At 29.7% G+C, this 55071-nt stretch carries 69 protein-coding genes, 1 pseudogene and 1 other annotated feature (1 of these 71 only partly in view); of the genes and pseudogenes, 7 read left to right on the top strand and 63 right to left on the bottom strand.

All coding sequences use genetic code 11. The features are described 5' to 3' along the window. The 28 genes from rpsD to rpsJ form a co-directional block, all read right to left on the bottom strand. Positions 1-117: the 5' end (the start) of a 30S ribosomal protein S4 gene (rpsD, locus tag HMPREF3045_RS07360; protein ID WP_004838125.1), read on the bottom strand. 477 nt of this gene lie to the left of the window's left edge; only the first 117 of its 594 coding nucleotides appear in the window; it begins with the start codon at positions 115-117; the stop codon falls past the left edge of the window. Between the two features lie 12 nt (positions 118-129). Beyond that, positions 130-534 (bottom strand): 30S ribosomal protein S11, encoded by a 405-nt coding sequence (gene rpsK, locus HMPREF3045_RS07355; RefSeq protein WP_004838124.1) that lies wholly within the window; start codon positions 532-534, stop codon positions 130-132. A gap of 8 nt (positions 535-542) precedes the next feature. Continuing rightward, complete coding sequence (gene rpsM / locus HMPREF3045_RS07350; protein WP_004838123.1) at positions 543-884, bottom strand: 30S ribosomal protein S13; 342 nt, start codon at positions 882-884, stop codon at positions 543-545. Positions 885-895: 11 nt separating this feature from the next. Beyond that, positions 896-1009 carry a 50S ribosomal protein L36 gene (gene rpmJ, locus HMPREF3045_RS07345; RefSeq protein WP_004818043.1) on the bottom strand — a complete coding sequence of 38 codons (114 nt, stop codon included), beginning with the start codon at positions 1007-1009 and terminating at the stop codon, positions 896-898. A gap of 71 nt (positions 1010-1080) precedes the next feature. Further along, complete coding sequence (gene infA / locus HMPREF3045_RS07340; protein WP_019118178.1) at positions 1081-1299, bottom strand: translation initiation factor IF-1; 219 nt, start codon at positions 1297-1299, stop codon at positions 1081-1083. A gap of 166 nt (positions 1300-1465) precedes the next feature. After that, positions 1466-2110: an adenylate kinase gene (locus HMPREF3045_RS07335; protein ID WP_070607404.1), complete on the bottom strand. Its 645-nt coding sequence runs from the start codon at positions 2108-2110 to the stop codon at positions 1466-1468. Between the two features lie 4 nt (positions 2111-2114). Continuing rightward, entirely contained in the window at positions 2115-3386 is a 1272-nt protein-coding gene (secY, locus tag HMPREF3045_RS07330) for a preprotein translocase subunit SecY (RefSeq protein ID WP_004838120.1), read from the bottom strand. Further along, a complete protein-coding gene (gene rplO / locus HMPREF3045_RS07325) occupies positions 3386-3829 on the bottom strand; it encodes a 50S ribosomal protein L15 (protein WP_004838119.1) in 444 nt (147 codons plus the stop codon). The genes secY and rplO overlap by 1 nt, the downstream gene beginning before the upstream one ends. Positions 3830-3839: 10 nt before the next feature. Next, the gene (rpmD, locus tag HMPREF3045_RS07320) at positions 3840-4022 is read right to left on the bottom strand and encodes a 50S ribosomal protein L30 (RefSeq protein WP_004817749.1); all 183 of its coding nucleotides are present in this window, start codon (positions 4020-4022) and stop codon (positions 3840-3842) included. Between the two features lie 10 nt (positions 4023-4032). Further along, positions 4033-4539 carry a 30S ribosomal protein S5 gene (gene rpsE / locus HMPREF3045_RS07315; protein ID WP_004838117.1) on the bottom strand — a complete coding sequence of 169 codons (507 nt, stop codon included), beginning with the start codon at positions 4537-4539 and terminating at the stop codon, positions 4033-4035. A 15-nt stretch (positions 4540-4554) separates the two neighbouring features. After that, on the bottom strand, positions 4555-4920 hold the full coding sequence (rplR, locus tag HMPREF3045_RS07310) for a 50S ribosomal protein L18 (RefSeq protein WP_004838116.1): 366 nt from the start codon (positions 4918-4920) through the stop codon (positions 4555-4557). A 9-nt stretch (positions 4921-4929) separates the two neighbouring features. Then, entirely contained in the window at positions 4930-5469 is a 540-nt protein-coding gene (rplF, locus tag HMPREF3045_RS07305; RefSeq protein ID WP_004838115.1) for a 50S ribosomal protein L6, read from the bottom strand. A gap of 10 nt (positions 5470-5479) precedes the next feature. After that, positions 5480-5875: a 30S ribosomal protein S8 gene (rpsH, locus tag HMPREF3045_RS07300; RefSeq protein WP_070607398.1), complete on the bottom strand. Its 396-nt coding sequence runs from the start codon at positions 5873-5875 to the stop codon at positions 5480-5482. Positions 5876-5893: 18 nt separating this feature from the next. Further along, positions 5894-6079 (bottom strand): type Z 30S ribosomal protein S14, encoded by a 186-nt coding sequence (locus HMPREF3045_RS07295; protein ID WP_004838113.1) that lies wholly within the window; start codon positions 6077-6079, stop codon positions 5894-5896. A gap of 11 nt (positions 6080-6090) precedes the next feature. Next, on the bottom strand, positions 6091-6633 hold the full coding sequence (rplE, locus tag HMPREF3045_RS07290; protein WP_004838112.1) for a 50S ribosomal protein L5: 543 nt from the start codon (positions 6631-6633) through the stop codon (positions 6091-6093). 17 nt (positions 6634-6650) lie between these two features. Further along, positions 6651-6959, bottom strand: coding sequence for a 50S ribosomal protein L24 (gene rplX, locus HMPREF3045_RS07285; protein ID WP_004815475.1), 309 nt, complete (start codon positions 6957-6959; stop codon positions 6651-6653). Between the two features lie 9 nt (positions 6960-6968). Beyond that, on the bottom strand, positions 6969-7337 hold the full coding sequence (gene rplN, locus HMPREF3045_RS07280; RefSeq protein WP_004815474.1) for a 50S ribosomal protein L14: 369 nt from the start codon (positions 7335-7337) through the stop codon (positions 6969-6971). Positions 7338-7356: 19 nt separating this feature from the next. After that, positions 7357-7617, bottom strand: a complete 261-nt coding sequence (rpsQ, locus tag HMPREF3045_RS07275) for a 30S ribosomal protein S17 (RefSeq protein ID WP_004838111.1) — start codon at positions 7615-7617, stop codon at positions 7357-7359. A gap of 4 nt (positions 7618-7621) precedes the next feature. Next, positions 7622-7828: a 50S ribosomal protein L29 gene (rpmC, locus tag HMPREF3045_RS07270; RefSeq protein ID WP_004838110.1), complete on the bottom strand. Its 207-nt coding sequence runs from the start codon at positions 7826-7828 to the stop codon at positions 7622-7624. Continuing rightward, entirely contained in the window at positions 7828-8259 is a 432-nt protein-coding gene (gene rplP, locus HMPREF3045_RS07265) for a 50S ribosomal protein L16 (RefSeq protein ID WP_004838109.1), read from the bottom strand. The genes rpmC and rplP overlap by 1 nt, the downstream gene beginning before the upstream one ends. Before the next feature lie 29 nt (positions 8260-8288). Further along, on the bottom strand, positions 8289-9014 hold the full coding sequence (rpsC, locus tag HMPREF3045_RS07260) for a 30S ribosomal protein S3 (protein WP_004815467.1): 726 nt from the start codon (positions 9012-9014) through the stop codon (positions 8289-8291). Between the two features lie 2 nt (positions 9015-9016). After that, positions 9017-9364, bottom strand: coding sequence for a 50S ribosomal protein L22 (gene rplV, locus HMPREF3045_RS07255; protein WP_004838108.1), 348 nt, complete (start codon positions 9362-9364; stop codon positions 9017-9019). A gap of 10 nt (positions 9365-9374) precedes the next feature. Continuing rightward, the gene (gene rpsS / locus HMPREF3045_RS07250) at positions 9375-9662 is read right to left on the bottom strand and encodes a 30S ribosomal protein S19 (RefSeq protein WP_004838107.1); all 288 of its coding nucleotides are present in this window, start codon (positions 9660-9662) and stop codon (positions 9375-9377) included. Between the two features lie 9 nt (positions 9663-9671). Continuing rightward, complete coding sequence (gene rplB / locus HMPREF3045_RS07245; protein WP_004838106.1) at positions 9672-10505, bottom strand: 50S ribosomal protein L2; 834 nt, start codon at positions 10503-10505, stop codon at positions 9672-9674. Between the two features lie 11 nt (positions 10506-10516). Then, positions 10517-10810, bottom strand: coding sequence for a 50S ribosomal protein L23 (rplW, locus tag HMPREF3045_RS07240; RefSeq protein WP_004838105.1), 294 nt, complete (start codon positions 10808-10810; stop codon positions 10517-10519). Further along, positions 10810-11433: a 50S ribosomal protein L4 gene (gene rplD / locus HMPREF3045_RS07235; RefSeq protein WP_004838104.1), complete on the bottom strand. Its 624-nt coding sequence runs from the start codon at positions 11431-11433 to the stop codon at positions 10810-10812. Before rplD ends, rplW begins: the two co-directional genes overlap by 1 nt. A 13-nt stretch (positions 11434-11446) precedes the next feature. Then, positions 11447-12076 carry a 50S ribosomal protein L3 gene (gene rplC / locus HMPREF3045_RS07230; RefSeq protein ID WP_004838103.1) on the bottom strand — a complete coding sequence of 210 codons (630 nt, stop codon included), beginning with the start codon at positions 12074-12076 and terminating at the stop codon, positions 11447-11449. 65 nt (positions 12077-12141) lie between these two features. Next, the gene (rpsJ, locus tag HMPREF3045_RS07225) at positions 12142-12450 is read right to left on the bottom strand and encodes a 30S ribosomal protein S10 (protein ID WP_004815458.1); all 309 of its coding nucleotides are present in this window, start codon (positions 12448-12450) and stop codon (positions 12142-12144) included. A 969-nt stretch (positions 12451-13419) separates the two neighbouring features. Here rpsJ and HMPREF3045_RS07220 point away from each other — a divergent pair. Then, positions 13420-14280, top strand: coding sequence for a serine protease family protein (locus HMPREF3045_RS07220; protein WP_070607393.1), 861 nt, complete (start codon positions 13420-13422; stop codon positions 14278-14280). Between the two features lie 202 nt (positions 14281-14482). Here HMPREF3045_RS07220 and HMPREF3045_RS07215 read toward each other — a convergent pair whose 3' ends face one another. The 11 genes from HMPREF3045_RS07215 to cls all read right to left on the bottom strand — a co-directional run bounded on the left by HMPREF3045_RS07215 (position 14483) and on the right by cls (position 24178). Next, a complete protein-coding gene (locus HMPREF3045_RS07215) occupies positions 14483-15007 on the bottom strand; it encodes a DUF4411 family protein (protein ID WP_083306983.1) in 525 nt (174 codons plus the stop codon). After that, positions 15001-16173: an ImmA/IrrE family metallo-endopeptidase gene (locus HMPREF3045_RS07210; RefSeq protein WP_070607390.1), complete on the bottom strand. Its 1173-nt coding sequence runs from the start codon at positions 16171-16173 to the stop codon at positions 15001-15003. Before HMPREF3045_RS07210 ends, HMPREF3045_RS07215 begins: the two co-directional genes overlap by 7 nt. 298 nt (positions 16174-16471) lie before the next feature. Beyond that, complete coding sequence (locus tag HMPREF3045_RS07205; protein ID WP_070738299.1) at positions 16472-17074, bottom strand: HD domain-containing protein; 603 nt, start codon at positions 17072-17074, stop codon at positions 16472-16474. Further along, positions 17067-17765: an acyl-ACP thioesterase domain-containing protein gene (locus tag HMPREF3045_RS07200; RefSeq protein WP_070738297.1), complete on the bottom strand. Its 699-nt coding sequence runs from the start codon at positions 17763-17765 to the stop codon at positions 17067-17069. The genes HMPREF3045_RS07205 and HMPREF3045_RS07200 overlap by 8 nt, the downstream gene beginning before the upstream one ends. A gap of 1 nt (position 17766) precedes the next feature. Continuing rightward, on the bottom strand, positions 17767-19401 hold the full coding sequence (locus HMPREF3045_RS07195; RefSeq protein ID WP_070738295.1) for an ABC1 kinase family protein: 1635 nt from the start codon (positions 19399-19401) through the stop codon (positions 17767-17769). A gap of 7 nt (positions 19402-19408) precedes the next feature. After that, entirely contained in the window at positions 19409-19849 is a 441-nt protein-coding gene (locus HMPREF3045_RS07190) for a deoxycytidylate deaminase (protein WP_004838093.1), read from the bottom strand. A gap of 97 nt (positions 19850-19946) precedes the next feature. Next, positions 19947-20228 (bottom strand): hypothetical protein, encoded by a 282-nt coding sequence (locus tag HMPREF3045_RS09460; protein WP_257244388.1) that lies wholly within the window; start codon positions 20226-20228, stop codon positions 19947-19949. 69 nt (positions 20229-20297) lie between these two features. Beyond that, the gene (locus HMPREF3045_RS07185; RefSeq protein WP_257244387.1) at positions 20298-21200 is read right to left on the bottom strand and encodes a hypothetical protein; all 903 of its coding nucleotides are present in this window, start codon (positions 21198-21200) and stop codon (positions 20298-20300) included. Further along, complete coding sequence (locus tag HMPREF3045_RS07180; protein ID WP_070738294.1) at positions 21200-22063, bottom strand: ATP-binding cassette domain-containing protein; 864 nt, start codon at positions 22061-22063, stop codon at positions 21200-21202. The genes HMPREF3045_RS07185 and HMPREF3045_RS07180 overlap by 1 nt, the downstream gene beginning before the upstream one ends. Beyond that, entirely contained in the window at positions 22035-22427 is a 393-nt protein-coding gene (locus HMPREF3045_RS07175) for a GntR family transcriptional regulator (protein ID WP_019118200.1), read from the bottom strand. Before HMPREF3045_RS07175 ends, HMPREF3045_RS07180 begins: the two co-directional genes overlap by 29 nt. 149 nt (positions 22428-22576) lie before the next feature. Further along, entirely contained in the window at positions 22577-24178 is a 1602-nt protein-coding gene (cls, locus tag HMPREF3045_RS07170; RefSeq protein ID WP_083316596.1) for a cardiolipin synthase, read from the bottom strand. Between the two features lie 158 nt (positions 24179-24336). Here cls and HMPREF3045_RS07165 point away from each other — a divergent pair, with 158 nt between their 5' ends. The 3 genes from HMPREF3045_RS07165 to HMPREF3045_RS07155 all read left to right on the top strand — a co-directional run bounded on the left by HMPREF3045_RS07165 (position 24337) and on the right by HMPREF3045_RS07155 (position 26843). Continuing rightward, a complete protein-coding gene (locus tag HMPREF3045_RS07165) occupies positions 24337-25125 on the top strand; it encodes a bifunctional hydroxymethylpyrimidine kinase/phosphomethylpyrimidine kinase (protein WP_070738292.1) in 789 nt (262 codons plus the stop codon). Positions 25126-25141: 16 nt separating this feature from the next. Next, positions 25142-26482, top strand: coding sequence for an MATE family efflux transporter (locus tag HMPREF3045_RS07160; protein ID WP_070738290.1), 1341 nt, complete (start codon positions 25142-25144; stop codon positions 26480-26482). Positions 26483-26621: 139 nt separating this feature from the next. Next, the gene (locus tag HMPREF3045_RS07155) at positions 26622-26843 is read left to right on the top strand and encodes a hypothetical protein (protein ID WP_004838086.1); all 222 of its coding nucleotides are present in this window, start codon (positions 26622-26624) and stop codon (positions 26841-26843) included. Between the two features lie 149 nt (positions 26844-26992). Here HMPREF3045_RS07155 and HMPREF3045_RS07150 read toward each other — a convergent pair whose 3' ends face one another. The 4 genes from HMPREF3045_RS07150 to HMPREF3045_RS07135 form a co-directional block, all read right to left on the bottom strand. Further along, positions 26993-27232 carry a Veg family protein gene (locus HMPREF3045_RS07150; RefSeq protein WP_019118205.1) on the bottom strand — a complete coding sequence of 80 codons (240 nt, stop codon included), beginning with the start codon at positions 27230-27232 and terminating at the stop codon, positions 26993-26995. 92 nt (positions 27233-27324) lie between these two features. Next, positions 27325-28710 (bottom strand): aminopeptidase, encoded by a 1386-nt coding sequence (locus tag HMPREF3045_RS07145; RefSeq protein WP_070738288.1) that lies wholly within the window; start codon positions 28708-28710, stop codon positions 27325-27327. 9 nt (positions 28711-28719) lie between these two features. Next, positions 28720-30564: a molecular chaperone HtpG gene (htpG, locus tag HMPREF3045_RS07140; RefSeq protein WP_070738286.1), complete on the bottom strand. Its 1845-nt coding sequence runs from the start codon at positions 30562-30564 to the stop codon at positions 28720-28722. Positions 30565-30625: 61 nt separating this feature from the next. Continuing rightward, a complete protein-coding gene (locus HMPREF3045_RS07135; protein ID WP_070607354.1) occupies positions 30626-30958 on the bottom strand; it encodes a hypothetical protein in 333 nt (110 codons plus the stop codon). A gap of 99 nt (positions 30959-31057) precedes the next feature. Here HMPREF3045_RS07135 and HMPREF3045_RS07130 point away from each other — a divergent pair, with 99 nt between their 5' ends. Continuing rightward, a complete protein-coding gene (locus HMPREF3045_RS07130; RefSeq protein ID WP_004838081.1) occupies positions 31058-31273 on the top strand; it encodes a DUF1858 domain-containing protein in 216 nt (71 codons plus the stop codon). Positions 31274-31318: 45 nt separating this feature from the next. Here the strand turns inward: HMPREF3045_RS07130 and HMPREF3045_RS07125 are convergent, their stop codons facing one another. From HMPREF3045_RS07125 to HMPREF3045_RS07095, 7 genes are all read right to left on the bottom strand, one after another. Then, positions 31319-32728 (bottom strand): alanine/glycine:cation symporter family protein, encoded by a 1410-nt coding sequence (locus tag HMPREF3045_RS07125; protein ID WP_083316595.1) that lies wholly within the window; start codon positions 32726-32728, stop codon positions 31319-31321. Between the two features lie 376 nt (positions 32729-33104). Continuing rightward, entirely contained in the window at positions 33105-33632 is a 528-nt protein-coding gene (locus HMPREF3045_RS07120; RefSeq protein ID WP_070738284.1) for a tryptophan transporter, read from the bottom strand. Between the two features lie 52 nt (positions 33633-33684). Further along, positions 33685-33953 (bottom strand) — a binding site (T-box leader). 8 nt (positions 33954-33961) lie between these two features. Beyond that, the gene (locus HMPREF3045_RS07115; protein WP_070738283.1) at positions 33962-35002 is read right to left on the bottom strand and encodes a prephenate dehydratase; all 1041 of its coding nucleotides are present in this window, start codon (positions 35000-35002) and stop codon (positions 33962-33964) included. Continuing rightward, positions 34995-36071 (bottom strand): chorismate synthase, encoded by a 1077-nt coding sequence (aroC, locus tag HMPREF3045_RS07110; RefSeq protein WP_070738281.1) that lies wholly within the window; start codon positions 36069-36071, stop codon positions 34995-34997. The genes HMPREF3045_RS07115 and aroC overlap by 8 nt, the downstream gene beginning before the upstream one ends. A gap of 1 nt (position 36072) precedes the next feature. Beyond that, entirely contained in the window at positions 36073-37083 is a 1011-nt protein-coding gene (gene aroF, locus HMPREF3045_RS07105) for a 3-deoxy-7-phosphoheptulonate synthase (RefSeq protein ID WP_070738279.1), read from the bottom strand. Between the two features lie 286 nt (positions 37084-37369). Then, a complete protein-coding gene (locus tag HMPREF3045_RS07100) occupies positions 37370-39025 on the bottom strand; it encodes a putative manganese-dependent inorganic diphosphatase (RefSeq protein WP_070738277.1) in 1656 nt (551 codons plus the stop codon). A 7-nt stretch (positions 39026-39032) separates the two neighbouring features. After that, positions 39033-40286, bottom strand: coding sequence for a hemolysin family protein (locus tag HMPREF3045_RS07095; RefSeq protein ID WP_070738276.1), 1254 nt, complete (start codon positions 40284-40286; stop codon positions 39033-39035). A gap of 99 nt (positions 40287-40385) precedes the next feature. Between HMPREF3045_RS07095 and HMPREF3045_RS07090 the strand changes: the two genes are divergently transcribed. Then, entirely contained in the window at positions 40386-41711 is a 1326-nt protein-coding gene (locus HMPREF3045_RS07090) for an NCS2 family permease (protein WP_070738274.1), read from the top strand. A gap of 59 nt (positions 41712-41770) precedes the next feature. Here HMPREF3045_RS07090 and HMPREF3045_RS07085 read toward each other — a convergent pair whose 3' ends face one another. Both HMPREF3045_RS07085 and HMPREF3045_RS07080 read right to left on the bottom strand, forming a co-directional pair. Further along, positions 41771-42070, bottom strand: coding sequence for an MTH1187 family thiamine-binding protein (locus HMPREF3045_RS07085; RefSeq protein WP_004838072.1), 300 nt, complete (start codon positions 42068-42070; stop codon positions 41771-41773). Positions 42071-42079: 9 nt separating this feature from the next. Further along, on the bottom strand, positions 42080-43366 hold the full coding sequence (locus tag HMPREF3045_RS07080) for a M18 family aminopeptidase (RefSeq protein ID WP_070738272.1): 1287 nt from the start codon (positions 43364-43366) through the stop codon (positions 42080-42082). A gap of 103 nt (positions 43367-43469) precedes the next feature. Between HMPREF3045_RS07080 and HMPREF3045_RS07075 the strand changes: the two genes are divergently transcribed. Then, positions 43470-44042, top strand: coding sequence for a xanthine phosphoribosyltransferase (locus HMPREF3045_RS07075; protein WP_070738368.1), 573 nt, complete (start codon positions 43470-43472; stop codon positions 44040-44042). 82 nt (positions 44043-44124) lie between these two features. Here HMPREF3045_RS07075 and yihA read toward each other — a convergent pair whose 3' ends face one another. From yihA to HMPREF3045_RS09125, 11 genes and pseudogenes are all read right to left on the bottom strand, one after another. Continuing rightward, a complete protein-coding gene (gene yihA, locus HMPREF3045_RS07070; protein ID WP_070738269.1) occupies positions 44125-44712 on the bottom strand; it encodes a ribosome biogenesis GTP-binding protein YihA/YsxC in 588 nt (195 codons plus the stop codon). Next, positions 44709-47039 carry an endopeptidase La gene (lon, locus tag HMPREF3045_RS07065; protein ID WP_070738266.1) on the bottom strand — a complete coding sequence of 777 codons (2331 nt, stop codon included), beginning with the start codon at positions 47037-47039 and terminating at the stop codon, positions 44709-44711. The genes yihA and lon overlap by 4 nt, the downstream gene beginning before the upstream one ends. Positions 47040-47082: 43 nt before the next feature. Beyond that, on the bottom strand, positions 47083-48291 hold the full coding sequence (clpX, locus tag HMPREF3045_RS07060) for an ATP-dependent Clp protease ATP-binding subunit ClpX (protein ID WP_004838067.1): 1209 nt from the start codon (positions 48289-48291) through the stop codon (positions 47083-47085). Positions 48292-48293: 2 nt separating this feature from the next. Further along, on the bottom strand, positions 48294-48881 hold the full coding sequence (gene clpP / locus HMPREF3045_RS07055) for an ATP-dependent Clp endopeptidase proteolytic subunit ClpP (protein WP_004838066.1): 588 nt from the start codon (positions 48879-48881) through the stop codon (positions 48294-48296). Between the two features lie 33 nt (positions 48882-48914). Continuing rightward, entirely contained in the window at positions 48915-50249 is a 1335-nt protein-coding gene (tig, locus tag HMPREF3045_RS07050; RefSeq protein WP_070738264.1) for a trigger factor, read from the bottom strand. 49 nt (positions 50250-50298) lie between these two features. Continuing rightward, positions 50299-51627 (bottom strand): CCA tRNA nucleotidyltransferase, encoded by a 1329-nt coding sequence (locus tag HMPREF3045_RS07045; protein WP_070738262.1) that lies wholly within the window; start codon positions 51625-51627, stop codon positions 50299-50301. Continuing rightward, positions 51627-52559, bottom strand: coding sequence for a CdaR family protein (locus HMPREF3045_RS07040; protein ID WP_070642520.1), 933 nt, complete (start codon positions 52557-52559; stop codon positions 51627-51629). Before HMPREF3045_RS07040 ends, HMPREF3045_RS07045 begins: the two co-directional genes overlap by 1 nt. Beyond that, the gene (cdaA, locus tag HMPREF3045_RS07035; RefSeq protein ID WP_070738259.1) at positions 52552-53367 is read right to left on the bottom strand and encodes a diadenylate cyclase CdaA; all 816 of its coding nucleotides are present in this window, start codon (positions 53365-53367) and stop codon (positions 52552-52554) included. Before cdaA ends, HMPREF3045_RS07040 begins: the two co-directional genes overlap by 8 nt. A gap of 694 nt (positions 53368-54061) precedes the next feature. Continuing rightward, positions 54062-54430, bottom strand: a complete 369-nt coding sequence (locus tag HMPREF3045_RS07030) for a nuclear transport factor 2-like protein (protein ID WP_070738256.1) — start codon at positions 54428-54430, stop codon at positions 54062-54064. A gap of 49 nt (positions 54431-54479) precedes the next feature. Continuing rightward, complete coding sequence (locus HMPREF3045_RS07025; protein ID WP_070738253.1) at positions 54480-54902, bottom strand: SRPBCC family protein; 423 nt, start codon at positions 54900-54902, stop codon at positions 54480-54482. A 33-nt stretch (positions 54903-54935) separates the two neighbouring features. Beyond that, a pseudogene (locus HMPREF3045_RS09125) lies at positions 54936-55071 on the bottom strand (ClbS/DfsB family four-helix bundle protein); the annotation flags it as partial.

The following is a 55071-nucleotide window of genomic DNA, read 5'->3' as shown; positions in this document are numbered from 1 at the left end:
AAGTTTTCTTCTTTGATTAGAGTTTGTTCTTTTAGATTCTCCTGAGTAACCTAAGTATGCTGGGCTGATTCCTAAGCTTCTACATCTTTTAAATATTGGATCTCTGCTTACTGCCATAGTTTCTCCTTATTAAACTCTTCTTCTCTTAGGTGGTCTACAACCATTGTGAGGAATTGGTGTTACGTCTTTTATCATTGTTACTTCAAGTCCTGCTGCTTGTAAGCTTCTGATTGCAGATTCTCTTCCTGAGCCTGGTCCTTTAACAAATACTTCTACACTTTTTAAACCATATTCCATAGCTTTTTTTGCTGCTTCTAAAGCTGCTTCTTGTGCTGCAAAAGGAGTTGATTTTCTTGATCCTCTAAAACCTAATTGTCCAGCACTTGCCCATGATAAGGCATTACCTTGTGCATCTGTCAAAGTTACCATTGTATTATTGAATGTTGAATTGATATGAGCTTGTCCTCTTTCGACATTCTTTTTAACTCTTCTTCTACCTCTTTTAGCAGAAGATTTTTTAGTCTTTGCTGCCATATCTCCTCCTAATGTCTTCCTTTTCTAGTTCTTGCGTTATTTTTTGTATTTTGACCTCTTACAGGTAAACCTCTTTTGTGTCTAATTCCTCTGTAGCAATTAATTTCTCTAAGGTTTCTAATATTCATAGATACTTCACGTCTTAAATCACCTTCGATTGTATAGTCGTCTAATATCTCACGAATTTTTCCTAGTTCTCCTTCTGTAAGGTCTTTCATTTTTGTATCAGGATTAATTCCTGCTTTTTCCAAAATTTCTTGTGCTGAAGATTTTCCTATACCATAAATATAAGTCAATCCAATTTCTGCTCTTTTTTCTCTAGGTAAGTCTATACCAGCTATTCTTGGCATCTAATACCTCCTTAACCTTGTCTTTGTTTATGTTTTGGATTTTCGCAAATTACCATAACTTTACCGTTTCTTTTGATAATTTTGCATTTATCACACATTTTTTTTACTGATGCTCTAACTTTCATTATCGTTCTCTCTTTCTTTATCTACACTTTTAGATTTAAAATAACAAGAAAAAATCGTAGATTTTCTATTGTTATTTGCGTCTCCAAGTAATTCTGCCTTGAGTAAGATCGTATGGAGATAATTCTACTGTTACTGTATCTCCTGGTAATATTCTAATGTAGTTCATTCTAAGTTTGCCTGAAATATGTGCTTGTATTTCATGGCCATTTTCTAGTTCTACTTTAAATATTGCATTTGGTAGAGCTTCTTTAACTACTCCTGTTACTTCTATAGCATCTTTTTTTGACATCGATAAAATCTCTCCTTTTCTTTTATTTTGATCTATTAATGTCTGATTGATTCTTTTTAACAACAAGACATAATCTAGATATCTTTAATGAAAGACTCTATCTTTATCTCGTTTTCGATTTTGTAATTCATTGAAAAATTTAGCATATTTGTTAATATTTTTTATTTTATTTCTCTAAACTTTTTTTAATTTGATCAAAAACTTCTTCAGGAGTTTTTGCACCGTCAATAGTAACTAATATACCTTTTTTGTTGTAGTAATCAATCAAAACTGATGTGTGCTTGTTGTAAACATCAAGTCTTTCTTTAACTGCAGCTTCTGTGTCATCTTCTCTTTGGATTAATTTTTCTCCTGTTTCATCATCAATTCCTTCAACTTTTGGTGGGTTGAATTTTATATGATAAACTTTTCCGGTTGACACATTTACTCTTCTTCCAGATATTCTTTCAATAATTACATCTTCAGGCACATTGATATTTATTACCTTATCAATCTTATTATCTCTTTTTTGCATTCCTTCATCAAGTGCTTCGGCTTGAGTAATATTTCTAGGAAATCCATCAAGTAGTATGCTTTTTCCATCTTCTACTTTGTCTAAGGCATCCCAAACTAAATCTATTGTTAATTCATCTGGAACTAATTGGCCTTTGTTCATATATTCTTTTGCCTTAGCTCCCAAAGGTGTGTTATTTTTTATATTTGTTCTAAATATATCACCTGTTGATATTTGAACTGCATCTAATTCTTTTATTAATTTTTCTGCTTGTGTTCCTTTTCCGGCTCCTGGAGGGCCTAACAATATGATATTCATAATATTACCTATTTAAAAATCCTTTATAGTTTTTCATAGTAAGCATTGCTTCTATTTGTTTCACTGTTTCAAGTATTACACCAACAACGATTATTACTGAACTTCCTCCAAAGGATAAGTTTAGTCCTAAAAATCTTGATGATAGTGCTGGTACTATTGTAAGTAGCGCTAACGAAATAGCACCAATAAATGTAATTTTATTTCCTACTTTTGCTAGGTAGTCGCTAGTTGGTTTTCCTGGTCTTATTCCTGGAATAAAACCACCATTTTGTTGAAGTTGTTTTGCATATTCAACTGTATTAAATTGTATCATGTTGTAGAAATAAGCAAATACTAATATTAATACTGCTTGAACAACAAGATAAATTACAAAACCATAAGTTGATTTGCTAAAGAATTGATTCAATCCTCCATTAGCATTTCCCATAAATAATGAGATTGTTGATGGAATTGCTAATACTGCTGAAGCAAATATTATTGGCATTACTCCGCTCATATTTACTTTTACTGGTATATGAGTTGATTGTCCGCCATACATTTTTCTTCCAACTACTCTTTTTGCGTATTGGACTGGTATTTTTCTTTCGCCTTCTGTAATTTTTACTGTAAATACTACTATAAAAATTACTACAAGTGCCATGATTAAAATTGAAATCCATGTAATTGTATTGTAATGAAGACCAGTCTTCCAAGTTTTTAATGTTTTAGGTACATTTGCAATGATACCCATAAAGATTATAATTGATACACCATTTCCTATTCCTTTTTCTGTTATGGTTTCTCCCATCCATGTAACAAGCATTGTTCCACCGATTAGAACTACATTCATAACTATTTTTTGGAATGGTGTTGCAGATGATAAAGCTGCTCCATATAATCCGTTTGTTATTGCTATAGCTTGAAATATTGCAAGAAATATTGTCATATATCTTGTATATTTTTGTATAGTTTTTCTTCCTGCTTCGCCTTCTTTTGTTAGCTCTTCAAGTCTTGGAATTACAACTGTTAATAATTGCATTACGATTGATGCTGTAATGTATGGTTGGACTCCAAGTGCAAATATTGATAGGGTTGAAAGTCCACCACCTGTTAGCATATTTAAATAATCTACAAGTGTTCCTTCCATTCCCTTATATGCTGCTGCTAACTTTTGTGCATCTATAAATGGAATTGGGATGTTATTTCCTAATCTATATATTAATAACATCACTAGAGTGAAGTAGAATTTTTTTCTTATTTCTTCTTCACCCCAAGCTCTCTTTAGCGTATCTAACATTAGATCACCTCAGCCTTTCCCCCTTGGGCTGTGATTTTTTCTTCTGCAGATTTTGTAAACTTGTGAGCTTTTACTGTTAATTTCTTTGTGATTTCGCCATCGCCAAGAATTTTGATTCCAGCTTTTGCTTTATTTTTATTTAAAATTTTATTTTCAAATAGTAGTTCAGGTGTAACTTCTGTACCGTCTTCAAAAATATCTAAATCACATACATTTATTGTTTCGTATTGTTTTCTATTGATATTTTTAAATCCTCTTTTTGGAAGACGTCTAAATAATGGCATTTGGCCACCTTCAAATCCTGGTCTAACTCCGCCACCGCTTCTTGAGTTTTGTCCGTCTTGACCACGACCTGCTCTAGTTCCGTTTCCACTTCCTGGACCTCTACCTTTTCTATTTTTTGTTTTTAGCTTTTGGTTAGGTTTTAAATCGTGAAGTTTCATTTTACACCTCCTAGCTTAATTCTTTAACTTCCAACATAAATGGAATTTTATTTATCATTCCTCTTAATGCAGAATTGTCTTCTCTAACTACTGTTTGACCAATCTTTTTAAGACCTAGTGCTTTTGCTGTAGCTATTTGATCGTCTTTTCTGCCTATGAAGGATTTTTTTAATTTGATTTCAACTTTTGCCATAGAATACTCCTTAATAATCGAATTCTTCTATTGATTTACCACGTAATCTTGCAACTTCTTCTACTGTTTTCATAGAAGCAAAAGCTTTTAAGCAAGCATTAATGATATTTTTTGGATTTGATGAACCTAAGTTTTTAGCTCTGATGTCCTTGTATCCTGCAAGTTCACAGATAGCACGAACTGGTCCACCAGCTATGATTCCTGTACCTTCTTTAGCTGGCATTAATAGTACAGATCCTGCACCTTTGTTTGCCAATATTCTGTGTGGAACTGTAGTGTTTACTATAGGAACTGTAACCATGTGTTTTTTTCCATCTTCTGTAGCTTTTCTTATAGCTTCAGGAACTTCTGTAGCTTTTCCTGTTCCTACTCCTACATGTCCATTTTGATCTCCTACTACCACTAGGGCAGCAAATCTCATGTTACGTCCACCTTTTACAGTTTTTGCAACTCTATTTATACTAACTACTCTATCTTCGAGGTTTAGTTTGTCTACATCTTGTTTTAATAAATACATCTAAATCCTCCCTCGTTAAAACTTAAGACCATTTTCTCTTGCTGCTTCAGCTAGGGCTTTTACTTTTCCGTGATAAAGATATCCGTTTCTATCAAAAACAACCTCTTCGATTCCTTTATCAAGTGCAACTTTTGCTATCATTTCGCCAACTTTTGTGGCAGCTTCTATATTTGCACAATTTTCTAAACCTTCGTTTACTTCTTTTTGTAATGTATTTGCACTTGCAAGTGTTACTTGTGCATCATCATCTATTAATTGTGCGTATATATTAGTATTTGATTTGTAGACACTAAGTCTTGGTTTTTGAGCAGTTCCACTGACTTTATTTCTAACTCTATATTTACGAGTTTTTAATCTTTGCTCTTTTGTTTTTTTAGCCATTATTGCCCCCTACTTACCTGTCTTACCAACTTTTCTTCTAATATGCTCACCTTCGTAACGGATTCCTTTACCTTTGTATGGTTCAGGTTTTCTCCAGTTTCTAATGTTTGCTGCATATTGTCCAACAAGTTGTTTATTGATTCCTTTTACAACGATAGTTCTATCGTTAGGAACTTCTACTTCAATTCCTTCAGGATCGTCCATTTTAACTTGGTGAGAAAATCCTAGATTCATTACTAAGGTTTTACCTTGTTTTTGGGCTCTATATCCTGTTCCTTCTATTTGAAGAGTTTTTTGATAACCTTCTGTTACTCCCAAAACCATATTAGCAATTAATGATCTGTAAAGACCATGTTCTTGGTTTTCGATTTTTGTAGGATTTTCAGAAGTCATTACTAATAACTCGTTTTCTTCTTGTTCAAGTTTCAAGTTTTTTGATACTAATTGAGAATCTTCACCTTTTGGTCCTTTAACTGTAACCAAATTGTCTTTAACATCAATAGTTACTCCAGAAGGGATTTCAATTGGTTTTTTACCTATTCTTGACATTTATTCCTCCTTACCATACATAACACATAACTTCGCCGCCGACATTTAATTCTCTTGCAGCTTTATCTGTTAATAGTCCTTTTGATGTTGAGATTATTGCAATTCCAAGTCCATCTAAAACTTTTGGTACTTCATTTGCTTTTACATAAACTCTTAATCCTGGTTTAGAAATTCTTCTAAGTCCTGATATAACTTTTTCGCCTTCTTCTGCGTATTTTAAGTCTATTGTAAGAATACCTTGCTTATTGTCTTCTTCTACATCAAATCCTTTGATGTAACCTTCGTCTAATAGAATTTGAGCAATAGCACGTTTCTCATTAGAAGATGGTAAGCTTACAGATAAATGATTAGCTTTGTTACCATTTCTTATTCTTGTTAGCATATCCGCAATTGGATCTGTCATCATAATTATTTTCCTCCTAACTTACCAGCTTGCTTTTCTTACTCCAGGAATTTCACCTTTGTTTGCGAGCTCTCTAAAGCATACACGGCAAATACCGTATTTTCTTAATACAGAATGTGGTCTTCCACAAATCTTGCATCTTGAATATGCTCTTGTACTATATTTTGGCTTTCTTTTTTGTTTCGCAATCATTGACTTTTTTGCCATTTTTTGCTCCTTTATTTTCTGTAAGGCATTCCCATTAATGTTAAGAATGCTTTAGCTTCTTCATCAGTTTCTGCTGTTGTTACAAATGTAATATCCATACCATGTAAGAAATCAACATCATCATAGTTAATTTCTGGGAATATTAATTGTTCCTTGATTCCTAATGAATAATTTCCTCTTCCATCAAATGAATTTGGATTAATTCCTCTGAAGTCTCTAACTCTTGGTAGAGAAATTGAAATTAATTTATCCATGAAATCATACATTTTTTCTCCTCTAAGAGTTACCTTTGTACCTATTGGTTGGCCTTCTCTTAGTTTGAAGTTTGATACAGATTTTTTTGCTTTTATTTCAATTGGTTGTTGACCTGTAATAAGTGCAAGTTCATTTTTTGCCTTGTTTAAAATGTTTTTGTTATCTTTAGCTTCGCCAAGTCCGATATTTATAACAATTTTTTCAAGTTTTGGCACTTGCATTAAGTTTTCATAACCGAATTGATCCACAAGTCCTTTAACAACTTCTGATTTATATTTTTCTTTTAATCTACTTGTCATAATTACTCCTTTTGGATCTAATCGAATTTTTCGTCAGTTTTTTTGCAAACTCTAACTTTTTTTCCATCGATTATTTCAGTTGATGTTCTTACACCTTTTTTCAAGCTTTCTGAGTATAGTAGAACTTTTGATGCTGAGATTTTTCCTTCTCTTTCAAATCTTCCACTTTCTTCTCCCATTTGTCTTGCTTTTTGGTGTTTAGTTTGAATGTTTGCACCTTCAACTATTACTCTATTTTCCTTAGGAAATGCTTTAATAACTTCTCCTACGTGTCCTTTGTATTCACCTGATATTACTTGGACTTTATCGCCTTTTTTAATATGCATTTAATCCTCCTATAATACTTCCGGTGCAAGTGAGATAATTCTCATGAATCCTTCATGACGAAGTTCTCTTGTTACTGGCCCGAATATACGAGTTCCTACAGGTGATTTGTCATCTTTTACTATTACAGCTGCGTTGTCATCAAATTTTATATATGATCCATCGCTTCTTTTAACTCCTCTTGAAGTTCTTACTATAACAGCTTTTACAACTTCACCTTTTTTTACCGCTCCACCGGGTGTTGCACTTTTAACTGAACAAGTAACTATATCCCCAATGTTTGCGTATCTTCTTCCGGCTCCTCCAAGAACTTTGATAACTGAAAGTTCTCTTGCTCCGGAGTTATCTGCTACTCTCATACGAGATTCTTGTTGTATCATAATAATCTCCTTTACCTAATTAAGCACGAACCGCAGTTTCGTTAATTTTAACTAGTCTCCATCTTTTTGTCTTTGCTAATGGTCTAGTTTCCATTATTGTTACTGTATCGCCAACTCTAGCTTCATTGTTCTCATCGTGAGCTTTATATTTCTTACTTACTTTTAATCTTTTCTTGTATACAGGGTGTTGGATTTTTGTTTCAACTTTTACTGTGATTGTTTTATCCATCTTATCTGATACAACTACTCCTTGAACGGATCTTCTACTATTTCTTTCCATCAAGTTAAGCCTCCTTATTTATATTGAGCTTTCTCTCTGTTTGGATTGTTTTTACTCTAGCTATATCTTTTTTAACATTTCCAATAGCAGCTGGGTTTTCAAGTTGACCTGTAGCCATTTGGAAACGAAGATTAAATAATTCAGATTGTAAATCGAAAAGTTTTTTATTTAATTCGCTTTCACTTAATTTTCTGATTTCTACTGCTTTCATTAAGCTTCCTCCACTTCTTTGACCTCAAGCCTTTTAACGAATTTTGTTTTGATTGGAAGTTTTTGTGCTGCAAGTCTCATAGCTTCTCTTGCTACTTCTTCGCTTACTCCACTCATCTCAAACAACATTCTACCTGGTTTTACTACTGCTACCCAATATTCTGGAGCACCTTTACCAGATCCCATTCTTACTTCTGCTGGCTTCTTTGATACTGGTTTATCTGGAAATACTTTTATCCAAATATTTCCGCCTCTTTTTATATATCTTGTCATAGCACGTCTTGCAGCCTCTATTTGGTTTGCTGTAAGCCATGTGCTACCAAGTGATTGTAATCCGTATTCACCATAAGAAAGTGTATTGCCTTTTTGGGCTTTACCTTTCATTCTTCCTCTATGTTGTCTACGATATTTTACTCTTTTAGGCATTAACATAATCTTGTTTCCTCCTTGAGATAATAATCTTATCTATCGTTATTTCTTCTATTTGGACGTCTTTTCTTATTTCTTCTGTTTTGCTTTGGTTGTTTGATGTCTGGAATTCTTTTTGCTTTTTCTCCAGGAAGAACTTCTCCTCTGTTTATCCAAACTTTACATCCGATTTTACCGTATTGGGTATCTGCTTCTGCAAAACCATAATCAACATCTGCTCTTAGTGTTTGAAGTGGTACTTTTCCTTCGTTGTATCCTTCACTTCTTGCCATATCAGCTCCACCAAGTCTACCAGATACTTGTGTTTTAATTCCTACAGCTCCAGCTCTCATTGTTCTTTGAACTGCTTGTTTCATAGCACGTCTAAATGTGATACGATTCTCAAGTTGTGCTGCAATATTTTCAGCTACTAATTGGGCATCAACATCTTGGTTTTTAATTTCTTCAACGTTTATGATTACTCTTTTACCTGGAGCGATTTTTTCAACTTTTTTCTTTAATTCTTCAACTCCTGCTCCGCCCTTGCCGATTACCATTCCTGGTTTTCCGGTGTAAACTGAAACTTTTATATTATTTACCGCTCTTTCAATTTCTATATCAGAAATTCCAGCATCGTAAACTTCTTTTTTAACTAATTCTCTTATCTTATGATCTTCTACTAAAAGTTCAGAAAAGTCTTTTTTATTTGCATACCATTTAGAGTCCCATTCTTTAATTACGCCAACTCTAAAACCTTTAGGATTTACTTTTTGACCCATTATTATGCCTCCTCTACTTCTTCTTGTGTAAGAACTACGCCTATGTGAGATGATCTCTTAAGGATTGGATAAGCTGCACCCTTTGCCTTAGGTCTCCATCTTTTCATAGTTGGAGCGTCGTTTGCGAAGGCTTTTTTTACAATAAGATTTTCTCTAGATAATCCGTTATTGTTTTCTGCATTTGCTATTGCACTTTTAAGTACATCTGAAAGTAGTCTAGCACCTTTTTTATTTGTAAATCTTAAAATATTAAGTGCTTCGTCTACTTGTTTACCTCTAATTTCTCTACATATATAATTAACTTTAAGAGGAGATATTCTTACATATTTAGCTGTTGCTTTAACTTCCATTTATACTCTCCTAACTTAATTTTGATTTCATTTCTGTTGCTTTTTTAGCATGGCCTTTGAAAGTTCTTGTTGGAACGAACTCTCCAAGTTTATGTCCAACCATATCTTCTGTTATATATATTGGAACATGCTTTCTACCATCGTGAACTGCTATAGTATGTTCTACAAATTCAGGAAATATTGTAGAACGTCTTGACCAAGTTTTAACTACCTTTTTGTCATTTTTTTCATTTAATGCTTCAATTTTTTTCATTAAATGTTCATCGACAAAAGGTCCTTTTTTTAGTGATCTAGCCATTAAATCCCCCTATTTTTCGTTTCTTCTTCTTACTATATATTTAGAAGATTTATTTTTCTTTTTTCTTGTTTTAAGACCAAGTGCTGGTTTACCCCATGGTGTTGATGGTGCTGGTCTTCCTACTGGTGTTCTACCTTCACCACCACCGTGTGGATGGTCTACTGGGTTCATTGCTGATCCTCTTACGTGTGGTCTTTGTCCCAAGTATCTTGTTTTTCCAGCTTTACCAATTCTTACTAATTCGTGTTCAATGTTTCCAACCATTCCGATTGTTGCTTTACAATCATTGTGGATTAGCCTTGTTTCTCCACTTGGTAATTTTACTGTTGCAAATCTTCCTTCTTTAGCCATAAGTTGAGCAGAAACTCCTGCACTTCTTACAAGGATTGCTCCTCTTCCTGCTTTAAGTTCGATATTGTGGATTTGTGTACCTACTGGAATATCTTTTAATTCAAGTGCATTACCTGGTTTAATATCTGCTTCTTTTCCACTTTCAACTACATCTCCAACTTTTAAATTTCTTGGAGCAAGTATATATCTTTTTTCTCCATCAGCATAAGCTAAAAGAGCAATATTTGCTGATCTGTTTGGATCATATTCAATAGCTTTTACTCTTGCTGGTATATTATCTTTGTTTCTTTTGAAATCAATGATTCTATATTTTCTTTTAGCTCCACCACCTCTATGGCGAACTGTTATTCTACCAGTATTGTTTCTTCCACCTGATTTTCTTAAATCAGTTGTTAGAGATTTTTCTGGTGCTTTTTTTGTAATTTCACTGTATGTCATAACAGACATATTTCTGTGTCCGTTTGATGTTGGTTTTAATTTTCTTATAGGCATTTAAATCCTCCCTACATTCCGTCGAAGTATTCAATTGCTTCAGAATCTTCAGTTAATGTAACATAAGCTTTTTTCCAATCAGCTTTTTTACCATAACCATATCTAGTTCTAACTTTTTTACCAGTAAAGTTTAAAGTTCTTACTTTTTTAACTTTTACTCCTTCAAAGATAGTTTCGATTGCGTGTTTGATTTCTGCTTTGTTTGCATTTTTGTCTACTTCAAAAGTGTATTTATTTTCTTCAATTAATTCCATACTTTTTTCAGTAATTATTGGTCTTTTTACTATATCGTAAGGTGATTTCATTATATAAATACCTCCTCAAGTTTGTTTATTGCATCTTTTGTAATAACAAGTTTGTCATGTCTTAAAAGATCATATACATTGATTAAGTTTGCTTTCTCTACGTTACATCCTTCAATGTTTCTAAATGATCTATAAACTTTGTCATCATTTTCAGCAATAACTACATAAGCTTTTTTGTTTGCATTAATGTTATTTAAAATTTCATTAGCTTCTTTAGTTTTGTATGAATCAAGTTTTAATTCATCAAGTACGATTAATTCATTATCATTTACTTTTGAAGTTAAAACTGAGTAAAGAGCTTTTCTTCTCATTTTCTTAGGAATTTTGTAGCTATAGTCTCTTGGCTTTGGTGCAAATACAATTCCACCGCCTGTATAGTGAGGAGCTCTTATAGATCCTTGTCTAGCTCTACCTGTTCCTTTTTGTCTAAATGGCTTTCTTCCACCACCTCTTACTTCTGCACGAGTCTTAGCGGATTGTGTGCCTTGTCTTTTATTAGCTAGTTGGTTTTTAACTGTATCATAAACAGCTGTTTCAGCAATTTCTGCTGCAAAAAGAGTTTCATTCAACTCGATTTCACCAACATTTTCTCCTTTAATATTTAAAACTTCTACTTTAGGCATTTATTCCTCCTTATTATAGGCTCTTTGTTGCTTGTTTAACTTGAACAAGTCCACCTTTTGGTCCTGGAACTGCGCCTTTAACTAGGATGTAGCTGTCTTCTGTGTTTACTTTAACAACTTTTAGGTTTTGAACTGTTACACGTTCATGTCCCATTTTTCCAGAGCCTTTTCTACCTTTGAACACTCTAGCCGGATCAGAACCTGCTGCTCTTGCTCCTGCTACTCTGTGTGATTTAGAACCGTGGCTTGCTGGTCCTCTTCCATAATTCCATCTTTTGATAGCACCTTGTGTTCCTTTTCCTTTTGAAATAGCAGTAATATCTACTAATTCGCCTTCTTCAAATTGGTCAACACTAAGTGTATCTCCAGGATTTAATTCAGATTTTTCATCAAGTCTAACTTCTCTTAAAAATCTTTTATAAGAAGCGCCAGCCTTGTCAAAGTGTCCTTTGATAGGTTTTTTTACATTTTTTTCTTTTTTGTCATGATAACCGATTTGTATTGAATTGTAACCATCAACTTCTTCTGATTTAACTTGAACAATTACGTTCTCATCAGCCTTAAGTACAGTTACAGGTGTAACAACACCATCTTCATCAATGACTTGAGTCATGCCTACTTTTGTTGTAAATATACTCTTCATTTGAGTACCTCCTTAATTACAGCGGATTGATCCAAAATTATTTGGAAAACCTTCAATCATTCTAATTACAGTTTTATTTCAATGTCAACACCAGCTGGTAAATTTAGTTTCTTTAAAGAATCTAAAGTTTTTGCATTTGGTCCAATGATGTCGATTAATCTTTTGTGTGTTCTTTGTTCAAACTGTTCTCTTGAGTCTTTGTATTTGTGAACCGCACGAAGAATTGTTATTACTTCTTTTTCAGTTGGTAATGGAATTGGTCCACTTACTTTTGCTCCTGATCTTTTTACCGCTTCAACGATTTTCTCTGCAGAGCTGTCAATTATTTCATGATCATATGCTCTTAGTCTAATTCTTATCTTTTGATTAGCCATTTTTCCTCCTTTTGATGTGCCACCCTACCGGGCGTTTAATTATATTTGGAAAGCACTAGAGATTATTCTCTAGCTTGCTTGGTGGAAATTACCTTCCACATCTGGCTTAGTGTGAAAGCAACCTCCCACTTCATAGCACTTAAACATGATACAACAATTCATAAGAAAAATCAAGTGAATTTCCTAATTTTTTTAAAAAATTTTCAAGCATTTTCTTATAATTTTTGTACCAATCCGTTTTATTATATATGCCAAAGTGAAAATTTGCAAATTTTTATTTCTTACCTTATATATAGGAGATAAAAATAGAGAGTAAAAATTTTTTAAAAAAATTTTTCTACAACAAATCCAATAAAATCTATGTAGCATATTTATATAGCTAAAACGATAAGATTTATTATTTTTCTATATCAGTATATCTATGAATATAATCTTTTTCTTTTCTGTTTTTAAATCTCTCTACTATATTCTTTATATTCCCTTCTTAATAAATTATAAAATATTATTGTTTGTTTATTTTTTAATTCCTTGCTTATATTTAATTTAATTTTTCAGGTTATTTTCCTATTACAAGAGCAAAAGTTATTATTTATATTTTAAAGAAATAATTTTTTAAAACTAGTCCAAATTAACTTAAAAAAATTTTACAGTTAAACTAATTTATTTGAATTCCAATTTACTATATGTACACATGTTATGCATATCAATTTTGTTATTCAAAGAAACTTATTTACAACCCGAAATATTTGTACTATGATGCTAATAATAAGTTAATCAAGTGTTATATCATTTTAAGCTCTTAATACTGCGAATACCTTTACTTATTTCTACCTAAGTTAAATATATAAATTACTTATTTTCGAATGTTGAAAATTTTAATCATAATAAAAATGTTGCATTTTTAATAAGCTTAATATTTTTAATATTAGATTCATATATTAAAATTAAAAACAATCAAAGAGGTGAATTATGATACCATTTAATATATCAGAACAACTTATGTTTAATACTGTACGATTAGAGACTAAAGATGGTTCTTCTGGGACAGGTTTCTTTTTTGATTTTATATTTGATGATATTCGTGTTCCAATATTAGTTACAAATAAACATGTCTTAAATTACAATAAATCTGAAAATATAACATTTTATTTACACCTAAGAGAAGGTAGTGTTAACGAAACAATCGAAAGTTATCCTATAACTTTAACATCAGATTGGATTTTCCATTCAAATCAGGATCTATGCTTCACATTTATTAATCCAGTTTTTAAAGAAGTAAAGTCACGAACAGGTAAAGATGTATATTATGTTCCCGCTGAAGAAAGTATAATTCCAGATGAAGAAACTTTAAATAATCTATCTGCACTTGAAGAAATAGTCATGATTGGTTACCCAATAGGATTATGGGATAAGATAAATAATTATCCGATTTTTAGAAAAGGATATACATCTTCTCATCCTTCATATGATTTTAATAAAAAAGGAATTGCATTAGCTGACATAGCTGCATTTTCTGGTTCCTCAGGTTCTCCAATCTATATTGTAAATGAGGGAAGTTACAAAAATAAAAGTGGTGGTATAATCTTAGGGCAGAATAGGTTAATTTTCTTAGGAGTTTTATTTGCTGGTCCAACTATAAATACTAATGGTGAAATTGTTGCTATAGATATTCATACACAACAAAAAATAATAAGCAAGACTTCAATAATGACAAATTTAGGTTACTATATTAAATCTAATGAACTACTTAAATTTAAAAATATAATAAGGAATAAATTAATAAATTTAATTAAATACAAAATATACTTAACGCTTATAACTTTAATATGAAACTCAGTAAGTACACATACATTTTCTAAAAATTAAATGGAGCAGACCTTTACGGAATGCTCCATTTAATTTTAATTTAATAAATTGAATTTTTCTGACCTTAATGCTATATTATATAAAATTATGAAAGTCGTCATTGAAAATATTGATTAGAATTACATAATTATTCTGTTTACATCCACTGAATTTTTTTAAATATATTTTATAAAGAAATTCCTAATTGTCTCATCATGTCAAATAAAGTAATATATTTTACATCAAAAGCTTTAGCAACATCCGGTATTTTTGCTGATCTATTAGGTGTTTTTTTACTTAAACCACCTGAAGGAGACTCTAAGGTTACAATAGTATAATTGTTCGACTTTGCTGCCGCAATCAACCAAGGATCTGCGATATTTGTAGGAGCCCACTCCATCAACGCGCTCTCTTTATAAAATCCACATGTCTGAATATACTTTAACACAGATTGATAGTTATCAATAACAGACTTAGTTTTATGGTGACAAACATCAATTATATTTTCATTATCCTTTATCCATTTTGTAAGCTCATCATCACCATTTAAAACTTCATCTTTAATCTTATCTAGCAAAACTATCTGTTTTCTTTTAAATGCACATGCCACATTCTCCCAAAATGATGGAGCAATATCAAATCCATAGTATAATCTATACGGCGTCATTAGAGCATTTGCATCAATCAAAAATGTCTCTGAAGTATTTACCAATTGCTTACACCCCCTACTTTATTAACAACATTAGGAAATGTTTTTTTATTTGTATTGGTTAATCTAAAGGCTTCTGTATAACTAGTTCTCCCAATTGAAATACTTTCGCAAATAGCTCGAACTAGACTTTTATCCAATCTACTTGCAATAGTGCTATAATAATTTCCGCCTTTACCACTCTTATTTTTTTTGTTTTTATTGTATTTATCTATCATATAATCTGCCATTTTTTTGTAAGTAGAAAAATCAATAAATTTATTATCAAAAGCTCTTCTAGCAATTACAGTAACACCACAATGGAATACTCCCGCTATTTCGGAAAATTTATTATAATCATTTTTAGTAGTTTTTAACTTATTCCACTCAATTATAAATTCTTCATTAGGAACTAATAACTCAGCAGCCACTGCATTACATAAAGTTTCTACAGAAGATACAACAGTATCAGTATTTTGGCGATCATTAAATAAATCACTTGTTCCCAAAGCAATATGGGTAGCTTCATGTAATAAGGAAAATAGCCTTGCACCATGTGTATCTGATGCATTGATAAATATTAGAGGTGCCCAATCGTTAGCCATTGCAAATGCTCGAAATTCATTTGTATTCAAAGTACGATGTGTATTATTCCTTACAACTCCATTCATCATTACGACAACACCCGTTTGATTTAATAAATTTCTCCAATATTTAAAAGAATCTGTAACACTATCAGTACTCTTGTACCATTTTATAGGAGTTTCAAGATAAGATCTTATTAATTTTGCAATTTCAATTGGGTTATCTTGTTCCTTAGATAGACCAAGAAAAACACATTTATCAAATCCCATTTCTTGTCGATATGTTGCCATCCAATCCTGAATTGTTTCCATCTCAAAAACAGTATCGATAAGATCTCGGCTAGGATCTATTAAATCAACGCTATCTATCGTTCTATAATCAATTAAATTTATTTTCTCCTTTGGTGGTTTTTCTAAGAAAAAATATCCCAAAGGAATGCAAGACTTTTTACTAAACTCTTCAATCTGATTAAATGTAGGACTCTTCGTACCATCAAGCCATTTAATAATATTTTCAAGCAATTTTCCATCTATATTTTCTTTATTTGTCTGATTTAATGCCCAATTAATAATTTCAGGTTGAATATCAACTGCTATACTTGACATAAATTTACCTCCTTCCATTACTTCTTAATGACATTATACCATTTATTATATATTTAAAATTACTAATTTAAAAAATCAATATATTTTTTCTACTCTATTTGTTTTCTTTTAAATTATTGAATTAGCTTTCATTTATTCATTATCCTATAGATTTAATAATCTTATTAATAACAGTTTTATACTATGTATAATTACTAACTATTCTATTAGTTTTTACAATATTGATTACTAGATGCTTATAAAAACTATAATTCATATTCATTGATTTAAATTCAAATCGTATTTGCTTTGAGTCGTTTCATTTTTTTATATTTTTATTTACATAATATTCTATTGGATTTTTTAATTTATTTTCAAAATATTTTTGGTAGCTTTCTAATATTTTTAATCTTTCTTTTTCGTATGGTATTTTTTTGTATTTTTCTTTTAAATATTTTTGATATTTTTCTATTCCTATATATTTATCTGTGATTGAATTGTCTAGCACTTGGATTAGTTTGTCGTAATCTGTGTAAGTATGGGATAGGAGAAAATTTTTTATTATTTTTTTATCTTTTTCTTCTAGATTGTCTTCTCCTACAAATGAATCTATATCTTTTATTATAAAGGAATGGCTAATATTTGTTTTTGCCGGAAAAAAATATGATTCTTTTCTTAAAATATAAAATCCTCTTATATTTTTTTCTAAATTGTTTTTATTTTCTTTTTTTCCAATTTCAAAAAGTGAGCCACAAGCAAAGGCTATGTCTTTGTCTAGTCCTAATTCTTTTGCCATCATTTTTGCTGTTTTGCCTATAATTTTTGATCTTCTTACCCAAGCTCCTATATTTTGGTTATCTTCTATTAAATAATAATTTATTTTGTCTTTGTTTGGAATATTTCCGTAATTTTCTTTATACATTTCTTTTTACTATCTTTCCGTAGGTATAAATTTTTTTGTCATCGTCTACAAATCTGTATGAAATTTCATTTTTGTTTTTAGAATTTTGTCCAAGTATATATTTTTTATCTCTTATTTCATTTTTATAAACTATATTTATAAATTCTATATCTTGGTCTTTGACTTTTGTAATTTCTCTTAATAAATCCATGTATGATGCGTTATTCACATGATAATTTGTGTCTATGTCAGCATATCTTATTTGAATTTTTTCTAAATTTGTAAATTCATCTCCATATTCGTGTGATTTTTCTTCATATATGGCTTTTTCTTTTTGGTAGGCTTTTGCTATTTCTTTTGGAATTTTTATTGGTCGCATTTTTTTAAGGTCAAAAAGCAAAAACACGCAATAGGCTTCTACAATTTCTTCATTATCTCTTTCTATGATAAAGTTTCTGTAAGCGTAGAATTTTTTCATATCAATAGCAAAGGTGGTAATTTTTATTTTATCTTTTGCTTTTATGGGCTTTTTGATTTTTATATCCCAAGAATAAACTATCCACCTCTTATCTTCCATAATTTTTTCATCTTCTACTTCTTGTGCCTGATCAAATGATACTTCAAACATTAAAGACAAAAGATATTTATTTTTTAAATATCCCTCGCTATTTGCAAGAAATCTTTCTACTTCAAATTCTTTTGTTTTTCTCATTTTATTCCTTTCTGTATATATTTTTGATTATGGCAAATGCCATAAAAAATCCCAAAAATAAACTTGTTACCAAGAGTGCTTTTAAAATATTTTTATCAATTTCTACAAATGCCAAGCCCAAAAGTGATGATGCAATTATTAAGCAAAGTCCTAGAAAAATTATAGCTTGTGTTTTTTGATTTTCTGTTTTTTCATAGGACTTTCTTTCTTCTTCACTTTTTTGGTCGATTATCCTAAAATCCCCTCTTGCAAGTTGCCTTAAAATATTTAGGGTTGTTTGTGGAAATTCTTTTATTAATGAGTAGGTATCATACATTTTTGGTCTTATTCTATCAATAACTAAGTCTGGACTAAAAATTTTAAATACCATAGATTTTGCTATTGGAAGGGCAAGTTCTAGGAATGATTCTTTGTAAACTAATTTTTCGATTAAGCCTTCCAAAATCAGAACTGTTTTTGCAAAATTTGTAAGCTCTGATGGTATTTTTATGGAATAATCCACCAAAAGCGTATAAAAATCTCTAATCAAATCTGCAAGTTTCATTTGATTTAGGCTCATTACCATGTATTTATCCAAAAGTTTTTGAATTCTTTTTTCAAAATCCCCAATTTTTTTGGAATCAAATTCCAAAAGTCCCATGCCAATTATAGCATCAGTTATAAGTTTTACTTCATTAAAACTTGCTCCCAAAAATATTTTCATTATTTGATAGCGATAATTTTCCGATAAATTTCCCACAATTCCAAAATCTATCAAATAAATATTTAAATTATCATCTACAAAAATATTTCCAGGATGAGGATCAGCGTGAAAATATCCATAAGTAAACATTTGATTTACATAAGCTCCTATGATTTTTTCAGCTAATTCTTTTCTAATATCTGACCTTTTTTCATAAACTGACCTTATAGATTTGCCGTCAATATATTCCATTGTCAAAACTTTTTTGCTTGAATATGAATCATAGACGTCAGGAGAAAGGAGGTCTTTTTTTTGAATATTTAATTTTCTGTATTTTTTTATATTATTTTTTTCAACTTCAAAGTCAATTTCTCTGATTAGGGAAAGAGAAAATTCTTGGATAATTTCTCCAAAATTAAAAGATTTTATTCCTTCAAGTTTTATTTCGAGTTTTTTATAAAGATCATTCATTATTTTCAAATCTTCAACAACTCTTTTGTCCATATCTTTTCTTTGAATTTTGACAACAACTTTTCTCTCAAGAGAGCCGACCTTTATAGTTGCCAAGTGGGTTTGGGCAATTGAGCCTGATGCAAGTGGTTTTTTTTCAAATTCATCAAAGACATCATAAATATCTTTTGAAAATTCTTCATAAAAAACTTCTTTTATATTTTCAAAATCTTCTTCTTTTACATCATCTTGTAATTTTTCAAGCTCTGTAATTATATTTTCTGAAAATATATCTCTTCTTGTAGATAATAATTGTCCAAATTTTACAAAAACAGGTCCCAATTCTTCAAACAAACTCCTCAAATTTTTGCCAAAATGACTTTCAAGCTCGCTTAAATCTTTTGAATTTTCTCCCTTATTTTTCAAAAGTTTTCTGCCGTCCAAAATAATATTTAGACTTATAAATTTTTTTATTATCTCAAGTTTTCTTTTTTTGTATCCCATTTTATTCTCAATTTCTATTTTCTATCTTTTCATATTTTATTTTATTTTTCTCCAAAAGTTCTATTGCATAAGGATCAATTCTATAATCATTTGAATAATAAATTTCTTTAATGCCCGCTTGAATCAGACTTTTTGTGCAATTTAAGCAAGGAAAATGAGTTACATAGCAAATAGAATTTTTGACAGGAATTCCTTCTTTTGCACAATACAAAAGTGCATTCATTTCTGCATGAATTGTTGCAATACAATGACCATCTCTCATCGTATGCCCTACTTCATCACAATGTGGATTTCCTTTTATTGAACCATTGTAGCCTGTAGAAATAATTCTATTTTCGCCATTTACAAGAACGCAACCAACATAAGCCCTATCGCAAGTTCCCCTAAGAGCAACCATGTGAGCAAGTTTTATAAAATATTCATTCCAAGTCAACCTATCTTTTGCCATAATTTCACTCCTTATTTTTTTTCTTTATTCTATTTTACCAAATTTAAAATTTTAATCACACAAAAAGACTGAAGATCGACTTCAGCCTTTTAATTTTTTAAACTTTTAATTTTAATTTAAACAAAATATTAAATATTTTAGTAAATACAAAAATCAAAATTGCAAATATTACAAAATTAATTATAGAGAATCCTTTGAAAACAGATTGTTGAAAAATCATCGTTCCACCGCATGCACAAAGCAAAATTATTAAAACTTTCGCAAGATTTTCAATAGGTTTTAACAAAACCATCTTTCCAGATTTTTCTGTTTTTGTTTTTTCTATCAAAGAATATGAAACTGTAAATACAAGCAAGGAAAATATTATTAATCCAGCCAATGCTAAGTAAGAATTATCATAATTTGAAGCAGGTCTTAATACAACTTTAATTATTTTGTTAAAATAAGATTAGTCATTAGGAATTTTATCTTCAATTAAATATATTAAAGACCTTTCATATAAAAATTCGCCTTTGAATAACATATTTAAACTTTCCCATATACTATTTACAATATCAATAAAGAAAAAAGTCATTACGCCTAGTCCAACATGACCTAAAATATTTCCTGCCATAAAACCTACTGACAAAATTGTAAGATAAAGAGCTGACAAAAATCCAAAATTTTTCAAATTTCCTGGAATATATTTGACGCCAGTTTTTAAAATTTCAAAATTTGAAGTTTTTACTATCATATAATTTAAAATTGAGCTTATCAAAACAAATCCAAAAATAATCATAAGCCCAAATATAATTTTCATTAGAAAATCTTTTTTCTTTGTCCATGGATAAGTTCTGGCAAATTCATAATAAGAAGTTGAATGCTCCATTGATGAAAATAAAAATCCCAAAACTAAAACCACAATCATACCCGTAATACTTATAGGAATTGAAAAGAAATTATTCGTTTTTTCCTTCATCTCTTTTGACAAATAATTATAGCTAGTAAGGTTTTGCAAATATTCTCCATTTTTTAATTGATATTCATCATATTTTTTCATTTCCTCTTCACTTGCTTTTGAAAAATTAAAATTATCATACTTGCCATATTCATATTTTTTTGCCATTTTTTTAAAAATAATATCATTTTTTTCAAAGAATTCTTTATCTATTACTACATCTTTTTTGTATTTCTTGCCTGTATTTGCCATGATATTTATTTTATTTGTAACACTAACCAAAGAATCATGTTTTTCTTCCAAGGTATTTGTTTGGAAAACTCCATAAAAAAGAAGGCTAACTAAAACAGCAAGAATTATCCAAAATCCATTTCTTATTGTAAGAATTTTAATTTCTTTCTTAAAGTCTTTCATTATTTACTCCTTCCCTTCTCCCAATAAAAATTATCCTCAATTTTTGATTCCAAAACATCAAATTGCACAATAGATTCATTTCTTTTTATATAATCAAGAATATTTTCCCTATTATCAATCAAAATTGTATAAACTCTTCCCAAATGAAATCGCAAAACAGATTTTTCAAGAATTTTTGGATCTAATTCATCCTTTACAACCACTTGCAACTTAACAAATTTTTCCTTATTTTGATAAAGATTTGTAAGTTTCCCTTCCTTAGAAAGATAAAGAGTTTCATCAGCAACTTTTGCCAATTCCTCAAGCTCGTGGCTTGATGCAAGAACAGTTCTTCCTTCTTCTTTTAAATCCAAAATATAAGAAAGAATAATTTCCTTATTTAAAACATCCATTCCATCAAGAATTTCATCCAAAAGAATTACTTTTGCATTTGTAGAAATAGTAGCCAAAAGCCCAATCAAATTTTTATATCCTTTTGAAAAAGATCTCAAAGATTTTTTTAAATCTATATTATTTTTTTCAAGCTCTTTTTTTGCAAATTTTTTGTTGAAATTCGGATAAATAACTTCATAATATTCAAGCATTTTTTCAACAGATATATAATCAAAATAATCAAACCTATCAGGCAAATAAACAATATTTTCCAATATGTGCTTATCTTCCGCACAAGATTTTCCAAAAACATTAACCTTGCCTAAATCTTTTTGAAAAATATCAGCCATTACTTTTAAAAGAGTAGTTTTGCCAGAGCCATTTCTTCCAACCAAAGCATATATTTTTCCTTCTTCCAAAGAAAAATTTACATCTTCCAAAACCTTATTTTCCCCAAAAGATTTATAAAGGCTCATTACTTCCACAGCCATTAGAGTCCTCCTTGCTCTTTTCATAAATATTTTTAATCTTTTCAAAACTTATTCCATAAAAAATACATTTCAAAAAAATATCGTAGAGTTTTTTCTCGAGTTTTTCTTTTTTTACATCAATTATTTCATCATCTAAACTTACAAAAGTCCCAAGACCTTTTTTTGTAAGCAAAATTCCTTCTTCTTTTAATTTGTTGTAGGCTTTTTGAACGGTAGATTGATTAATCAAAAGAGCTTTTGATAAATCTCTTACAGATGGCATCGTGTCGCCGTCAATCAAAATTCCTTGAGCAATCATTAATTTTGTTTGCTCAACGATTTGTTCATTCAAAGGAATTTGAGATGAGCTATTTAAATCAAACATAAAAACCCCTTCCTATAATTTCTGTATGGTGTATGGTGTATCTCCATACACTTCTTAATTCAATTATAACTAGATTATTTTTCTTGTCAAATATTTTTTTGAAATTTATTTTAAAATTTTTCAAAGAAAAAACCTAGATAAAACTAGGTTTACATTAATGGGGCAAATGGTTTTACTATGAAAGCTATTATTTTTTTATAAATTGGATAAGATTTTACATCGTCAAGGCTTATTTGTTTTCCTATATCAAAACTTATTTCAAAATCTTTTAATATTTCATTTATTACTGGATGTTTGTGAATATAAACTCCACATTCAAAATTTAAATAAAGAGCTCTATAATCTACATTTACTGATCCTACTACTGCTTTTTCATTATCAGAAATCCAAGTTTTTGCATGGATAAATCCTGGCAAATATTCATAAATTTTAACTCCGGATTCAATTAATTTTTTGTAATGAGATTTTGCTAGCATATAGGGAATTTTTTTGTCTGGAATAGCTGGAAGAATTATTCTTACATCCACTCCTCTTTTTGCTGCAAATGTTAAGGATTTTGTCATTTCATTATCTATAATTAAATAAGGCGTCATTATATATGCATAATCTTTTGCTGTATCTAGTATGTGCATATAAATATTTTTGAAAAATCTTTCTTTTCTAATCGGATTATCTCCAACTCCTATCATATAGCCTTGTGACTTTTGTGGATATGTTTGTAAATATCTTTTTAAATCTTCTTTTTCTTCGCTATCCCACAATTGCAAAAACATAATTGTAAATGATTGAACTACTGGGCCTTTTAATCTTATAAAAGTATCTTTCCAATGGCCAAACCTTTCTTCTACATTTATATATTCGTCAGCCAAATTTACTCCGCCTGTAAAAGCTACTTTGCCATCTACTACCAAAATTTTTCTATGATCTCTGTTGTTGTGGTAGGTTGATATAATTGGAATTATTGGAGAAAAAACTTTGCATTTTATTACAAGATTTTCCATCTCTTCTGGAAAATTTTTTGGTAGATTTAAAATTGCATTTGTTCCATCATACATAAGTCTTACTTCAACACCCTCGCTTGCTTTTTTGGTAAGCTCTTCAAGAATTGTCCCCCAAAAATATCCTTGGTGTATTATAAAAAATTCTACAAAAATAAAATCCTTGGCGCTTCTTATCGCCTCAATAATATCATTAACTGCATCATCTCCAACTCTATAATATTTTGCATCATTATTTTTGCTTACAGGATATGAGCCGTAATCATTTAAATATTTTACTAAATTATAAAATTCCTTATCTTCATTTTTTAATTCTTCTACCAAATCTTCATCTATTGTGTGCAGATAATTGGTCTCTTCTTCGCTATCCATAATTGAGCTTTCTTCGATTTTTTTTCCTATATCAATTCTTGATAAGATAAAAAACATAATTCCAAAAGTAGGAAAAGCTGCAATTAGAAAAAACCAAGAAAGTTTTTCGTAAGGATTTACATCCATTGACAAAATCACAAGCAAAGAAATTGCCGCTATCAATGCTGATGATCCAAAAATTAGAGATGGGTCGATTGAAAGATGTCTAAGTATTGCCATAAAAATAAAAATTTGAGCAAGTACCAACAAAACATACAAACCCGCCCTGCCAAAAACAACTTTCAATAAAGATGATTTTGTTTTTTCAACAAATTTGTTATCGTTTAATATTTTTTTAATTTTTTCATTATATTTTTTCATATTGTTATTATACTTTTTCATGATATTATTATATCTAATTTCGCCTTATTTTAAAAGGATAAAAATTTAAAATATTTTTATTAAAAAATCTAACAAAAATCTTCTTATTTGCTTATTTTCATTAATATAACTATAATAGTTCTATAAGAATGAATTAGTATTTTATTTAAAGGAGTTATATGAAATCTTGTACAAATAATGAAAAAATTTTGCTCATTAATGACTTTCTTTCAAGTGGAAATATTGGTGGAAGTCTTTGCAAAAGTGTTTTAAATTTTTATTCTTTTGATATAGATTTTATACCTACAGCTTTAATTTCAAATATGTTTTCTCTAAAACCCATAGAAATTTTTGATTCTAGCGATTTTTTGACCAATACTCTTGAAGTTTATAAAAAGCAAAATAGAAAATATAAGGCAGTTTTTGTGGGCTTTGTTTTAAATTTTAATCAGGCAAAAATAATTTGTGATTTTGTAAAAGAAAATAATCTATTTATGGTACTTGATCCAATCATGGGAGATTCTGGAAAAATCTATAGTGGTCTTGATAAAAATATTGTAGAAATTTATAAATATATGGCAGATTATGCTCATATAATTATTCCAAATCTCACAGAGGCAAGGCTTTTGACTGATAATAAATTTAAAAAAGCTCATGATATTGTAAATTATTATGAAAATATCGGTAAAAAATTTATTATTACAAGTGTTAAAGATGGAAACAGACATTTTATTTTGGCTAAGGATGAAAATTTTATAGAAGAAGATTATAAATTTTTGGACAAGTCTTTTGGCGGAAGCGGGGACTTGTTTGACTCAATTTTTTTGGCAAATTATTTGAAAAATAATGATTTTTTACTTGCAATTAAAAATACAAGGGATATGATAGCTTGTATTCTTGATATGCAAATTAAGATTGATGATAAAGCAAATGATATTAGTATAAATGAAATTTTGAAAAAATTATAGAAAGTGAGGTAGTTTTTTGATTAAAAATAAATATTGGAAAAGGGCCTTGCAAATTGCTTGGCCGTCTGTCTTGGAGTCATTTTTTATTTCTTTGGCAGGCTTAATTGATACCTTCATGGTTTCATCAATTGGTTCATCAGCAGTTGCTGCTATTGGACTTACAACCCAGCCAAAATTTATCGCCCTTTCCTTTTTTATTGCAATTTCAGTTTCAGTTTCAGCCCTAGTTGCAAGAAGAAAAGGCGAAGAAGATAAAAAAATGGCGAACCAAACTATGGTTACTGCAATGATTGTAGCTGTTAGTTTATGTATAATAATCTCTTCAATTTTTGTAATATTTACTCCACAAATTATAAAACTTGCAGGATCATCTCCTGACACTCACGATTTGGGAGTTTCATATTTTAAAATTATAATGGCAGGAATGATATTTAATGTAATTTCCATGACAATAAATGCAGGTCAAAGAGGAAGTGGAAATACACAAATAGCCTTTACAACAAATCTAGTTTCTTCTATTATAAATATTTTTTTCAATTATTTACTTATAAATGGAAATTTTGGTTTTCCAAAATTAGGAGTAAAAGGAGCTGCAATCGCAACAGTTTTGGGAGCTTTTGTTGCAGCAGTTATGAGTTTTTCCTCATTATTTAGAAGATCATCATATATGTCCTTTGGGCTTATAAAAAAATATAAACTTACTTTCTCAAATTTTATATTTAAAGAAATTTTTGGACTAGGCTCAAATATTTTTATAGAAAATATTGCAGCAAGAATTGGATTTTTGGTTACAGCAATTACAGCCGCAAAACTTGGAACAGACCAATTTGCAGCTCACAATGTAGGAATGAATTTGCTTTCTCTTTCATTTTCATTCGGGGATGGTATGCAAGTTGCAGCAGTTGCCCTTACAGGCAATGCCCTTGGAGCAAGAAAAAAAGAAGAAGCAATAAAATATGGAAAAACTTGCCAAGAAATTGGCTTAACAATTTCAATAATAATATCTGTTATTTTGGTATTATTTAGAAAAAATATTTTCAGATTATTTTTTGATGATGACAAAATAATAGCTATGGGCTCTGTAATAACTTTTTATCTTATATTCATAGTTATTTTCCAAATTTCCGAAATAATTTTTGGAGGGGCTTTGAGAGCAGCAGGCGATGTAAAATATACACTTGCCGTAAGTTTGATTTCAATTACCTTTATAAGATCTGCTGCAACATTATTTTTTGTAAATATTATTCATTTGGGACTTCAAGGAATTTGGATAGGAGTTCTAGCAGATCAAGTTTCACGATTTATTGGCTTATGGACAAGATTTAGAAAAGGCGATTGGGTCAATATAGAAATTTAATTAAATGAGATTTTAATTATATATTATAAAATAAAAATATTTTTCACATAAATATTTGAATTTTTCTTCAAATCTGGTATATTATACTTACTATCGGTTAAGATAGTAAGTATATTTTTTTAAACAGGGGGATTAAACAATGAAAATTAAAAAAGTATTACCAGTATTAGCATTAACAGTTGCTTTAGTAGGATGTGGAAAAAAAGCTGACACAACATCAAACGCTTCAAGCACACCAGCTTCAACAACAACTACAGAAAAAGCTGATTCTAACGCTAGTACAATGGATTCAAACGCAGCAAGCACACCATCATCAAACGATGCTAGTACACCTGCTTCAGACGCTGGATCAAATAAATAATTAAATTTTAAACAAAAAAAGAGCAAGAATTTCTTGCTCTTTTTTGTTGAAACTTTTTAAATCAAAATTCAAATTAATTTTTTTAATAAAATTAAAATCAAAAAAATCATCCTCAAAATATTAGGATGATTTTTTGAATTAATCTATAATTAATTATTTATTTGTAATCTAACTGTAGATGTTAAAACATCTGAGTAGCTGTATGATACAGTTCTTTCTGCATCAAAATCATTATTTACTTTTATTGTAAATACACTTGGGAAAGCGTCTAAAATTATACCGCTTTTGGTAACAATTCTTTTTCTACCTTTATCAGCTTTTAAAGTAACTTCTTTTCCTACGTTCTTTTTAACTTCTGACCTTATTTCACTAACTGATTTAAATTCCATATATCCACCTTCCATGCATTTGTATATATTATACAATAAAATTGTGGATAAGTCAAATTAGCGTAATATTATACGCTAGATTAAAATTCTTGTCAAATATTTTTATAAAAGGCTCTATAAGCTGTAAAAGTTGAGTAGAAGTCTGCTTTTGAAATTAATTCTATTGGTGCGTGCATAGATATTACTGGTGTTCCACAATCAACTACATCCATTCCATATTCTGCAAGAATATAGGCGATCGTTCCTCCACCACCTTGATCAACTTTACCAAGCTCTCCTGTTTGGAAAATTACTTCATCTTTATTAAAAGCAAGTCTAACTTCTGATAAATATTCTGCATCAGCATCATTTGATCCGCCTTTTCCACCAGAACCTGTATATTTTGTTAAGGCAACTCCATGAGAAATTTGAGCTGAGTTTTGACTTTCTGTTGCATCTTTAAAGTTTGGATCTTCTGCCAAGGTTACGTCAGCTGATAAAACTTTTGAATTTCTCAAAGCTCTTTTGAATTTAATCAAATCAAATTCTTCTTTTAAATTCATAATTTCTAAAAGAATATTTTCAAAAAATTGTGAAGTCATTCCTGTTGCTCCGACTGAACCAATCTCTTCCTTGTCAACAAAAAGTCCTACCAAAGTTTTTTTAGTTTCTTTTATATCAAGTAAAGCTCTCAAAGCTGCGTATGAGCAAACTCTATCGTCATGGCCGTGGGAGGCTATCATTGATTTATCAAAGCCAACTTCTCTTGCTTTTCCTGCAGGAACTACTTCAAGTTCTGCCGTTATAAAATCTTCTTCTTCAATTCCGTATTTTTCATTTAAAATTTTTAAAATATTTTTCTTTACTGGATTTTCTTTTTCATCTAATAGTGGTCTATTACCAACTATAATTGATAATTGCTCACCTGTTATAACTTCTTTTGCAGATTTTTCCATCAATTGTCTTGATAAATGTATTAAAAGCTCTGAGATGAAAAATACTGGCTCATCTTCCTTATCCCCAATTGAAATATCTACTTTTTCTCCATTTTTTGTAAAAACTACTCCGTGAAGGGCAAGTGGCATATTTGTCCAATTATATTTTTTTACTCCCCCATAATAATGAGTTTTTAAATAAGCAAGGCCGTTTTCTTCTGTAAGTGGAACAGGTTTTAAATCAAGTCTTGGCGAATCGATATGACCTCCAACTATAGCAAGTCCTTCTGATAACTCTTCACTTCCTATGTGAAACATAGCTACAGCTTTATTTTTATTTACTGCATATATTTTATCGCCAGAATTTATTTTTCCAGCCTTTATTTTTTCTTCAAGGTCAACATAACCTGCTTTTTTTGCTAAATTTATAATTTCTTTTGTAGCAAGTCTTTCAGTTTTTCCCTTGTCCAAAAAATCCATATAATCTTTTGAAAGACTTTCTAATTCTTTTTCTTGGTCTAGTGATAAATTTTCCCAGACATTTTTTCTTTTGTACTCTGTCATTTTTTTCTCCTAAATTAATTTCCATATATTTTTTGCATACTCAAGAGGATTATCAATTTCAAGTCCTTCTATAAGTTTTGCTTGGTCAAATAAAATATTTACTATCATTTTAAATTCGTCAGAATTTTCTTTCAAATCTTTTTCTAATAGTTCATAGGCCTTGGAATTTTTGTTTATTTCTAAAACTTTCTCCGCCTTAATATCTGGGGCATTTACTTGAGATTTTAAAGTTTTTTCCATCTCAATTGAAACATCTCCCCTTTGTTTTATCATTGAAATTACATCATCTGATAAATCATCTGAAATTTTTACATCTACTACTTCTTCTGGTAAAATTTCTTTTATTTTTTCAACCAAGTCTTTGTTTTCTTCATTTTCTTCATCATCTTCATCAACTTGATTTATTGATTTAAAAGGAATTTCCTTGTAAGAATTTAGCATTTTTATCAAAAATTCATCTAATTTTTCATCAAGTAATAAAACGTCTCTGTCTTTATCAACTGATTTTAAGGCTGGGGAATTTTTGATTTTTTCTAAATTTTCTCCAACTGTATAGAGGATATTTTCATCTGTTGATTTCAAATCTTTCTTGTATTCGTTCAATGAAATCATCTTATCTTTTCTGTAGGAATTAAATAATAATAAATCTTCTAGCCTATCTTTTTTTCCTCCAAAAGATTCATAAATTGCAACTTTCAAATTGTTGCCAAATTCTTTGAAAAATATTTGGTATTTTTCCCTATCGTCTTTCATCATATCCATTAAGTGAGATCTTATTTTATTGTTTATTTGTTTGGCAATAAATCTTAGCTCTCTTGTTTCTTGAAGGGTTTCTCTTGAAATATTTAGGGAAATATCATCACTTTCAACAACTCCCTTTGCAAAAGAAAATTCATCTTCAAGTAGATCTTCGTGCCTATCTTTAATTTTTACTCCTGATGAATAAAGTTGAAGGCCTTTTTGATAATCTTTTGAATAAAAATCAAAAGGTGCTTTTCTTGGAATATAAATTATTGCCCTAAATTCAACAGTTCCTTCAATATTTAAATGAATCCATGATAAAGGATCATCAAAACCAAAGCCTTGGTCCTTGTAGAAATTTATATAATCTTCATCACTTAAATCTTTTTTGGATTTTTTCCAAATTGGAATTTCAGAATTTAAAACTTCTACTTCCTTATAATCTTCATATTCTGGATTTTCATCAGTAGAATCTTTAGTTTTTCTTGACTTTGTAACTTCCATTTTGATTGGGTATCTGATGTAGTTTGAATATTTTCTTACAAGTTCTTTGATTTTATATTGATTAAGATAAATATCATAGTTTTCATCTTCTGTGTTTTCTTTTAAAAATAAAGTAATATCTGTTCCATTTTCTTTTTTGTCGGATTTTTCAATCTCATAGCTTTCGGCGTTTTCACTTTCCCATTTATAGGCTTGATCATCTTTTTTGGTATTTACAATAATTTTTTTGCTTACCATAAAGGCTGAGTAAAATCCAACCCCAAATTGTCCAATTAAATTATTTAAATCTTCGCTTTCAATTTCTTTTTTGAAAATTTCTGTACCAGATTTTGCAATTGTTCCAAGATTTTCTTCCAAATCTTTTTCATCCATTCCAATTCCAGTATCTCTTATGGTTAAAGATCTTTCGTCCTTGTTTGGAATAATTTCAATATAATAATCTTTTTTGTCTACGTTTTTATCTGATTTTAAATCTTTATAATATAATTTATCAATAGCATCTGAGCCATTTGATATTAATTCCCTAAGAAAAATATCCTTGTTTGTATAGATTGAATTTATCATCAAATCCATTACTTTTTTGGCTTCTGCTTTAAATTCTTTTTTCATAAATCCTCCTTAGCACTTTAAGTTGCTGACTGCTAATATTATACTTACTCTAAAATTTTTTTCAATTTTCTAAATCTTTGGCAAGGCTGAATATTTCAGCTTGAATTTTAATTTTTTCCCTTTTTATTTTTTCAATTTCCTCATTTTGTTTTTTTGAAATTAAAATCGACTGAACAAAATTTGAAATAATAAAAGCTCCAACAAAAACCATAATTTTTGTAGGCGTTTTTGTCTTAGCCAAAGATATAATTAATAAAAAAATCAAAGAAAAAATTAAAGATTTAAGAAAAAATGAAAAAAATGAATTTTTCTTTTTTATTTTTTCCACATTTTCATCTAGATCTTGGAGTTTTTTCCTTAATTCCATAATTTTTTTTAAATTTTTCTCATTCATAACATCACCAAAATAATTGTACCCCAATTCCTAGTATTTTACTTTGATTTTTAATTTCTCTTATAGTAAAATAAATTTTAGACATAAAGGAGGGTTTTTATGGCTTTAGAAGATAGAAAAAAAGAGAAGGTGGAAATCACACACGATATGTTAATCGGTGATATAATCCAAGCAAAACCAGAATCAATTAACACTTTCCTTTCAATAGGAATGGGTTGTATTGCTTGTCCTTCATCTTTGTACGAAACCTTAGATGAAGCTTGTATGGTTCACGGAATTGATCCAGATTTCTTGCTTGAAAAATTAAATAAATAAAAAAAAGACTTTTGCAAATACCAATGCAAAAGTCTTTTTTGATTTTTAATTTTTTTCAAAATATTTTTCCCACTTATTATCATAAGTCCAAAAATAATTTCCTTTTTTTTCTGAATCTTTGTACTTATCAAAATCATTTAAAATTTTCCTATAAGTCTTGCTCATTATAATCAGTGCCAATATATTTGGAACAACCATTAAAGCATTTGCTGTATCAGCAACCGACCAAGCAAATTTCAAACCGCCGATTGAGCCTAGATAGCAAAAAATAATATAAATATATTTGAATAAATCAGAAAGTTTACTTGAGCCTGTCAAATATTTTACACATCTTTGCCCATAATAGCACCAAGAAACTGCCGTTGTAAAAGCAAATAACACTAAAGCCAAAGAAACCAAATATTTTCCCCAAAAAATTGATTTTGAAAATGATTCAGCCGTAAGGGCAGCACCTTCAAGGCCTTGCGTTTTATAAATTCCACTTGTAATAATTACAAGAGCTGTCATTGTACAAATAATCATTGAAGAGATAAAAACTTCAATCGCTCCCCACATTCCTTGTCTAATTGGATGGTCGGTATGACTTGTTGCATGAGCCATGGGTGCAGTTCCAAGACCTGCTTCATTCGAAAAAATCCCTCTAGCAAGCCCCCACCTAATAGAAATTAAAATCCCAGAGCCTGTTGCTCCTCCTGCAAAAGCTTTTGGATTAAAAGCTCCAATAATAATTTCTTTAAAAGCTGGAATTAAATTTTCAATTTGCAAAATAAGAATCAAAATACAAGCTACAATATAAAAAACTGACATTATAGGCACAATTTTTGATGCAAAAGCTCCAATTCTTTTTATCCCACCAACAAGAACCAAAAGCATAAAAATAACAATCAGAATTCCACCAAGATGCAAATTTAAACCAGTCATCGCATTTAAAGATTCAGAAATAGAATTTGATTGAACCAAAGCTCCTGTTCCAATAATTGCAATAAAAGCAAAAAACGAAAAAATTTTCGCCAAAATTTTTGAGCCAGTTCCTTTTTCAATATAATACATAGGCCCGCCAATATATTTTCCATCATCATCTGAAACTCTTGTAGCAACAGCCATAGTAACTTCAACCATTTTTGTTGTCATACAAATAAAACTTGCAATCCACATCCAAAAAATTGCCCCAGCGCCACCAAATCCAATGGCGGTTGCAACTCCTACAATATTTCCAGCTCCAATAGTTCCAGCAAGAGCAGTCGAAACCGCCTCAAAAGGAGAAATAGAATTTTCATCAGATTTTGAATCCTTAACAAGTCTTCCAAAAGTATTTTTAAAAATATAAGAAAAATTTTTAAAAACCCAAAAATTTGACCTATAATTTAAAACTATTCCTCCAAAAATCAAGACGATAATCATAGGATAACCCCACAAAAAATCGCCCAACTTAGCATTTAATTTTATAATTTCCAAAACGGACTAACCTCTTTCTAATTAATATAAGTTTATTCTTATTATTATAAAGGTTTTTTAAAAAAATAAAATAATAATTTATATTTTTTCCATTAAAAAATTTTTTATCCTATAAAAATCCAGACTGTTGACAAAGTATACAAATCCTCATGCTAAGAATATCATACGGAAAAAATTGATTTGATTTCAAATTTTAAAATTCGTCAAAAAACGCACTGTTTGAGCGTTAGCGAGTTTGCGTTTTTAGAATTTTGGAATTTAGAAATCAACAATTTTTGAAGTCCGATATTCGTGCTTGAGGATTTGTCTACGCTCTGAATTTTTATCCTATAAAAATCAAAAATTTTTCCTTGATTTAAACTGTATACGCTCTAAATCAAATTTGCGCTAGGCTTCTTGCAAAATTTTTATTATACATACTCATAACTTTATCAAAAAATAAGCCCACAAGAATATTTATGCCAGCAGTTGGAAGAACTAGGCTTACAAACATTAATTTTATACCAAATCCTTCTGGCAAAGCTCCTGTTATATTCATCAAAAATAAAAATACAAGTCCAGATACTGCTGTTCCAAGAAAATATAGGCTCCCAATCGAAAAAATATTTTCCATTTTTATTTTTTCAAAAAATTTTACAGCAAAATATACAAATAAGGATGAAATAATTTTATCTATAATATTTGGCACAAAACCTCCTGGCGCACTCGTTGTAATTCCTGCTAAAATTCCACCAGCAAGACCTACTGCAAGTGACATTTTAAAATCCTTATTTAAAATAATAATTGTAAAAACACACACCAACATAAAATCAGGTTTTACCATGCCCACAAAGCCTGGTATTAAATGAAGTATTGTTCCTATTGCAAGTAAAATTGACGCTTGAGTTATAGTTTTTGTTTTCATAATTTTCTCCTTTAAATTTTTTAAAATTTTCCAATAAAAAAACCACTTGCTCCAAAGGAGCAAATGGTTGAATTCGCGGTGCCATCCTTTTTATGTAAAATAAATTTCAATAAATTAATAAATCTTACATATCTTTATTCTGATACTAATTTAAAATAATTTCATATCATATCCCTATAACGTGGGAAGACGGCCTCGGGTACTTTTTTCACCTTAGCACTCTCAGATCCATTCAGTTTTACTTCTTTACTTGTTTCCACCACACACAAGCTCTCTATAAAAGATTTATAAAACTTACTTACTTCTGATCAAAGCTTTATTATTTTAACTTATAAGTTATTTTGATTATATATTGAATTTATATTTTTGTCAAATGCTTTGTTAAAGTCAATATAAGCTCCCATAAATTCAAAATCTCTAGTATTTTCATATAAAAAATCCAAAAGGCTCCTAATTCTTTTCTCTTTAATAGAGCCTTCAAAGTCAAAATAAAATACAAATTCGAAATCAGAACCAGGAATTGGAGAAGATTCAAGCTTAGTCATATTTACACCCAAAATTTTAAATTTTTCTACGATATTAATAAGAGAGCCCGGCTTATCAAAAGCTTTTAACCTTACAGAAATTTTGTTTGCCTTTTCATAAATTTTTAAATTTTTGGACACTATAATAAATCTTGTATAATTATTTGATTCATTTTGAATATTTTCGTCAATTATTTTTAGTTTATAAACCTTAGCACAAAATTTTGAGCCAATAGCTCCAAGTTTTTTATTATTTTTCTCTTTTATATATTTGCTCGCAAGTGCCGTATTATAATATTCTTTTTGGATAAAACCGTGTTTATTTATATATTTTCCACATTGACCTAGAGCTTGCGGATGAGAATAAACTGTTTTTATATCAGAAAGTGTTGCATCTAAATGTCCCAACAAATAATGATTTATATCTAGCTTATAATTTCCAATTATAAAAAAATTTCTTTCAAGCATTAGATTATAAACTTCTTTTACAGAGCCAAAAGATGAATTTTCTAAAGGCAAAATTCCAAAATCACATATATTTTCATCTATTGCATCAAGAATTTGGTCAAATTTTTTGTAATAATTTATTTTACCTTTGTGAAAAATAATATGGGAAACTTGATCGGCATAAGAGCCTTTTGCCCCTCCTACGCCAATTTTTCCTTCTTTAGGAAAAATTTCTCTTATAAATTTATCTTGTAAATATTTAGAAAATTTTCCATCACAAAGACTCATCATATAATCTTTATATTTTTCTTTTACAAATTTATCAAGATTTTCCAAATCTTCTTTTTTATAATTTTCTTTTTCTAAATTTTTAATAATTTTTTCAATATTTTCATTCATTTAACAAGTCCAATACAGTTAAAGCCAAAATAGATTCTCCAATAGGAGGAGTTCTAAGGGCAAGGCATGGATCGTGTCGTCCCTTAATTTGCAATATTTTTTCTTTTTTTTCTTTTATAGAAAATGATTTTTGGCAAATATAAATTGACGGGGTTGGTTTGAAAATTAAATCAAAAACTACGGGCATACCATTTGTAATTCCTCCAACAACTCCACCAGCATTATTTGTTATAGTTTTTACTTGTCCATTTTTAATTTCAAATTGGTCATTGTGCTGAGAACCTTTCATTTTCATTGCATCAAGTCCCAAACCAAAAGAAACCGCCCTAAGGGCAGGAATCCCATAAGAAAGATAGGAAATTTTTGCCTCAAAAGAATCAAACATCGGCTCTCCAAGTCCTTTTGGAATATTTTCTCCAAAAACTTGACAAATTCCCCCAATAGAATCTCCATCTTTTTTTACTTTTTCTAAAAGATTTCTAATATCTTTTTCTTTTTTTTCGTCCAAAACAGGGATTTCTTTTTGAGAAATTTTTTCCAATTCATCCATAGAAGGATTTGCCAAATCAATATTTTTATCTTCAATTCCTCCAATATTTTTAATCCTTGATGAAATTTTTATATTTTTTTCTTCTAAAATTTGCTTGGCAATTCCTCCTGCAAGACAAAATGGCGCAGTTAATCTTCCAGAAAAAGGTCCTCCCCCATTCATATCCATTTCATTTCCATATTTTATAAAACTTGTATAATCTGCATGAGATGGCCTTGGAATATCATTTAAATTTTCATAATCTTTGGATTTGTAATTCTCATTTTTTATTATTGCTGTTATAGTTTTAGAAATTATTTTATTATCCCTTACTCCAGAAATAAAATTTATCTTGTCACTTTCTTTTCTTTTTGTGGTAAATTTTGATTTGCCTGGAGCTCTTCTTTGCATAAAATTATTAAGTTTTTCCATGTCAATTTCAAAACCAATTTCCATATTATCCATAACTACGCCCATATATTCTTGGTGGCTTGAGCCAAATATGGTTATTTTTAAATTTTTACCAAAGCTTTGACTCATTTTAAATTTCCTTTCTTAAATCATGGATTTTTTTTGTAGCCTTTACTATTTTGTCAAAATCATCTGGAACTACGCATTGAGCTCCATCAGAAAATGCTTTTGCAGGATTTTCGTGAACTTCTATCATAAGTCCATCTGCCCCAACTGCTGTTGCAGATAGGGATAAATCTTTTACATATCTTGAAATTCCCGCTGCATGAGATGGATCGATTATTATTGGAAGATGAGTTTTTTCATGCAAAAATGGAACAGCTGTCACGTCCAAAGTATTTCTTGTTGCTGTTTCAAAAGTCCTAATTCCTCTCTCACAAAGAATAACTTTTGTATTTCCCCTGCTCATAATATATTCTGCTGCCATCAATAATTCTTCATAAGTTGCAGATAGGCCTCTTTTTAATAAAATTGGTTTATCAACTTCTCCAAGCGCTTTTAATAAATCAAAATTTTGCATATTTCTTGCTCCAACTTGAAGAATATCTACATCGTCAAAATATTCTAATTGGTTAATTTCCATAATTTCTGAAACAAGAGCAAGGCCTGTTTTTTCTTTTGCTTTTATTAGATAATCAATGGCTTTTTTGCCATAACCTTGGAAAGAGTATGGACTTGTTCTTGGCTTAAAAGCTCCTCCTCTTAAAATAGTTGCGCCAGATTTTTTGATTTTTTTTGCAATTGATACAATTTGTTCTTCACTTTCGACTGAACATGGTCCTGCCATATAAACAAAAGAGCCACCACCGATTTTTGTTCCATTTTCCAAAGTAATTATTGTATCTTCTGGGTGAAATTTTCTGTTTGCTTTTTTATAAGGCTCTTGGATTCTTATTACATCATCAACAACACTTTTTGATTTCATATCATCTTTTGAAACCTTGGAAGTATCTCCCAAAAGCCCCAAAATAGTCGTTTTAAAACCAACTGCCTTACTTACTTTAAGTCCCATATCTTCAATTTCTTTTATAAGATCTTGTACTTCTTTTTCATTTGCACCATTTTTTAATTTAATAATCATTTTCTTCTCCTAACAAAATCTCTTTTTTCTTTAAAAATTTTTTATGTAATTTTTTAAGCTAATTTATTATTTCAAAATAAAAAAGCTTCCTGGCTATTACCAAGAAGCTAAAATTCAAAAAAACTTAAAATGTTTTAAAATTTTGCACATGATAAATAGCCTTACTTTTGTCAAAAGTAAAGTTAAAAAAGTAAAAGCTAGTTTGTGCAAAATTTAAGTTTTTCATTATTTTCTCCTGTTTTCTAAATTTTCTATATTATAGCATAGAAATTTTTTTCAGTAAAGTTTAATTATTGTGGGAATTCATAATAGCTTCAGTTATTTTTGGTATAACTTGTTTTTTTCTGGATAAAACACCAGGAGCTGAAATTGTTCCATTGTTTACCTTATTTCCAAAAACTTTTTCTATATCATCAAGATAGTTTCCCACGACTAATAATTCAGATTTTTTATTGAAAATATCTGTAAGGACAAGGACAAATGTATTTTCTCCCTTAGCATTTAATCTTTCTTTCATAAGAGCAGTTAATTTATCTTTTATAGGATTTAACTCTTCTGGATTCATTGTCATAACTTGTCCAACTCTGATTTTGTCATCGCCAATTGTAAATGCTTTTACATCTCCATCAATTAAATCTTCTGGCGATTTATTTTTAAGACTTGTTCCAGCCTTAAACATCTTCATAGCAAAATCTTCTGGATTAATATCTGCAATTTTTGTAAGTCTATTTAAAACTCTTTTGTCAGTTTCTGTTGTTGTTGGCGATCTGAATAAAAGAGTATCGGAAATTATTGCTGCTGAAAGTAGACCAGCAATTTCTTTTGTAGGTCTTATTCCTGATTCAAAAAACATTTTTGCAACTATGGTTGCAGTTGAACCCACAGGCTCTGCCCTAAAAAATAAGGGTTGATTTGTTACAACATTAGCTACTCTGTGGTGGTCAATTATTTCAATTATTTCTGCATAATCAATATCATCAACTGATTGGTTTCTTTCGTTGTGGTCAACCAAAATTAATTTTTTCTTCTCATCAGAAATTAAATGGTATCTTGAAATTGCCCCAAGAACTCTTCCCCTTGCATCAACAATTGGATAAGATCTAAATCTAGTTTTTCCCATTACCTCACGAACTGTATCAACTGTATCTTCTGGAGAAAAATAAACCAAATTTTCTGTGCTCATAACATTTGCAATTGGAACTGCCATTGGCAAAAGTCTTGCTGTCATAAAGGTATCATATTCTGTTGAAATAATTGTAATATTATTTTTTTCAGCCTCTTTTTTTAGCTCCTCCTTCATATCAGAGCCGTTGGTTAAAATAATTAAAGAAATATTTTTACTTATCAAATACTCTTGAGCTTCAAGCCTATTTCCTGTTATAACCAAATCTCCATCTCCAACCAAAGAAGTTTCTGGAGAATCTTTTTCATTCATGGCATAAACCATCATTTTGCCTGTAAAATCTCTAGGCCTTTTTGGATTTACCATAAGCTTTGCAGATAAAATATCAACTATATTTTCAATTGGCGTGTGAGTTCTTCCAATAATTCTATCATCCCAAACTTCCATATAAGAATGGGTTAAGTTTGACAAAGATGCAACTCCAATTAATCTTTCCTTATCATCTACTACAAAAAGAGAATTCAATTTATTTTCTTGAATTATTGACCAAGCATTTCTAATTGGAAGAGATTCATCAACATTATAAGAATTGTCATAGTCAATATCTTTTATTTGAAGTTTCATAGAATCCTTATGAAGAGGAGCCTTAACTCCAAAATAATCAAGAACAAATTGAGTTTCTTGATTTACATGACCAAGTCTAATCGGAATCGCCTCGCTATCTCCCAGCCTATTTTTTAGATTTGCATAAGCAAGGGCTGAGCAAATAGAATCAGTATCTGGATTTTTGTGACCTGTAATATAAACTGTTTGTTTCATAATACCTCTAACTTTCGCTATCAAATTTAACTCTAAGTAAATTTATCTTGTAACGTTCAACCTTCTCACAAATCAAAGTAACATCATCAACCTTTACAATATCTCCAGTTTTAGGAAGACGGTTAAGATAATCAATAACCAAACCTCCAACCGAATCATTTTTAACTTCTTTAATATCTCTATTAAAATAATCATTAAAATCATTTATGTGCATACTTGCATCAACTATAAATTCATTATCAGAAACCTTGTAGACTTTCTCATCATCAGGATCATATTCATCGTAAATATCTCCAACAAGCTCCTCAATAATATCTTCAATCGAAACAAGCCCTTCCGTTCCGCCGTATTCATCAACAACAATAGCAAGGGACACATTCATTTTTTTCATTGATTTAAAAAGATCAATTATATTCATATTTTCATAAGCATAGTAAGTTTGCCTTAGCATATCTTTAAGCCTTGGCTCTCTACCCTCAGCAACAAAAGTAACAATATCTTTCATGTGCAAAACGCCCACAATATTATCAATACTTTCGCCATAAACAGGAATTCTTGAATGCTTAGATTCAATTAAAAATTTATCCAATTCTTCCTTAGTCGAATCAATAGCTATTGCCTCCATATTAGTTCTTGGAGTCATAATATCAGATGCAAAAGAGCCAGCAAAATCAAAAACATTATTTATAATTTCACTTTCTTCATTATTAATAACGCCTTGCTCTTCCCCAACATCTACAATAGTTTTCAAATCTTCTTCTGTAACCTTATCAGAATTATCAGCCCCATCAGATAATTTTTTTGTAAGATATTTTGTAAATAATCCCAATAAAAATACCATAGGCTTTAAAATTAAAGTCACAATATAAATAGCTTTTGAAAATCTAAGAGCTATTTTTTCGCTATTAATTTGAGCTGCAAGCTTTGGAGTAATTTCTCCAAAAATTAAAACTGTTATAGTTACAACAACTGTAGAAATAAAAGCACCAGCAGCTCCAAAAATATCAGTAAAAAATAATGCAGCTATGGTAGTAGTAACAATATTTACAATATTATTTCCAACAAGAATTGTTGTAATTGTGTTTTGGCTATCATCAACGAGTTTTCTAAGCAATGATGCGTTTTTTACATTTTTTTCTTCAAGTTGCCTTAATTTAAATTTGTTTACAGAAGTAATGGCAGTTTCTGAAGATGAAAAAAATGCAGAAAGCAAAATCCCCAAAATCATTACAAATAACTCAATTATATTTTTTGTCGTCAAAACTTCCTCCTTGAATACATTATATGAGAAATTTATAAAAAAATAAAGTGATTAATTAAAGTAATTATGATATAATATGCTCGAAAAAAAGGAGGAATTATGGAAAAAAATTCGAACGAATCACTTGCCGAAAAAATTTTCAGATTAAAAGAGAAAAAAACAAATGTAAAAACTGAAATCATGGCAGGAATTACAACATTTATGACTATGTCATATATTTTGGCAGTAAATCCACAAATTTTGGGAGATGCTGGAATGGATAAGGGAGCAGTATTTACTGCAACAATAATTGCATCAATAATTGCAATTTTAATTATGGCTCTTTACGCAAACCTTCCATTTGCCCTTGCACCTGGAATGGGATTAAACGCATTTTTTACCTACACAGTTGTAATGACTATGGGAAAAAGTTGGGAATTTGCCTTAGCAGCTGTTTTTATTGAAGGAATTATTTTTGTATTTTTAACATTTTTTAATGTACGTGAAGCAATTTTTAATGCCATACCAAGAAGTTTAAAAACTGCAGTATCAGTAGGAATCGGATTATTTATTTCTCTAATTGGTTTATTAAATTCTACTGTAATTGTAAAAAATGATGTTGGACTTGGACTTGGAAATTTAGTTAGTAAAGAAAGTTTTATATTTTTTATAGGACTTTTGATTATGGCAGTTTTAACAGCAAGAAAAACAAAGGGAGCTTTGTTAATAGGAATTGTTATTTCTACAATAATTGCTCTTTTTACTGGAGTAAGCAAGCTCCCAGAAGGCGGAATTATTCAATTGCCACCATCACTTAGCCCAATTGCTTTCAAATTAGATTTTTCATCAATATTTTCACTAGAAATGTTTTCTGTTGTATTCGCATTTTTATTTGTAGATTTATTTGATACAATAGGAACACTTACAGGAGTTGCAACAAAAGCAAAAATGTTAGATGAAAATGGACAGTTGCCTAATGCTGGACGTGCACTTTTTGCAGATAGTATTGGTACAACTCTTGGAGCACTTTTGGGAACATCAACTGTAACAACATTTGTAGAAAGTGCAACAGGAGTTGCAGAAGGTGGAAGAACAGGACTAACTGCCTTGTCAACAGGATTTTGTTTTTTCCTATCAATATTTTTCTATCCATTAATCACAATAATTCCAGCTCAAGCAACAGCAGCCGCTCTTGTAATGGTAGGATTATTTATGATAGATTCAATTGTTGATATAAATTTTGGAGATTTCACAGAATCTTTCCCAGCCTTTATGACAATAATAATGATGCCATTTGCTTACTCAATTGCAGAAGGAATCGCCTTTGGAATGATTTCATACGCAAGCGTAAAATTATTAACAGGAAAAGGAAAAGAAGTTTCCCCATTAGTTTATGTGCTTGCCTTAGTATTTTTACTAAGATATTTACTTCCATTATTTTCGTAAATAAGCAAACAAAAATTCCCCATTAATTTTGGGGAATTTTAAAATTAAGATAAAATATTTTACATCTTATCTTCAACTGATTTTATTTTTTGGTCAAGACTTGCTTTTTTGTCGCGTCTGTCGTCTATTTTTATTACTGAGTAAACTCTATCAGCTCCATTTTTAAAAACTGATTCTTGACAAGCTCTGATTGCTTCAAAGGCCCTGTCTATATCTCCATGGATAACTGTTCCCATCGGATTTAATCTTACTTCCAAATCTTCGTATTCTTTCAAAACTTTTTCGCATCCTGCTACATATTTTGAAACTGAAGTTTCTTTTGTTCCTATTGGTACTACTGTTAATTCTATAACTGCCATAATATCCTCCTAATATTTTTTATTGTAAAAATCTTCAAATATTTTTATAGCTTCTATGTGATCGTCTACTCCGCCAAGCTCTCTTATTGAGTGCATGGCAAGAATTGGTGTTCCGACATCTATTGATTTTATTCCAGATTTTGAAGAAACTATTGGGCCAATTGTAGAGCCACCGACCTTATCAGATCTGTTATGAAAAGTTTGAACTTTTGCTCCAACATTTTTTGCGTGCTTTAAAAATCTTGCCCTAGTTTCTACATTTGTTGTATAAGCACCATTAGAAGCTACCTTTATCCCTATACCCATATTTATTCTTGTATTATTAGTAGAATCAAATAAATTACTATAATTTGGATGAATTGAGTGAGAAAGATCTGCTGAAATCAAATATGAATTAGAAAGAGAAATAAAATAATCTTCCCTATTATAACCCAAATTCATTACAATTCTTTCCATAATTTCATCCAAAAATGGAGAAGATGCTCCTGTCCTTGTGCCTGATCCAATTTCTTCATTGTCATTTAATACGCACATATTAAATTTTTTATTTTCACTATTAATTAAAGCTGTAAGAGATTGGTGAACACTTGCAAGATTATCAAGTCTTCCAATGTGAATAAATTCATCATCACTTCCCATAAGAGATCCTTTTTGCCTATCAAAAAGTGCCAAATCAAAATCTATTATTTTTTCTTCATCTACTCCAATTTCTTTTGCCAATAATTTTTGCAAAAATCCTTCTTTTTTAAAATCATCTTCAATGGTTTTTATTATAGGAGAAAGTTCATCTTGCATATTATATTTGTAACCTGAATTTAAATCCCTATTAATATGGATTGCACAATTTGCAATTGTCAAAAGATCTTTATCAATTTTTAAAAGCTTCGTTGTAAATTCTCCATTTTCTTCATAAACAACTTTTCCTGCCAAAGACAAATCCCTATCAAACCAAGAAGATACAATCATTCCCCCATAGCCTTCAACATTAAATTTCAAAAATCCATTTGAAGTCATTTCTGGATTTGATTTTATTTTAAAAGTTGGAGAATCTGTGTGAGATCCAATTATATCAAACCCCTTTCTTGGATCATCTCCCACACTAAAAGCAATTAAAGCTGTATCGTCACGACTTACAAAATATTTTCCGCCTTTTTCTAGTTTCCATTTTTCATTTTCATTTAGTTTTTTAAAACCATTTTTTTCTAAACGATCAATAGAATTTTTGACAGCAAAATAATTTATTGGACTTTGGTCAATAAATTCTATTAAGTCATTGATTATTTCATTTCTATTCATATAATATATATTACCCTATAGATAGCTTTATAAAAGTGATTTTTGACTTTTTGTTAAACTTTGCTTTATAATAATAAAAAGAGTACGGAGGTAAATGTTTATAATGAAAAAATTAGAAGAAGTAATATTAAGCCATGGTAAGGTTCTTGGCAAAGATATTTTAAAAGTTGATTCTTTTCTAAATCATCAAATAAAACCAAAATTGATAAAAGAAATGGGAGAAGAATTTGCTGAGCATTTTAAAGACAAAAATATAAATAAAATTTTGACAGTTGAATCATCAGGAATTGCCCCAGCAGTTATCACAGGTCTTGTCCTTGATTGCGATGTAGTTTTTGCAAGAAAACAAAAATCTCTTACAACCGATGACAATACATTTTCTTCAACTTGCTATTCTTATACAAAAGAAGAAATGAAAAGACTTATTGTAAGCAAGGATTACTTACACGAAAATGATAATGTTTTGTTGATAGATGATTTTTTGGCAAATGGTCAAGCTGCAAAAGCTATGGTTGCAATTTGTAAACAAGCAGGTGCAAATGTGGCTGGCATTGGAATAGTTATAGAAAAATCCTACCAAGACGGAAGAAAACTTCTTGATGATATGGGCATAGATGTTTACTCTCTTGCAAGAATTTCTCACATGGACGGAAAAGAAATAGAATTTATAGATTAATCTAAGATGGCTTTTGCCATCTTTTTTATTTTAAAATTTCAAAATAAAAAATCCCACTTGCGTGAGATTTTAAAATTTAAATTTATGAATTTACTATTACTTCAACTTGTTCTAATAAAACATTTTTATTATGAGAAGTTATTGATGAATAGGCAAAAATCAATCCTTCATCATCAATATTTAAAGTTTTCATTATTTCTTTTATGTGTTTTTTTAAGTGTGTTTTAGGAATTTTATCGTATTTTGTTGCTATAACAAATCCTGTAAATCCAGAATCTATTATCCAATCATACATTTCTTTATCTTGTTTTGTTGGAGCGTGTCTTATATCAACCAAAAGAAAAACTTCTTTTAAATTTTCTCTTTCATATAAATATTTGTGGATTAAATTATTCCATTTTTCTTTTTCTGTTTTTGAAACTTTGGCATAGCCATATCCTGGAAGATCTACTAGCCTAAATTTATCATTTATTTTATAAAAATTTATGGTTTTGGTTTTGCCCGGTTTTGATGAAGTTTTGGCAAGATTTTTTTTGTCCAAAAATGAATTTATAAAAGAAGATTTTCCCACATTGGATCTTCCCGCAAAGGCAATTTCTTCAAAATTATCATTTGGAAATTGGGAGACAAATCCTGCAACTTGATCTAAATTTACTGATTTTATTTTCATAGCAAGGCTTCCTTTAAAACTTCTGAAACTTTTGATACTTTTATAAAGTTTATTTTTTCCCTAACTTCCTTGTCAATGTCTTCAATATCTTTTTCATTTTCTTTTGGAATAATTACATTTTTTATATCATAAGCGTAAGCTGCAAGAGCCTTTTCTTTAAGTCCACCAATTGGCAAAACTTCTCCTGTGATTGTAACTTCGCCTGTCATTGCAAGGTCAGATCTTACTTTTTTTCCTGTAAGAGCTGAAGCAATTGCAGTTGTCATGGTAATTCCTGCCGATGGGCCATCTTTTGGAGTTGCTCCTTCTGGAACGTGGACGTGAATGTCTTTATTTTTATAAAAATCTGGATCGATTTCTAATTCTTTAGAATTTTTTCTCAAATATGAAATTGCCGCTTGAGCAGATTCTTTCATAACATCTCCCAAACTTCCTGTAAATAAATTTGCACCTTTGCCGTCCATGGCATTTACTTCAATTGTTAAAATCGTTCCACCAACTTGAGTCCAAGCAAGTCCATTTGCAATTCCAATTTTATCTTCTTTGAGTCTTTGGTCTTCAAAAAATCTTTCCTTGCCAAGATATTTCTCATAATTTCTCATAGAAACATTGACTTTCTCTTTGCCTTCAAGAATTTCTTTTACAGCACGTCTTGCTATTTTTGCAATATTTCTTTCAAGCGACCTTACACCTGCTTCTCTTGTGTAGGATTTTATGATTTTTTCTATAACTGGATCTGAAATATTCAAATCATCTTTACAAAGTCCGTTGTTTTCCATTTCTTTTTTAATTAAATATCTTTTGGCAATTTCTTCCTTTTCTCTTTGGGTGTAGCCAGAAATTTCTATAATTTCAAGCCTATCAAAAAGTGCTGGAGGAATATTTGAAATGTCGTTTGCTGTTGTTATAAAAAATATTTCTGATAAATCGAAACCTATATCAAGGTAACGGTCGATAAATTTATCATTTTGTTCTGGATCTAAAACTTCAAGAAGGGCTGATGATGGATCTCCCCTAAAATCTGAGCCTAACTTATCAATTTCATCTAGCAAAAATACTGGATTTTTTACTTTTATTCTTGATATATTTGATAAAATTCTTCCAGCCATAGCTCCAACATAAGTTCTTCTGTGACCTCTAATTTCTGATTCGTCAGTTACTCCACCAAGACGCATTGAAATAAATTTACGATTTAAAGCTCTTGCGATTGATTTTGCAATTGAAGTTTTACCAACTCCTGGAGGGCCAGCAAGACAAATTATTGCCGCTTGATTATTTCCTTTTTTCTTTCTAACAGCGATTGATTCAAGAATTCTTTCCTTGACTTCCATAAGTCCATAATGGTCTTCATCCAAAACTTTTTTTGCATGAATTATATCCAAATTATCTTTTGATTTTTTTGACCAAGGAAGAGAAATTACAAAATCAAGATAAGAAGTTATAACTCCATAATCGGGACTCATTTCTGGAATCATTTCAAGTCTATCAATACTTTTTAATAAAGTTTCCTTGTCTTCCTTGTCAATTTTTAATTTTTTAATTTTTTTCCTAAAGGCATCCGCCTCATTCAAATCTTTTCCTGTTAGATCATTTAATTCATTTTTAACAACATCAAGTTTTTCCCTAAGATAATATTCTTTTTGTCCCTTATTAATATTTTCTTGAACCTTAGAATCTATTTTTTTTGATAAGTCTTTTAGCTCAATTTCTTTTTGAATTAGCCTATGAAGATTAATAAGTTTTTCTTCAATATCAAGCTCTTTTAAAAGAGAATAATTTTCTTTTGGACTTAGAGGAAGATAATATGTTATTAAATTTGCAAGTTTATCAATATTTTCAATTTCTACCAAAGAAAAAGCAATTTCTGGTGGAATAGTATTATCCATTGAAACATAAGATCTAAAATCTTCAACCAACATTTTTTTCAAAGCTTCAATGTTTTCATTACTTTCAAAATTTTCTTCATCAAAAATATATTCTTTAACCTCTGCCTTAAAAAATCCATCTTCAATTTTTACATTCAAAACTTCGCCAACAGATTTTGCTTCAATCAAAACCCTAAGCTCTCCATTTTGCAAATTAAAAGTTTGTTTTATGCTTGCAATTGTTCCATAATCATAAATATCTTCTTTTTTCGGATTATCTTCTAAAATATCTTTTTGATTTACCAAAAAAATTTCAGATTCATTTAATAAAGCATCTTCTACAGCTTTTTTTGAAACTGCTCTTTGGCAATCAAAGTGGACTACTGTATCAGGAAAAGCCCACAAGCCCCTAACAGGAACCATTGGATATTCTTTTGTATCTATTTTATAGATAAAGCTCATTTTATCTCCTTGTAGTAAAAAGGGAGCCCAATGTCTCCCTTTTTTATTTGTATATTAATTTTTTCTTATCTTTTATAGCACCTTTTGATACAATAACTTCTTTTATATGATCTTTTGAAGGAATTTCAAACATTACATCCAAAAGCAAATCTTCCAAAATTGTCCTAAGTCCTCTAGCACCTGTTTCTTGCTTAAAGGCTTTTTCGGCAATTTCTTTGACTGCTTCATCTTCAAAAGTTAATTTTACTCCATCAAGCTCAAATAATTTTTGATATTGTTTTAATAGAGAATTTTTTGGCTCTTGTAAAATTTTTACAAGACTATTTACATCCAAATCTTCAAGTGAAACAACTATAGGAACTCTTCCAATAAATTCTGGAATTAATCCAAATTTCAAAAGATCTTCAGTTGTAACGTCTGCCAAAGAAACTTCTTTATTTTCACTATCTTCTGAACCAAAACCAATTGATTTTTTGTTAGTTCTTTGTTTTATTATATCTTTAATTCCATCAAAGGCTCCACCAACAATAAACAAAATATTTGTTGTATCAACTTGGATATATTCTTGGCTTGGGTGTTTTCTTCCGCCTTGAGGAGGAACATTTGCAACAGTTCCTTCAATTAATTTTAAAAGCGCTTGTTGAACTCCTTCTCCACTAACATCACGAGTTATTGAAGGATTTTCACTTTTTCTAGTTATTTTATCTATTTCATCAATGTAGATTATTCCTGTTTGGGCAAGCTCAATATCATAATCAGCAGCTTGAACTAATTTCAAAATTATATTTTCTACATCTTCTCCAACATATCCTGCTTCAGTTAAACTTGTTGCATCTGCAATTGCAAATGGAACATTTAATTTCTTGGCAAGAGTTTGAGCAAGAAGAGTTTTTCCAGAACCAGTTGGTCCTAACATCAAAATATTTGATTTTTGTAGCTCAACATCATCTTTGCTATCATAATTTGAATTTATTCTTTTGTAGTGATTATAAACTGAAACTGATAAAGTTTTTTTTGCCATTTCTTGTTGGATTACATATTGATCCAAATAATCTTTTATCTCACTTGGTGTGGCAAGATCAATATCCATGTGGCTGTGTTCAACTAATTCTTCTCTTTGAATAATTGATGAGCAAAGCTCAATGCATTCATTACAAATAAAAGCATCTGGTCCTGCAATTAATCTATCAACTTCATCAGCGCTTTTCCCACAAAAGGAACATCTATTTTCTTCAAATTCCATTTTACCCATACTTATTCTATTACCTTGTCTATTAAGCCATATTCTTTTGCTTCATAAGCATCCATAGCAAAATCTCTGTCTGTATCTTTTTGAATTTTTTCAATACTTTGGCCAGTATTATCTGCCAAAATTTTATTTAATCTTTTTTTCATTTTTAAAATTTGCTCAGCTTGGATTTGAATATCGCTTGCTTGACCTTGAGCTCCACCTGATGGTTGATGGATTAGGATGTTTGAATTTGGAAGAGAAAATCTCTTTCCCTTTGCTCCAGATGAAAGTAAAACTGCTCCCATTGATGCAGCTTGACCTATACAAATTGTAGATACATCTGGTTTTATATAATTCATTGTGTCATAGATTGCAAGTCCTGCTGTAACCACTCCACCTGGTGAATTTATATAAAATTGAATATCCTTGTTTGGATCTTGGCTTTCCAAAAATAAGAGTTGAGCAATAATTATATCACTTACCCCATCTTCAACAGGACCTGTTAGAAAAATAATCCTGTCTTTTAATAATCTTGAGTAAATATCATAAGCACGCTCGCCCCTATTTGTTTGCTCTATAACTGTAGGAACTAAAAAGTTTTTTGCGTTCATAAAATCTCCTTATCTTTTTGGAGTTTATGATTACTAATCTTCTTTTTCGTCTTCTTTATTTTCTTCTTCTTTTTTAGCTGGAACTAATTTTACATTTTTTTCTAGAAGTTCTACAGCTTTTCTTCTTTTAACATTTTCTATAACTGTATCTCTAGAAACATTTTTTTCGAAGATTTCTTTGAATTTTTCGTAATCGTCTACTCCATATTGTTTAGCAGCATCTTTTATTTCATTTTCTATTTCTTCATCACTTACTTCAATATTTTCTTTCAAAGCAACTTCGTCCATTACAAGATTTGCCTTTACTTTATCTTCTGCAACAGCTCTATATTGATCTCTAATTGCAGACATATCCATTTTTGTCATTTCAATATATTGTTGTAAAGAAATTCCCATTTGACGTAATCTTTGGTCAAGATTTTGCATTTCAAGATCAATTTCTTGGTTTACTAATGGATCTGGAGCATTTACTTCAGATTTTTCTACCAAAGCTTTGATTGCTTCATTTTGAATTTGATTTTTTACAAATTTTTCTTTATCTTCTTTAAGATTTTTCTTTGTATCTTCTTTTAATTCTTCTAATGTTTCAAATTCAGAAATATCTTTTGCAAATTCATCGTCAATTTCTGGAAGTTCTTTTCTTGAAATTGAATTGATTTCTACTTCAAATCTTGCGTCTTTTCCTTGGAATTCTTTTGCTTGATAATCTTCAGGGAAAGTTACATTTACATCAAATTTATCTCCAACTTTGTGACCTTCAACTTGTTTTTCAAAATCGCCAACAAATGATTTTGATCCAAGAACTAAATCATGATTTTCAGCTTTTCCGCCTTCAAATCTTTCTCCATCAAGAAAGCCATCAAAATCTATATTTACTGTATCTCCATCTTGAGCTTCGCCGTCTTCTATTGGAATAATTCTTGCATTTTCTTCTTGTTGATGTTTTAATTCGTGTTCTACATCTTCATCTGTAACTTCTGTTGGGATTTCTGTAACTTCAAGCTCAGAATAATCTCCAAGTGTTGGATGTGGTTTTGTTTCAACTTCTACTTTAAATACAACGTCTTTTCCTTTTTCTATATCGTCAAAATCAACTGATGGTTGATCTATTACTTCAAGATTTAATTCTTCAATAGCCTTGTTATAAGGTTCTGGGAAAACTTCTTGAATTGCTTCATCGTAGAATACTTCTACTCCGTACATTTTTTCAATTATTCTTTTTGGAACTTTTCCTTTTCTAAATCCATCTACCCTATATCTAGACTTATTTTTTTTATAAACATTATTAACTGCTTTTTCAAAATCTTCAGCAGCTACTACTAAGTCAAATTTTGCTATATTATTTTCATGTGATTTTAATTCTGTCATCGTTTTGCCTCCTAAAACACTACATACTCATTAGTTTAATATACTACTTCTAATAATTTCTATCAAGATTATTGTATTTATTTTTTATATATTTAACAATTTCACTTTTTTTATTTTCTAATTTTTCATCCATTACCAAATTATAAACTTCATTTAAAATCTCTCCAAGTTTTTTTCCCTCTTTAAATCCCATTTCTATTAAATCATTTCCTGAAAAATCAATTTGGTCTTTTTGTCTTGGAGTATTTGAATTTAAAATTTCTTCTAAAAGTATTTTTGCATTTGAAATATTTTCTGTATTATCGTGAACTGTCGAAAGAACATCTGCTTTTTGCAAATCAAACAAATCGTAAATATTTTCATCTCCAACTTTTCTCAAAAGCTTTCTTACAGATTTTTTTGTGTAAGTATTGGTATTATCCATGTGTCTTTCTACCAATAGCGAGGTGTTTTCAATAAATTTTTTGGAATATCTTAAATCTTTTAACCTATTTTTAATTATTTCTTTTGATATTTCTTGGTGTCCAAAAAATCTACCCTCTCCATTTTCATCAAGAAAAAATGTATCAATTTTTCCTGTATCGTGAAAAAGCCCTGCCATTCTTGTTTTTAAATTTGCTGGAGTCATATCCAATACTTTCATAGAATGTTCAAATAAATCAAATTTATGGTGGGAGGAATGTTGATTAAAGCCTATCATTTTTTTAACTTCTGGAAATATATATTCCAAAAGACCAAGCTTTTCTAATAATCTAATCCCTTTTGATGGATTTTTAGATAATAAAATTTTATTAATTTCATCTATAATTCTTTCTTTTGATATTTCTTCTATATTATTTTTCTTATTTTTTATTGCATTTTTTAAATTTTCTTCAATTTCAAAATCCAAAACTGTAGCAAATCTTACTGCCCTTAAAGCTCTTAGATAATCTTCTTCTATTCTTTCGTAAGGATTGCCAACAGCTCTTATTATCTTATCCTCTAAATCTTTTTTCCCATCAAATAAATCTATTATCTTGCCATTTCTTTCTGCCATGGCATTTATGGTAAAATCTCTTCTTTTTAAATCTTCTTCAATTGTATTTGAAAAGGAAATTTTATCAGGATGCCTTTTGTCTTTGTATAAAGATTCAGCCCTAAAACTTGTAATTTCAAATTCATTGGATTTATAAATAACCTTTATTGTTCCAAATTTTTTCCCTATATCTATTAGTTTCATATCAGAAAAAATTTCCATTATTTGATCTGGTCTAGCTCTTGTTGTCAAATCAATATCGTGGATTTTCTCTCCCAAAAGCTTATCCCTTAGTGCTCCGCCTACAAGATAAGTTTCAAAACCAGAATCTTCAAGTCTTTTTACTAAATATTTATAGGACATTAATTTTTCTTTCCTAATTTCACATAGACATTTACAAAATAATCTCCCTCATTTAACTCGACAGCTTGTGGGATTTCAAGTTCTACTCTTTGCTCAAATTCGTCGTTTTTCAAATTTGATAGGTCGATTTCTCTAGTTTTTATTGCACTTATTTTATCAACTATACTTTTTTCTCCCTTTACTATAACCTTGCTTGGAGAAATTTTACTTTCTTCAATTTGCATATTTTTTGGAAGATTATCGTAATTTAATTCTACGCCTACTTCCTTACTTTGGAGAACATCAAAAGAAATTGACACATCATTTTGTGACAAATCTACATTTTCTACAGTTTTTCCATTTTTATCTACGGGTTTTACTCCAATATCATGAATTTTTCCATCAAGATATTCTTCTTCATTTATATTTAGTACAATTTTATCAACCTTATCAACATAATTTCTAAGGCCAGATACGGTAATTTTTTTGGTAGATTGCTCGCTTACATTAATAATTTTTGATTCTTTTAGTCTATCAGAAATTTTTATATCTACAGTCAAATCCTTTTTTACAATCTTTTCCATTTTCAAATTAATATTTGACGGACTTACACTTTCAATCCTAATTCCTGACGGAACATCAACATTTACATTTAAAGTTTTTATTCCTTCTGTTGGAACGCCCAAATCTATGCTTGCAACCAAATCTTCTGCTGACAAAGATGCAAGATCTGATCTTGAACCTTCAACTTTTACATTTACACTTGCTACCTCATCTTTACCAACCAAGGCATATCCATCTTTTTGCATTACTTCTTGATTTTTGATTGTTAAAGGAACATTTCTTATAGTTTTTGATAAAGAAGGATTTGTTGAAGTCATTACAAAAGCCCACATAATGACAGCGACAAGAATTGATAAAACAATCAATTTTCTGTCATTTTTATTATTCATTTTCAATCCTCCTTTTAAAATTCAATTTATTTTCATCATCTCTTAACTCTTTCATAAGCCTATCTTTTAAAGACTCGTCATCAAAATATCTATTTATAATACCATTGCTAACTATAGAAATTGTTCCAGTTTCCTCGCTAACAACAACGACAAGGCAATCACTTTTTTCGCTAATTCCAATAGCTGCTCTGTGACGAGTGCCAAGTTCTTTTGACAAAGTATTATTTGTAGTTAATGGCAAATAACAAGCTGCCGCTTCAATCAAATCATCACGAATTATAACCGCTCCATCATGAAGAGGTGTGTTGGGAATAAAAATATTTATCAAAAGTTCGCTAGAAATTTCAGCAGAAAGATTAGTTCCACTTTCAATAATATCATTAAGTCCAACTTCTCTTTCAATAACCACCAAAGCACCAATTTTTTGCCTAGACAAGGAGCTCATGGCAGAAACAATTTCATCAATAGATCTTTCATTCTTATTGTAAGAATCACTAACAAAAAAGCTTCGTCCCCTACCAATTCTTTCCAAAGCAGACCTTAATTCTGGTTGAAAAACTACAATTATAAATACCAAAGAAACAGTAAAAAATTGATTCATAAGCCATGAAACAGTATTTAATTTAAAAATATCAGCAATTGATGCAAAAATTAAAACAAAAATAAATCCTTTCATAACTTGTTCAGCTCTAGTATTTTTGAGAAGCTTTAACAATTTATATGCAATAAAAGCAATAAGCGTTATATCAATTATATCTGTAATCCTAATTAGCGATAAATACGCTACAAAATTATCTATGTAAGACATGTCTACCTCCTAAGTCTATTTATATTATATACTTTATTATAAAATTTTGTAGAAAGGAAAGGCTTAAATGAAATAAAATTTAAATTTTTTGAAATTTTTATATTTAAAATTTTTTTGGGAAATTTTTTAGCAAAGTATACAACCCCTCATGCTAAGAATATCATACGAAAAAAATTAATTTGATTTCAAATTTAAAAATTCGTCAAAAATCGCACTCTAAATTTTAAAGCTATGATTATTTTTTTAATAAATTAAATTCAATTAAATTTAAATTCTTCGTTTTATTCGGAGGGATAAATATTAAAATCGTGCCACTGGCACAATTTCTTAATAAAGCACGCTCTTTGACCACGTTATACTTAATTCAATCTTTTAATAATCTAAAATTAGAGTTTTACTCTTCGTACTTACTCTGGTTAGTAGTCCGAAGTGGTAAATTTAATTTACCTATAAACTTGTAGTGAATTTCAACCTTTTGGCTTATTTGTTCTAATTTTTTCATACTAATCTCGTTTCTTGTATTAAAAAAGACGATAGAGTTTTTTATTCTATCGCCTAATATTTTCATGTTCTATTTATTTTTCTAATTTAATAATTTTTTATATCCTTACTACTAGATAATATTTTACTTCCAGTAGTTCTATATCTTAATATAATCACTTATTACACTTATTAATACTATATCTAAACCAATTTACCTAATTCTTTTTCCAATTTTCATTTCCTTACGCCATTCTGGCGCTAATCCATCATCAGACCAATATTCATCCATTTCAATAATTAAACCATCTTTAAGATGAATAAAACTTACTACATGAAAAGACTCACTATTATCTGTTGGAAAAACTCGGCAAGCCAGAATAATGGTATTTGCATTTTCTTCGATTTGTTCTATTTCTCCATTCCAGTTTCCTGGATATTCACAATTTGCTTTTATATACTCATCTAAGGTAAATACCTCATTTGTGCAATGCCATTTTATTACAGCATTTTTTTGAAAATATTTCCTAAGCTCTTCTTCATTTTGTGATAAAACTGTTTTGAAAAATCTATTTATATCCATAATTTAAAATCACCTCTATGAAACTTTTATCATCTACTTAAAATCATGCTTATAATTTCTGAATAAAACTTGCTTCATTGCAATTTAGTTCATTCTTTAAATCTTTAAAATACAGTTTTTGTTGTTTTCTTAAATATAGTCCTACAAAAGGTTTAAATATAAATTTTTTTGAAACAACATTTTCTGTAAAATCTAAAGTCGTATTATTTCCATGTGAATAAAACTTACCTATCCAAGTTCCTTTAATATTCTCGTTTTCAATTTCAAAAGACCAGCATTGATGTTTCGTACATTCTACAAATTTAAAATTTGTTTCTATCCCATCTTTTGTAATCTCTACAAATTTGTTATCATCAATAATTTTGATACCTTTGATATCACTTCTCCAACCAAAATCACTAAGGTCAGTAACTTTATCCCATACTTTTTCTATTGGACAATTTAATGTAACTTTGATATTTGCAACTACCATAAAAGCCTCCTAAGTAAACTTATTTATACTTTTCTATAGAACTATCTTCTTCCATTTCCTAATATTAGTCCTAAATGTTCCAAATGATGCCACTGTATTTGCATGAATAAGTTTATATACTTCCCAAGTAGCAGTTTAAGTTGCTTCATCTGCCCATTTTCTCATATGT

The sequence above is a fragment of the Anaerococcus sp. HMSC075B03 genome (genome assembly GCF_001815585.1).
GTDB lineage: Bacteria > Bacillota > Clostridia > Tissierellales > Peptoniphilaceae > Anaerococcus > Anaerococcus vaginalis.
Note: the sequence above shows the minus strand (reverse complement) of the source record. Positions and strands in the feature narration are given on the sequence as shown.

Bases quoted from the DNA above. Each gene is read 5' to 3' on its own strand.
- rpsK (WP_004838124.1), bottom strand. From the start codon at position 534: ATGGCAGCAAAGACTAAAAAATCTTCTGCTAAAAGAGGTAGAAGAAGA.
- rpsM (WP_004838123.1), bottom strand. From the start codon at position 884: ATGCCAAGAATAGCTGGTATAGACTTACCTAGAGAAAAAAGAGCAGAA.
- rpmJ (WP_004818043.1), bottom strand. From the start codon at position 1,009: ATGAAAGTTAGAGCATCAGTAAAAAAAATGTGTGATAAATGCAAAATT.
- infA (WP_019118178.1), bottom strand. From the start codon at position 1,299: ATGTCAAAAAAAGATGCTATAGAAGTAACAGGAGTAGTTAAAGAAGCT.
- HMPREF3045_RS07335 (WP_070607404.1), bottom strand. From the start codon at position 2,110: ATGAATATCATATTGTTAGGCCCTCCAGGAGCCGGAAAAGGAACACAA.
- secY (WP_004838120.1), bottom strand. From the start codon at position 3,386: ATGTTAGATACGCTAAAGAGAGCTTGGGGTGAAGAAGAAATAAGAAAA.
- rplO (WP_004838119.1), bottom strand. From the start codon at position 3,829: ATGAAACTTCACGATTTAAAACCTAACCAAAAGCTAAAAACAAAAAAT.
- rpmD (WP_004817749.1), bottom strand. From the start codon at position 4,022: ATGGCAAAAGTTGAAATCAAATTAAAAAAATCCTTCATAGGCAGAAAA.
- rpsE (WP_004838117.1), bottom strand. From the start codon at position 4,539: ATGTATTTATTAAAACAAGATGTAGACAAACTAAACCTCGAAGATAGA.
- rplR (WP_004838116.1), bottom strand. From the start codon at position 4,920: ATGGCTAAAAAAACAAAAGAGCAAAGATTAAAAACTCGTAAATATAGA.
- rplF (WP_004838115.1), bottom strand. From the start codon at position 5,469: ATGTCAAGAATAGGTAAAAAACCAATTGAAATCCCTTCTGGAGTAACT.
- rpsH (WP_070607398.1), bottom strand. From the start codon at position 5,875: ATGATGACAGATCCAATTGCGGATATGCTAACAAGAATAAGAAATGGT.
- HMPREF3045_RS07295 (WP_004838113.1), bottom strand. From the start codon at position 6,079: ATGGCAAAAAAGTCAATGATTGCGAAACAAAAAAGAAAGCCAAAATAT.
- rplE (WP_004838112.1), bottom strand. From the start codon at position 6,633: ATGACAAGTAGATTAAAAGAAAAATATAAATCAGAAGTTGTTAAAGGA.
- rplX (WP_004815475.1), bottom strand. From the start codon at position 6,959: ATGCATATTAAAAAAGGCGATAAAGTCCAAGTAATATCAGGTGAATAC.
- rplN (WP_004815474.1), bottom strand. From the start codon at position 7,337: ATGATACAACAAGAATCTCGTATGAGAGTAGCAGATAACTCCGGAGCA.
- rpsQ (WP_004838111.1), bottom strand. From the start codon at position 7,617: ATGGAAAGAAATAGTAGAAGATCCGTTCAAGGAGTAGTTGTATCAGAT.
- rpmC (WP_004838110.1), bottom strand. From the start codon at position 7,828: ATGAAAGCAGTAGAAATCAGAAAATTAAGTGAAAGCGAATTAAATAAA.
- rplP (WP_004838109.1), bottom strand. From the start codon at position 8,259: ATGTTAATGCCTAAAAGAGTAAAATATCGTAGACAACATAGAGGAAGA.
- rpsC (WP_004815467.1), bottom strand. From the start codon at position 9,014: ATGGGTCAAAAAGTAAATCCTAAAGGTTTTAGAGTTGGCGTAATTAAA.
- rplV (WP_004838108.1), bottom strand. From the start codon at position 9,364: ATGGAAGTTAAAGCAACAGCTAAATATGTAAGAATATCTCCTCTTAAA.
- rpsS (WP_004838107.1), bottom strand. From the start codon at position 9,662: ATGGCTAGATCACTAAAAAAAGGACCTTTTGTCGATGAACATTTAATG.
- rplB (WP_004838106.1), bottom strand. From the start codon at position 10,505: ATGCCTATAAGAAAATTAAAACCAACATCAAACGGACACAGAAATATG.
- rplW (WP_004838105.1), bottom strand. From the start codon at position 10,810: ATGAAATCACCTTACGATATAGTAAAAAGACCAATAATTACTGAAAAA.
- rplD (WP_004838104.1), bottom strand. From the start codon at position 11,433: ATGCCTAAAGTAGAAGTTTTAAATATTAAAGGAGAAAATGTTGGTGAA.
- rplC (WP_004838103.1), bottom strand. From the start codon at position 12,076: ATGAAGAGTATATTTACAACAAAAGTAGGCATGACTCAAGTCATTGAT.
- rpsJ (WP_004815458.1), bottom strand. From the start codon at position 12,450: ATGGCTAATCAAAAGATAAGAATTAGACTAAGAGCATATGATCATGAA.
- HMPREF3045_RS07220 (WP_070607393.1), top strand. From the start codon at position 13,420: ATGATACCATTTAATATATCAGAACAACTTATGTTTAATACTGTACGA.
- HMPREF3045_RS07210 (WP_070607390.1), bottom strand. From the start codon at position 16,173: ATGTCAAGTATAGCAGTTGATATTCAACCTGAAATTATTAATTGGGCA.
- HMPREF3045_RS07205 (WP_070738299.1), bottom strand. From the start codon at position 17,074: ATGTATAAAGAAAATTACGGAAATATTCCAAACAAAGACAAAATAAAT.
- HMPREF3045_RS07200 (WP_070738297.1), bottom strand. From the start codon at position 17,765: ATGAGAAAAACAAAAGAATTTGAAGTAGAAAGATTTCTTGCAAATAGC.
- HMPREF3045_RS07195 (WP_070738295.1), bottom strand. From the start codon at position 19,401: ATGGGATACAAAAAAAGAAAACTTGAGATAATAAAAAAATTTATAAGT.
- HMPREF3045_RS07190 (WP_004838093.1), bottom strand. From the start codon at position 19,849: ATGGCAAAAGATAGGTTGACTTGGAATGAATATTTTATAAAACTTGCT.
- HMPREF3045_RS07185 (WP_257244387.1), bottom strand. From the start codon at position 21,200: ATGAAAGACTTTAAGAAAGAAATTAAAATTCTTACAATAAGAAATGGA.
- HMPREF3045_RS07180 (WP_070738294.1), bottom strand. From the start codon at position 22,063: ATGGCTGTGGAAGTAATGAGCCTTTATAAATCTTTTGGGGAAAATAAG.
- HMPREF3045_RS07175 (WP_019118200.1), bottom strand. From the start codon at position 22,427: ATGTTTGATTTAAATAGCTCATCTCAAATTCCTTTGAATGAACAAATC.
- cls (WP_083316596.1), bottom strand. From the start codon at position 24,178: ATGAAAAAGTATAATAACAATATGAAAAAATATAATGAAAAAATTAAA.
- HMPREF3045_RS07165 (WP_070738292.1), top strand. From the start codon at position 24,337: ATGAAATCTTGTACAAATAATGAAAAAATTTTGCTCATTAATGACTTT.
- HMPREF3045_RS07155 (WP_004838086.1), top strand. From the start codon at position 26,622: ATGAAAATTAAAAAAGTATTACCAGTATTAGCATTAACAGTTGCTTTA.
- HMPREF3045_RS07150 (WP_019118205.1), bottom strand. From the start codon at position 27,232: ATGGAATTTAAATCAGTTAGTGAAATAAGGTCAGAAGTTAAAAAGAAC.
- HMPREF3045_RS07145 (WP_070738288.1), bottom strand. From the start codon at position 28,710: ATGACAGAGTACAAAAGAAAAAATGTCTGGGAAAATTTATCACTAGAC.
- htpG (WP_070738286.1), bottom strand. From the start codon at position 30,564: ATGAAAAAAGAATTTAAAGCAGAAGCCAAAAAAGTAATGGATTTGATG.
- HMPREF3045_RS07135 (WP_070607354.1), bottom strand. From the start codon at position 30,958: ATGAATGAGAAAAATTTAAAAAAAATTATGGAATTAAGGAAAAAACTC.
- HMPREF3045_RS07130 (WP_004838081.1), top strand. From the start codon at position 31,058: ATGGCTTTAGAAGATAGAAAAAAAGAGAAGGTGGAAATCACACACGAT.
- HMPREF3045_RS07120 (WP_070738284.1), bottom strand. From the start codon at position 33,632: ATGAAAACAAAAACTATAACTCAAGCGTCAATTTTACTTGCAATAGGA.
- HMPREF3045_RS07115 (WP_070738283.1), bottom strand. From the start codon at position 35,002: ATGAATGAAAATATTGAAAAAATTATTAAAAATTTAGAAAAAGAAAAT.
- aroC (WP_070738281.1), bottom strand. From the start codon at position 36,071: ATGAGTCAAAGCTTTGGTAAAAATTTAAAAATAACCATATTTGGCTCA.
- aroF (WP_070738279.1), bottom strand. From the start codon at position 37,083: ATGATTATTAAATTAAAAAATGGTGCAAATGAAAAAGAAGTACAAGAT.
- HMPREF3045_RS07100 (WP_070738277.1), bottom strand. From the start codon at position 39,025: ATGAAACAAACAGTTTATATTACAGGTCACAAAAATCCAGATACTGAT.
- HMPREF3045_RS07090 (WP_070738274.1), top strand. From the start codon at position 40,386: ATGGAAAAAAATTCGAACGAATCACTTGCCGAAAAAATTTTCAGATTA.
- HMPREF3045_RS07085 (WP_004838072.1), bottom strand. From the start codon at position 42,070: ATGGCAGTTATAGAATTAACAGTAGTACCAATAGGAACAAAAGAAACT.
- HMPREF3045_RS07080 (WP_070738272.1), bottom strand. From the start codon at position 43,366: ATGAATAGAAATGAAATAATCAATGACTTAATAGAATTTATTGACCAA.
- HMPREF3045_RS07075 (WP_070738368.1), top strand. From the start codon at position 43,470: ATGAAAAAATTAGAAGAAGTAATATTAAGCCATGGTAAGGTTCTTGGC.
- yihA (WP_070738269.1), bottom strand. From the start codon at position 44,712: ATGAAAATAAAATCAGTAAATTTAGATCAAGTTGCAGGATTTGTCTCC.
- lon (WP_070738266.1), bottom strand. From the start codon at position 47,039: ATGAGCTTTATCTATAAAATAGATACAAAAGAATATCCAATGGTTCCT.
- clpX (WP_004838067.1), bottom strand. From the start codon at position 48,291: ATGGGTAAAATGGAATTTGAAGAAAATAGATGTTCCTTTTGTGGGAAA.
- clpP (WP_004838066.1), bottom strand. From the start codon at position 48,881: ATGAACGCAAAAAACTTTTTAGTTCCTACAGTTATAGAGCAAACAAAT.
- tig (WP_070738264.1), bottom strand. From the start codon at position 50,249: ATGACAGAATTAAAATCACATGAAAATAATATAGCAAAATTTGACTTA.
- HMPREF3045_RS07045 (WP_070738262.1), bottom strand. From the start codon at position 51,627: ATGTCCTATAAATATTTAGTAAAAAGACTTGAAGATTCTGGTTTTGAA.
- HMPREF3045_RS07040 (WP_070642520.1), bottom strand. From the start codon at position 52,559: ATGAATAATAAAAATGACAGAAAATTGATTGTTTTATCAATTCTTGTC.
- cdaA (WP_070738259.1), bottom strand. From the start codon at position 53,367: ATGTCTTACATAGATAATTTTGTAGCGTATTTATCGCTAATTAGGATT.
- HMPREF3045_RS07030 (WP_070738256.1), bottom strand. From the start codon at position 54,430: ATGGATATAAATAGATTTTTCAAAACAGTTTTATCACAAAATGAAGAA.
- HMPREF3045_RS07025 (WP_070738253.1), bottom strand. From the start codon at position 54,902: ATGGTAGTTGCAAATATCAAAGTTACATTAAATTGTCCAATAGAAAAA.